We start from the raw sequence: 57671 nt of genomic DNA, 5'->3' as shown, positions 1-57671 counted from the left end.
AACGCCGCCGCGAAACCGAAACCCGCATGGCGCACACCCGCGAAAATCTCGAACGCCTGAGCGATTTGCGCGACGAACTCGAAAAACAATTGGAACGCCTCGACAAACAAGCCAAAGCCGCGCAACGTTTCCGCGACTTACGTGATCAAGAGCGCCAACTCGAAGCCAGCGCCTTATTATTGCAATGGCAACACCTGCAAGCGGACGGTGCGCAACGCCTGCGCGAACTGAGTCAGCTTTCCAACACCTACCAAGCGCACCTCACCCAGATGCAGCATCTGGAAACCCTGCTCATCGACTTGCGCGAACGTTACACCGACGCCAACGAAACCCTGAACGCGGTACAGGGCGAGTATTACCAAGCGGGAGCAGAAATCGCCCGCATTGAACAAAGCATCCAGCACCAGCGTGACATTGAGCGCCGCCAACAGGATGCTTTGCGCACTGCCGAACAAAGCATTGCCGAAACCTTACGCCACGCTGCCGAAGACCGCACCAAACTCAGCGTGAGCGAAGCGGCACTTGCCGATCTCGTTCCGCGTGCAGCCGATCTCAGTGCGCAACTGGCCTTCGCCGAAGAACGCCTTGCCGAAGCCGAAGACCAACTCAATGACTGGCAAGAACACTGGCACACGCTGCAACAACACATCGCCGACCCCACCCGCCAAGCGCAAGTCGAAAAAGCTCGCATCGAACAGCTCGAGCGCCAACTGAATCAAACCAGCCAACGCCTAGAGCGCTTGCAACAAGAAGCCAGCAACCTTGCCCCTGACAATTTTGTCGATGACGTGCAATTGCTGGAAGCGCAACGCGAAGCCGCCGCCGAAGAACTCGCGCTTGCCGAAGACCAGCTTGCCAACCTTGGCGCCACGCTCAGTCAGCAACAGCAAGCGCAACGCGACCTGAACAGCCAGCTCGACGCGCAACGTTCCCGCCGCCAAGCCGTGCAAGGGCGCTTAGCCTCACTGGAAACGTTGCAACAATCCGGCTTAGACAAAACCAACAAGGCACGCCAACAGTGGCTCAAAGAGCACGCTTTGGATGCCGCTCCCCGGATTGCCGAAATCCTCAAAGTTGAAGCCGGTTGGGAAACCGCGTTTGAGGCCGTGTTGAGGGAGGATTTGGATGCTATATGCATTCACGAGACGAGCGGAGCAGCGGTGTTCCCAAAAGCCGGAATAACGTTACTAAACATCGAGAGACCTCTTGCCCCCTCGCCCCTTGAGGGTGAGGACTGGGGTGAGGGGGCTCTTGCTCACAAACTCCACGCGCCCGCAGCCGCCCGCAGCCTCGTGACCGGCATTCATTGCGCCGAAACCTTGCATGAAGCCCTATCCCAGCGGCACACCCTTGCCCCCGGTGATAGCATTATCACCCGCGACGGCTTGTGGCTAGGCACAAACTGGTTGCGGAGTCGCCGCCAAGACGAAGCCAACGGCGGTATCTTGCAACGCCAGCAAGAGATTGACAGCTTACGTGAACAACTCGAACGGCTGGAAATCGAACTCAACGCCGGGCAAACCCGCGCCGACACCTTGCGCACCGGCATTAGCACGCTCGAACAACAGCGCCAGCAAGCACAAGCCGATGTCAACCGCTGGCACCGCAGCGAATCCGAACTGCGTAACCGCTTGCACACCTTGCAACAGCGCATCGACCAGCTCAGCAAGCGCCGCCAGCAAATTGACAGCGAATGCGCCGAACTTGCCGCCCAGCAACAGCAACAAAGCGCCGAACACCAACAAGCGACCATCCAACGTGATACGGCTTTGGCCTTGCTTGCCACCCTGCAAACCGAACGCGATCAACTGGCGGCAACCCGCGAAGACTGGCAACACGCCGTCAGTGACGCACGTCGTACTCAACGCGACCTGCAAGCCACCATCCAAGACGCCCGCTTACAAATCGAAACCCAGCGCACCCAGCGCGACAACAGCCAGCAACAACTCGAACGCATTCATAGCCGCCTAGAATTGCTGGAACAACAGCGCGAAACCTTGCTGGAACAATTGCAATTACAAGACGATCCGCTCGCAGAACTGGAAGAAGAACGTGAACAAGCGCTCACCCAACGCGCCGACGTCGAGCAACGTCTCATCCACGCTCGCCAGCAGTTGCAAGCGCTCGAAGCCGAGATTCGCCAGCAAGACAGCGCCCGTATGCAAACCGAACGCCTTGCCGAAACCTCGCGCACTGCCTTGGAAAACCGCAAGCTGGAATGGCAAAGCGTGCAAGTGCGTGAACAAACCCTCGCCGAACAATTTGCTAAAACCGAGTTTGACGCGGCGAATTTGCAGGCTGAATTTCCGGCAGATGCCACCGCTGCGATGTTTTTGCAAGCCTTGGACAGTGTGCAGCGCAGTATTCAGCGCTTAGGGGCAATCAACCTTGCTGCCATCGACGAATTCCGCGAACAACAAGAGCGCAAACACTATCTGGATCAACAAAATGCCGATTTAGTCACCGCATTAGAAACCTTAGAAACCGCCATCCGAAAAATTGACCGCGAAACCCGTGCGCGTTTCAAAGAAACTTTCGATAAAGTAAACAGCCGTTTGGGTGAAATGTTTTCGCGCTTGTTCGGTGGCGGGGAATGTTATCTGGACATGACCGGCGATGACTTGCTGACAACCGGGGTGGCGATTATGGCACGTCCGCCGGGTAAGCGAATGTCGACCATTTACCTGATGTCGGGTGGCGAAAAAGCGTTGACGGCGGTAGCCTTGGTATTTGCGATTTTTGAGCTGAATCCTGCACCGTTTTGCCTGTTGGATGAGGTGGATGCACCCCTTGATGAGGCGAATGTCGGGCGTTTCTGTGAACTGGTCAGGCATATGTCAGAACAGGTACAATTCATATTCATCACTCACAATAAAACCACGATGGAACTTGCCGAAAATCTTATCGGTGTTACCATGCGTGAAGCAGGGGTGTCACGGCTAGTCACCGTAGACATGGCGGAAGCTGTCAAACTGGCAAATAGCTAACGCTAGAAATAAACAAGGATTAAAGGATTTTAAATGGAACTGGTAAGTCTGATTATCATGGTGTTGGGTCTGGCGGCCTTGGTGGGTATTTACGTCATTAGCCGTATTTCCCGACGCAATTCCCCCACGAAGCGGGATGAAACCGTTCCCATGCTGCGCGATGCCGATGGCAATGAGCTTTCCAGCGTTGCCGATGATGTTCCCGCCCGTGACGGTAAGCGCCCCGCCGCGAATGCCCGTGATATGTCGGATGTAATGATGTCGAATGTGTCCGGCAAAGCCAAAGACTCTGCCGCCGCGCCAAGCCCTGCGAGTGCGGCGATGTTGCCGCCGCAACTGATTTTGTTCATTGCTGCCGATATTGAGGCCGGGTTTGGCGGCGAAGAAGTGTTGCGGGCGTTGGATAATGCGGGTTTGGGCTTTGGTGAGATGGATATTTTCCACCGCTATGTGCTGACCGAACAGGGTGAAGCCAGCTTGTTTAGCGTGGCTAACGGGGTCAAACCCTGGACATTAGTACCGGATGAGTTAGTGATGCACGCCACACCGGGGCTTTCTATGATTCTGAATTTACCCAGCCCGATTGATGATAACGACGCGATCAATGATTTTTTGCGTACTGCGGAACGGTTGGCGGAATCGCTGAATGGGGTGTTGAAAGACCATAACCAACAACCGATTACGCCGGATGTGCGTTCTGATTTATTGGCGTTAGCGGCTTGAGAGCGTAGGCATTAAGGTAGAGACGCAAGATTTTGCGTCTCTACGGTGGCAGTCGTGAAATTTAGCCTTTTGGTTTGCCTGCTTTTTTCTCGGCTTTCTTGGCTTGTTTAGCCGCTTTTTTTTCTGCTTTCTCGATGGCTTTTTGCTCTGCTTTTAGTTGTTTAGCCGCTTTTTTCTCGGCTTTCTTTTCTGCTTTGCGGGCTGCTTTTTTGTCGGCTTTTTGAGCCTTTTTCAGCTTTTTGGCTTGTTTTGCCAGTTTCTTTTGGACTTTTGCCGAGAGTTCCGGTTCAGGGAGTGTTTCTGGTATTGCATCCGTGATGATTTCACTGCCGTCAGCCGCACTGGGCTCTGGCGCATTGGTTTCGGCTTCGACGGCTGGTGCATCGAGAATGATCTGCTCATTGGCAATATCTGGTTCCATTTTGGCTTTCCTTATGGTTTGTTACGTGGAGGGATTCCTTGTCATAAAAGTTTAACATTGTTTTTCCCTGAAAATCATGACAAAAATGGTTATATTTTGTTCGTTTTAACCGTTTTGTAACAAACACAGGCTGGGTTAATACTGCTTACACCGTCATAATTGGCACCCATTGGTGGTATTTTTCGGAGAAAATGATGGCTCATCAGCACAAAAGTTTTGCGATTATTGGTCTTGGCACGTTTGGCGGAACAGTTGCGGCGGAACTGGTTCGTTTTGGCAATCACGTCCTCGGCATTGACCTTGACGAAAAGCGCGTCAGCCGCATGGCGCACACCTTATCCGAAGCGATGATTGCGGATGGGCGCGATGAACTGGCGTTGCGCGAAACCGGCGTAGGCCACTACGATGTGGTAGTGATTGCGATGGGCGAAGACTTGGAAGCCAGCATTCTTTGCACCATGAATGCGCGGATGTTGGGCGCAAAAACCATCTGGGTAAAAGCCAGCAGCCGCACGCACCACCGTATCCTGTCCAAACTGGGGGCTGACCGCATCATCCACCCCGAAGAGGAAATGGGGCAACACATCGCGCAAATGCTACACAACCCGCTGGTGCGTGATTACGTCAGCCTCGGCAACGGTTTCCACGTCGTGAATATGATTGTGCCGGATCATCTGGATGGTAAATCAGTCACCTCTCTCAAGCTGGATAGTGAGTACAACTTGCGCTGTTTGGGGCTAATGCGTGGCAGCGAATTCGTGTCTTGCGACAATGGCGCGGCGCAATTGCACCCCGACGACAAGCTGCTGTTGCTGGGTAAACGTACCGCTCTGCGCACCTTCAGTGACAGTGTGTAAGCACTAACGGAGTTACCCATGTTTGCATTGCTGCGTTCCCTCGCGTTTCAGCGCAAGGTGCATTTGCCGCCGCCTGCGTTGCTGGCTTTGTCTTATGTCGCGCTGATTATTATCGGGATGTTATTGCTGAAATTGCCGGTGGCTACCCATCACGGGATTGCGTGGGGGGATGCACTGTTTACCGCCGTTTCCGCCGTGACTGTTACCGGGCTGGCGGTGGTGGATACGGGTAGTTATTTCACCACAACGGGACAGGCGTTCATCCTGCTGATGATCCAACTGGGTGGCTTGGGCATCATGGTGTTTGCGGTGCTGATTTTGTCGGCAATGGGCTTGCGGATTGGGATGTCGCATCACGTATTCCTGCGCGAGGATTTGAACCAAACGTCGGTGAGTGAACTGGTGCGTTTGCTGGAAGTGATCTTGCGGGTGGTGATTGTCTGTGAACTGGGGGGCATGGCGTTGCTGGCGTTTGTGACCGTGCCGGAATTCGGTTGGTCGCAGGGCTTGTGGCAGGCGTTGTTTCACAGTATTTCGGCGTTTAACAACGCGGGGTTCGGGCTGTTCCCGGATAGTGCCATGCGTTGGGCAAGCAATCCGCTGGTGAATGTCACCTTGCCAATGCTGGTGATTATTGGCGGGTTGGGGTATAGCGTGATTGCGGATGTGTTGCAGTTGCGCCAATGGCGGCTGTTTTCGTTGCATACCAAGCTGATGCTGGTGGGGACTGCCGTGTTGTTGGTGTGGTCTACGCTGGTGTTTGCCGCGCTGGAATGGGATAACGCCAAAACGCTGGGGGCATTGCCGAGCGCGTTTGATCGCTGGCAGGCAAGCTGGTTTCAGGCGGTGATTGCGCGGACTGCCGGGTTTAACAGCATTGATTTGGCGGGAATGCACGATACCACGGTGTTGAGCTTTATTTCGTGGATGTTGGTGGGTGGGGGCAGCACTTCGACGGCGGGCGGGATTAAGGTGACGACGTTTATTGTACTGTTGCTGGCGACCATCGCGTTTTTCCGGCGGCAAAAGCAGTTAAACGTGTTCGGGCGTAGCATTGGGATGGATCAGGTGCTGAAAGTGACGGCGATTGCGGTGCTGACTATCCTCACGCTGATGGCGGGGGTGTTTTTCCTGACGATTTCCAACGATGGTAAGTTTTTGGATATTCTGTTTGAAGCGACTTCGGCACTGTGTACCGTCGGGGTCAGTCGGGGTTTGACTGGGCAATTTGATGAATTGGGGCGTGGGGTGTTGATGGTGTTGATGTTTGTCGGGCGGGTGGGGCCGTTGACGTTGGGGTTTTTCTTGGCTACGCAAACTGCGCCACGGGTGCGGTATCCGGCGGGGCAGGTGTATCTGGGGTAGTCAGTACACGTAGCGTATCAGGTAGGCTAACAATATTCCGCCTACCATGACCATTAGCACTGATAAAATTAGGGTCGTGTAAGTCAGGTCATACGGGAAATCCGTTTCCGACGCGATGTGCTTTTTACAGACAAAGAAACGCCATGTCGCCAGCATAATCAGCAGTATACCCAGAGCGAACAGACCGATGCCTACCATTTCGGTTATTTCACTGGTCTGGGGGATATGGGTGATGCCAGCGGACAAGCGCAGCGTTTCGATGAATAGGTCAAATTTTTCGATGAGGAAGCCGAAAGTCATGATGGCAATGGCGGTGCGTATCCATGCCAGATAGGTGCGTTCGTTGGCGGAATGGTCGGTGTAGCGTTTGATCATGGTGATACCTCGCCTCCGTTAGCCTTCAGCGAAATGGTGTGCGGTTATTCTCCAGCCCGTTGCAATACTTGTTCAATGAGCATTGGGTTCAGGTAGGCATTCGAGTTTTGTAGCAGCCGGACACGGGATGTGATGTCGGCAATTAAGCCTTCTTCTTTTGCCAACAGTAGCAAACCTAAGCTACCCATAGTTTCTAGTCCGTTGGTGTACGCAGATTTTTTCGCTCGCAGATCATCGACCAGCATCAGGTTTGCTGCTGTCGCTTTGTACACGGCGGTTGGGACTAGTACTGTGCCGAACAATGTTTCCAGCAGGTCAAGACCCCGATAAGTTGAGACGGCGACAAGTGCCGAACTGTCTGCAATGACAATCATGCGGCGCGAAGCTGTTTGAAGCGGATGACTTCGGCTTCGATTTCATCCATATCGGTGCTGATGGTTTCAATGTGGTGCTGCTTGCAGGCGGCAAGGAAGGTGTAAATATCCACACCTGCAAACTCGCAGGCTGCGCCACGCGACCACTGACCGGACTGGAACAGCAACAAGGCCGTATGCAGCTTGAGTAGCTGCGCTAGGCTGGTTTTATCCTGTTGTGGGAGCAGGACGTGATCGGGTATTTCAAGCGTTATTTGCATGTTGTGCCCTCGGCGGGGTGATGGATATGTGCTTGATTGTAGGGTTATCTCGGTGGGAAAGCCATATCACGGTTTTCGGTGCTGTTAGCTTTATTTGCCCGCTTGAGCGTAATGTTTATCCAGCTTGTCGAGTACAGCCAAGCCTGCGGCGACATTGCCACGCGCCGCCCGTAGACGGAAACGGGTTTCGGCATCTGTTTCGGTGAGAATGCGGATGGCGAATTCTTCCATCAACTTGTTCAGGCTCACGCCGCGACGGGTTGCTAAAGTTTTCAAACGGTTGTGTTGTTCGTCAGGTAGACGGATTGTCATGATTGCCATTAGTTTGCCTCCTCACGCTGCTTTTTGCTGGGGCAAATGCACATCCACCACGATTTCTGAGTAGGGTGTGAAAATTTTGCCGCTGGCATCGCGTTCGATGGCAAGCCATTCCATCAGGCGTTCCACGTCGTTGTGGACGTTTTTGTAGTCGCGTTGCAGGGTGCGGGCAAGTTCGGCAATGCTCATTGCGCCGTGTTCGCGTAACGCTGCCAGCAAGTCCCAGCGTTTGGGGGTAAAAACACTGAGCATTTGGCTGACGTTTTTGAAGCCTACGCCGAAGTAAGGGGCGGGTTCTTCACCGACTTCGAGGCGTTCTAGCATTTGTTGGGCTAGTGCCAGTGAGGACTGGATGCTTGTGCCTACTTTGATGGTCAGGATGTTTTGGTTCATGTGTTTACCCCTGCGATGTCGTGCATAAAGTCTGCGACTAACTTTGCCGGACTTTGGAAAAAATAGGGCAATTCAGCCTCTTGAATGTGCTTGTGATCGCCTTTGCCACGCTCATTGTCATACCCCACTACCCGCTTGCCCTCAACGATGTAGACCAACCGATATTTGTACGGATGTTCTGACGGTGGAACAGGCTTGGGAACGCGCCAGATCAGGATTTCCACGAAACCTTGGGCGTATTCTTCTTTGGTATGGAGCAGTTTGGTGGCTTTCATTGAAGCATTGTGGCATGGCACTTTTATGGTGTAAAGAACCATATTTTTCTGATTTTATTTGACCAGAACAGAGCCTGTGATTCACATAATACGGGAAAAATAAATACCCCCCACTTTTGAGTGCTGCGTTTAGAGTCGAAGCATGGTCAGGCAATTTATTGTTATTGATATTTAAGCCTGCTCTCTGCCTCTTGGGGCTTGCTGATAAATTCTTTTTGATGGGAAAAGGTTACAGACATTGGCTTGGCAATGCTGTCAGAAAACGACAGGGTGGCGGCAGAGTGTGCCAGAGGTAACAAGGTGGAGGGGAATTGGCGTCACGATGGTGTTATCTGTCGGCTGGTTCGTGCGGTCTTTATGGATTATGCTTATCCCAGCAAATCTGCTAACGGAGGCGATGACCATGTTAAATTTAGAGCTAAACGTACAACCTGCCACAGCGCAACGTTTACGTCTGTTAATGTCCCAAGTCGCGGATCAGGAGACTTTTGCCCAGAACATCATCGCTTTTCAAGTGCATGAGTTGAAACGGGGTATTTTGAATTTGCGGCTGGATTTGAGGAAATTTGAAGAGCAATACCAGATGCCATCTGAGGTGTTCTACGGTCAGTTTGAACAGGGTGAAGTGGATGATAGTGAAGACTATATGCTGTGGTCGGGGCTGTATGAAATGTGGCAAAACAATCAACAACAGTTGCAGGCATTGCAATGATCGAAGCGTATTTCGCACACATTGAGCAGGTGTTGCAGTCCGTCCCTAATACGCAAAGTCTTTCAATCCGCAAAACCCTCTACAACAACAAGCAAGGCTACCTTGCCGGTTCTATCCTGTTTGAGGGTGGCGATAGGCTCGATTTTGCGGAAGTAAAAAATACCGATCATGCAGGTAAGGTGAAATACCGCTATCAGTACATGGATGCTGCCCAGACCATGATTTTTCGTTACGATAATGCGCCACATCATCGGCATGTAGTGACGTTTCCACACCATAAGCATGACGGTGATGTTATCCGCGATAGCCTTGAACTTTCGTTGGCGGATGTATTGCTGGAAATTGCTGAGTACCAGCGATCTTTTTCTTAAAAGCTAAAGTTCATGCCTGGCAATATTGGTTCAATGAGTAGTGGGTTCATGCGGCGCGAAGCTGTTTGAAACGGATAACTTCGGCTTCGATTTCATCCATATCGGTGCTGATGGTTTCGATGCGGTGCTGCTTGCAGGCGGCAAGGAACGTGTAAATGTCCACGCCTGCAAATTCGCAGGCTGCGCCACGCGATAATTGACCGGACTGGAACAGCAACAAAGCGGTATGCAGCTTGAGTAGCTGTGCGAGGCTGGTTTTATCCTGTTGTGGAAGCAGGACATGATCGGGTATTTCAAGCGTTATTTGCATGTTGTGCCCTCGGCGGGGTGATGGATATGTGCTTGATTGTATGGTTATCCCTGTGGGAAAGCCATATCACGGTTTTGGTGTTTGTTGCCATTAGTTTGCCTCCTCACGCTGCTTTTTGCTGGGGCAAATGCACATCCACCACGATTTCTGAGTAGGGCGTGAAGATTTTGCCGTTAGCATCGCGTTCGATGGCAAGCCATTCCATCAGACGTTCCACGTCGTTGTGGACGTTTTTGTAATCGCGTTGCAGGGTACGGGCAAGTTCGGCAATGCTCATCGCGCCGTGTTCGCGTAATGCTGCCAGCAAGTCCCAGCGTTTGGGAGTGAAGACACTGAGCATTTGGCTGACGTTTTTGAAGCCTACACCGAAATAAGGGGCGGGTTCTTCGCCGACTTCGAGGCGTTCTAGCATTTGTTGGGCGAGTGCGAGTGAGGACTGTACGCTTGTGCCTACTTTGACGGTCAGAATGTTTTGGTTCATGTGTTTACCCCCTCAAGGTCTAATGGGTTTTGTCGCTTTTACGATATACTCACCCGCTTAAATCAGCAAATCCCTTTCAACCCTGATGCAAACTGATTTTGTTCAGTGAAATCAGCAGAGTGTAGACGTAAGGAACACACGTGGCAGCTATTGACGACCTGATCGCACAAATTGAAGACAAAGCCCTGCGGGAACGATTACGGCTGGAAATGGGGCGCATCACCAAGGAAAAGAAATTTGGGCTGGTGTTTGAAGACCATTTGCCGGAACTGACTCCTGTGTATTCGGCGCGTGTCCGCAAGGGGTGCAATGTGGCGTTGCGGGATGGCGCGTTGTCGGCGTTGTGGCGGGTATTGTCAGTGCAAGGCGAATCCGCCGAATGCGTGAACCGCAGCACGGGTGAAAAACGCACGATCCCGTTGGTGGATTTGGTGGTGGTGCGGCAATTCGGCGAGCCGATTTTCCCAGCACTTGTGCCAGTGGAGCGCGTCCAGAATGGTGCGGAAGATGCGCCTTGGCACAGCCTGATTGAGGCGGACAACTACCACGCACTGCAATTGCTCGAATACCTCTATGCAGGGCAAGTGGACTGCATCTACATCGACCCGCCCTACAATTCCGGCGCAAAAGACTGGAAATACAACAACAACTACGTCGATACCAATGACCAGTGGCGGCACAGCAAATGGCTGGCAATGATGCAGCGACGCTTGAAACTGGCGAAACGCCTGCTCAATCCCGAAAACTCCGTGCTGATTGTCACCATTGACGAAAAAGAGTACCTGCGTTTGGGGCTATTGCTGGAACAGGAGTTCCCAGAAGCACGGATTCAGATGGTCAGTTCTGTCATCAACCACAGTGGCGTGGCTAGGGCTAAGGAATTCTATCGCGCCGATGAATACCTGTTTTTTGTTTTCATGGGTGATGCAGCGGTCGTACCAACTGGTCAAGATATGCTCAATCCTCCCGAATCATTCGAGGGAAAAAAGATTGATTTATGGCGACGACTTTTGCGTAGCGGCACAAATGCCCGCCGACAGGATGGTGTGAAACAGTTTTATCCGTTCTGGATCGACCCAAAACAAAAGAATATCCATTCGGTAGGAAACTATATCCCGCTAGGTGTCAGCCCTAACTCCGTTGTGCCACCCGTACCCGGTCTGGTGGCTTGTTGGCCGATCAGAAGCGACAACTCCGAAGGGTGCTGGCAAATCAGTGCAGATACCGCTAGAAAAGGATTGGCTGAGGGGACTGTACGTATCGGAGCTTACAGCGGCACGAAAGGGCGATGGTCGATTTCCTATCTGCGAAATGCCGAAAAAGAACGAATCAAACGCGGGGAAATTGAGGTTACGGGACGCGATGAAAACGATGCGCTGATTTTGAAACAATCGGAAACTATCGAACGGGTCAAATACCCGGTTTCCGTATGGAATCAGCGTTCCCACAATGCTGGCGCAGGCGGTTCTAATGTTATCCGTGCGCTAATTCCAACACGCCGTTTTCCGTTTCCAAAGTCGCTTTACGCTGTTGAAGATGCTATTCGCTTTTTTGTTGCCAACAAGCCCAATGCGCTTATTCTTGATTTCTTTGCCGGTTCTGGCACTACTGCCCATGCGGTGATGCGGCTTAACCGTCAGGATGGTGGACATCGCCGCGCAATCCTTGTGACCAATAACGAGGTATCCGCCGAAGAACAAAAATCACTCCAAGAACAAGGCTTGTACCCCGGTCATCCTGATTGGGAAAAGCTCGGTATTTGCCAGCACATTACCCTGCCGCGCTTAGCCGCAGCCATCACGGGCAAAACGCCAAAGGGTGAACCCGTCAAAGGAGATTACAAGTTTACTGACGAGTTTCCGATGGAAGACGGTTTCTCCGCTAATCTGGAATATTTCCGGCTGGATTTTCTGGATAAGAACCAAGTAGCACTCGGTCGTCAGTTCCGTGAGATTTTGCCGATTCTGTGGCTCAAAGCCGGAGCAATTGGTACGCGCCCAGAAATACCCGCTAATCAACCCATTCCAGCGGTATTGATTCCCCCGCAAACCCCGTTTGCTGTTTTGGTAGAAGAATCACACTTTGCAACCTTCCTTGAACAAGTGGAAGCCCGCCCCGACCTGACCCATGTGTTTCTGGTGACGGATTCCGAAGAAGCCTTTCAGGAAATGGCAGCACAACTCAACGTACCAAACGTCATGCAACTTTACCGGGACTATCTGGAAAACTTCGTTATCAATAAAGGGGAACGGGCAGCATGAAAATCCGCTTATTCGACTTTCAGGAAGAAGCACTTGAACGGCTGTGCTCCACACTCGCAGAAATTCGCCCGTTTGCCTCCGTAGAAAAACCCAAGGCGATTTCCTTTTCTGCCCCGACTGGCGCGGGCAAAACCATTGTGATGACAGCCCTGTTTGAAGACATTTTGTTTGGCAGGGAAGCGTTAGCCCCACAAGCCGATGCGGTCATTCTGTGGATTTCGGACATGCCGGAACTGAATGAACAGACCCGCCTGAAAATTGAAGGCAAATCCAACCGCATCCGGGTACGGCAACTGGTCAATATTGATGCCAGTTTCGATGCCGAACGGCTCAGCGGCGGGCATATTTACTTTATCAACACCCAAAAGCTGGGCAGTGAAAAGCTGCTGACCCGCAAGGGCGACGGACGGCAATACCCGATTTGGGAAACGCTCACCAATACCGCACGCTATCAGTCAGACCGCTTTTATGTGGTGATTGATGAAGCCCATCGCGGCATGAAAAGCGGTAGCAGAGCCGCCAGCACTGCGCAAACCATCCTGCAACGTTTCTTGCTGAGTAGCCCGGAGGATGGCTTGTGCCGGATGCCGCTGGTTGTTGGCGTTTCCGCCACCCCCAAACGCTTTGAAGAATTGTTGAACAGCAATGACAGTTACGCCCTGCATAAGGTTTACATCCAACCGGGGGATGTGCGCGAATCCGGTTTATTGAAAGACCAGATCATCATCCATCATCCCGAAGGCGAAACCCAGGCTGAAATGTCGTTACTGGCAGAAGCGGCCAACCGTTGGCGCAAAGTCAGTGAACATTGGCAGGCGTATTGCAAAAAACAGCAAGAGCCAACCACGGTATGGCCTATCCTCGTTATCCAAGTGGAAGATGGCTCAGACAAAGCCCTGACGAAAACCAACCTGTCCACCTGTTTGGCAACCATCGAAAGTGCGCTGGGGCGGCGTGTGCATGAACTGGAAGTGACGCACACCTTTAACGACAGCGGCGACCTTGACGTGGATGGTAGGCGGGTGCGCCATGTGGAAGCCTCCCGGATTGAAGAAGACCCCAATATCGGGATTGTGTTGTTCAAGATGAACCTGTCTACCGGCTGGGACTGCCCGCGTGCCGAAGTGATGATGTCATTCCGGCGGGCAAACGATCACACCTACATTGCCCAATTGCTGGGGCGCATGGTGCGCACCCCGCTTGCCCGACGGGTAGAAGCGGATACGCTGCTGAATGATGTCCACCTGTTTCTACCGCATTACAACGAAACGTCGGTAAACGCGGTGATTGAATCGCTGAAAAACGTTGAAGAAGTGCCGCCTGTTACGATTACAACCGGGCGCGATGCGGTGACACTCTACCGTCGTGAAGGCATGGATGACGTATTTGCAGCCATCAGCGAACTGGTCACATACCGCGTGAATGCCGTGCGTAAACAAAGTTCCTTACGCCGCTTGATGGGGTTGGGGCGCGGGCTGACGCACGACCAGATGGCGGAAACCGCACAAGATGGTGTTAAACAACAGCTTGTCGAAAAAATGACAGCAGAAGTCCAGCAGCTAAGCGCATCCGGCACATTGGCAACACAAGCCAAACAAATCACGGGTATTAGCCTAAAAACGGTTGCTGTCAGTCATGGCACATACATTGCCGAAGAAGGCGAAACTTACATTATCGACGCAGCATCAGCGGACATTGACCGTCACTTCCAGCAAGCAGGGCGTTTGTTGGGCAACGGTTTGCACATGGACTATTGGCGCACCCACGGTGATCGTGATGCTGATGAAGCGAAAGTGGAAATAGTCGTTTTAAGCCAAAACCATCAAGCCATGCAGCAATTGGAACTGTACGCAGAACAACAGTTCGACACCCTGTATGCAGACCACCGCCGCGACATCGGTAAGCTGAAAGAACAACGCCGTAAACACTATGAGCGGCTACGCCTTGCTACTGCTGATCCGCAACCCATCGCGTGGATATTGCCAGAGAGCATTGACTTCCGCCGCTCCAAAGAGGCAGCCGTGTATGACAAACACCTGTTTCTACAAGAAGATGGTCAGTTTCAAGCCGACCTTGGCACGTGGGAACGCGAAGTTTTACAACTGGAATTGGCTAACCCTGCGGTCATCGGCTGGTTTCGCAACGTTGACCGCAAACCGTGGTCGCTGGAAATTCCCTACGAAGATGGCGGCAGCGTCAAACCCATGTTCCCCGACTTATTGATCGTGCGGCAAGATGCCAAAGGCTACCAGTTCGACATCATCGAACCACACGACCCCAGCCTGAAAGACAATGCCGCCAAAGTGATTGGTTTAGCCAAGTTTGCCGAAAAGCATTGGATGCTGTTTGACCGCATTCAATTGGTACGCAAGCAAAAAGCAGCGGATGGCAAAGAGCATTATTTCAGATTGGATATGGGGAATGATGTGGTGCGTAAAAAAGTATTGGGTGTGAACGACAATACCCAACTTGACCAACTTTTTGCTGCGGAAGCAAAACCTTAAACAGGTATGGCAACCATGCAAGACCTCCACTGGCAAATCCCCCCCAACCCCGCCACCGCCCTAATGCTGGCAAAACGCCAACTCAGCGAATTCGTCTGCGATGCGGTCAATCTGGAAGGCATCAACATGACCTTGCCAGAAGTCCAAACCCTACTGGATGGCATCACGGTGGGCGGACACAAACTTTCCGACCAGCAAATCACCGTCAACCAAGGCAACGCATGGCGGCTGTTGTTTAGCTGGCTCGAACGCGGCGAATTCACCGTTTCCGCCGAAAAAGCCTGCGCACTCCACGCTGCTGCGGGCAAAGAAGAAGCATTAGAATGGGGACGCTTCCGCTCCGGCGGGGTATTCATCGCGGGAACAGATTACATGCCGCCACCCGTCGCCGAATTACCCGCCCGTTTCGAGGCAATGGTTGCCGACCTTGCCCACATCGACGACATTTACGACCAAGCCATTCACATCTTCCTAACGATGGCGCGTTGCCAGTTTTTCTACGACGTGAACAAGCGCATGGGGCGTTTTATGATGAACGGGCATTTGCTCCAACACGGCTATCCCGCGATCAATTTACCCGCCAAACGCCAACTGGAATTCAACACCTTGATGCTGGCGTTTTATGATTCGGGTGATGAAACCGCGATGAATGCGTTTATGCGTTCGTGCATGGATGAGCGGGTGCTGCGGATTATGCGCGAGGCATGATTAATCAAAACCATTCAAACTCAAGGCAAAGCTGACAGCCTGAAACGGTTGGTATGGTTTTCCTGAACAACCTGATCGAGTTCAGCCACCAGATCGTCATCGAAGGTCATTACGCTACCGCACTCGCACCCACAACGTTAGCTACGCAGAGAGCTTAAACCACCTTCACCACTTCCACCTTCACCCCATCGCTCACCAGCAACCACGCCGACAACTTCGGCAAGCGTGCAATCTCCGGCAACTGCAAATAGCCTTGCACTTGCTCGATACCTTCCTGCCGCTTCGCTGCCCAATCCTTATCGGTCTTTTTGCTGTATTTCAGTTCGATCAAATGCTGGCGGGGTAGCACAATCGGGTTGCGTTCCAACAGCAGGATGTCGGGGTATTTGCGGTTGATTTCGCGCTCGCTTTGGATGAAATACACCGGCACTTGGTAGAGCAAGGTCAGCAACAGTACCTTGATGTGCTTCTCGTCCATGCCCATTGCGTCGCGGTTGGAAAGCAATTGCAATGCCCGCGTCATTTCCGCCACCAACGGCTGCATGTCGTCACGTACCGCCAAGGCTTCCACCGCCAACCGCAAGGCTTGGGTAGAAATGCTCATCTGGTTGCGGCGCTCCAACTCGACCTTGAAATACTGGTAATACAACTCGCGGATCACATGGTTGGGAATGCAAAACACCTCGCCAAACGGCGTTTTGCGTTGCAAGGTCACGAACCCCATATACGCCAGCAAGCTGATAAAATCGTCACGATCAAAGCCTTTTTCAAAGTCGAATTGGCGGCGTTGTTCCGCGCTCACTTCGCCCGTGCTAATCAATTCATCCAGTACCGCAAAATTGGTATCACGGTCGCCGATACTGAACATACCCAGAATTTTGCCGTAATCCGAGGCGATATTGTCATCCAGCATTTGTGCCGGGTATTCACATCGCCGCTGGTCAAAGCGGTCAATAAAATACAGCACCATATCCGGGTTGTAGACGGTTTCAGGCGCATTCACATGAAAACGGTAGCCGTTGTACCAAGCGGTGATGTCGCTCATGAGTGTATCGGCATCGAGTTGGCAAGACGCCACCAACGCTTGCAACAGACCCGCAGTTTCCGCTTTGGTAAAACCGACCGCCTGATTAAAGTCTTCATCAAGGGAGATATTTTTACCGATATTAAAGCCACTGGTCATGCTATCGAGCATGATGGGCGTGACACCCGTGATAAACAAACGGTCAATTGCGCCGCGTTGGGTAGCGGTTTTGATGGTTTCGTAAAAGCTACGCACAAAGCCGCCTTTACCCACAATGCTTTGGAACAAGCTTAAATCGCGTGCCAGAATAGAGTTGGCAAAGTGGTCATATTCGTCGATCAACAACAGAATTTTTTGTCCGGCAGTTACCCGAAAGAAATATTTCATCATCGACTGCGGGGATGGCTCACGCTCAATCGCAGCGATAGCGCTCTCTGGATAACCGTAGCGACTGAGACATTTTTGCAATGCTTGCGCCACTTCGCGCTCAAAATCGCGATACAGTGGCTCGAAACCTTGTTCAGTGGCAATCCCGCTAAATTCCATAAACAGCACTTGATAGCTGCTTTTTAACGGCGTGGGGTGCTTTCCGATGTAGAGTTCGGAGAAAATCGCATCAAAATCATCTTGATAACCCACATCGTAATAGTATTCCAATGCCGATAGCAGCAAACTTTTACCGAAACGGCGCGGGCGTAGCAACACAAGGTGGCGACCTGCCGCTTCCAGTTTGGCGATGTAATCAGTCTTGTCGATATAAACATAGTCGTCAGTGATGACTTGTTTGAAATTGCTGAGACCGTAGGGGATTTGCATCGGGTTGCTCGCTGGATTGATTGCCGCTGTTGTCGGTAGCAGTTTAGCACATTCTCTAAGGGGCAAACCTTGGCGACAAATTTCTACACCATTTTTATCTCCAAACTGCCAGACTTCGCGCCATAGCCCCACTGTGAATCTGGTGTCACATGAAAAATGGATTGGAAGCCCGCCCTTTATGGCAACGGCATTTATTGGCATTGCTGGCGGTTGGCATCACCACCCTGCTGGCACTGCCGCTGCATAACCATCTCGATTTAGCCAATACCGCCATGCTGTTTTTGCTGACCGTGGCACTGGTAGCGGTCAAGCTGGGTCGTCGCCCCGCTATCCTCACCGCGTTTTGCAACGTGATTGCCTTCGATTTCTTTTTTGTGCCACCGCATTGGTCGCTCTCGGTTGCCCACGCCCAATACCTCGTCACCTTTGCCGTCATGCTGATCGTTGCCCTCATCATTACCCACCTGACCGCCGGATTACGCCAGCAAGCCACCGATGCCAACACCCGCGAACAGCAAGCCCTGAGCCTGTACGAACTCGAAAAAGTCGCCCACGAAGCGCGGATGCAAATGCTCTCGGAACGCTTGCGCAACACCATTCTCTCTGCGCTCTCGCACGACATCCGCACCCCGCTCACCTCGCTGTACGGGCTGGCAGAATCCCTAAAACTGAGCAAACCGCCGCTGCCGCCCGACACACAAGAAACCATTACCGCCATCCGCGACCAAGCTTTGCACCTCAATAGCATGGTCAGCAATTTGCTGGAAATGGCACGGCTGCAAGCAGGCGGCATGAAATTCCGCAAGGAATGGCAGCCGCTGGAAGAAGTCATCGGCGCAAGCACCAAGCTGCTCAAAGTCGCCCTGCGCCATCACCCCGTTAAAGTCAGCCTGCCCACCGATTTGCCCTTGCTGGAATTCGATGCCATCCTCATGGAACGGGTGTTTTGCAACTTGCTGGAAAATGCCGCGAAGTATTCACCTGCCGATTCCACTCTGCAAATCACCGCCAAGCTACTGCCCACACAGGTAGAAATTTGCGTGTGCAACCCCGGTGAAGGCTTTCCGGCTGACAAACTGAATCAAGTCTTCGAGCTGTTTGAACGCGGCAACCACGAATCCACCATCCCCGGCGTAGGGCTGGGCTTAAGCATTTGTCGTGCGATTATCGAAGCGCACGATGGCGATATTGCTGCCAGCAACCCAACGCAAGGTGGCGGGTGTATCTGCTTTCACCTGCCCCTCGGCACACCGCCGATCATCGAACCCGAACCCTTCCACCCCACAGGCAATACCCCATGACCACAGCCATCAGCCATATTCTGGTGGTGGAAGACGAACAGCACATCCGCCGTTTCGTCCGCACCGCCTTGGAAAGCGAAGCCTACCAAGTCACCGAAGCAGGTACTTGCGCACAAGGCTTGCAGGACATCCGCACCCAACGGTTGGACATGCTCATTCTGGACTTGGGGCTACCCGATGGTGACGGCGTGCAACTCATTCAGACCTTGCGCACTTGGTCAAAACTGCCGGTGTTGGTGCTGTCTGCCCGCAGTGCCGACCAAGACAAAATCAAGGCATTGGATGCGGGTGCTGACGATTACCTCAGCAAACCGTTTTCGACCGGCGAATTGCTGGCACGGGTACGCGCCCTGTTGCGCCGCAGCCAGTTCAACCCGGAAACCGCCAGCCCGCTGATTCACTTCGGTGATATTGAAGTGGATTTATCACAACGCCAGGTGCGCCGTCGCGGGGAAGCTGTGCGCATTACCCCGATTGAGTTTCACCTGTTAAGCCTGCTGCTACTGAATGCCGGACGGGTCATGACCCACCGCCATTTGCTGCGCGAGGTGTGGGGCAGCACCTATGTGGAAAGCAACCACTACCTGCGCGTATACGTCGGGCATTTGCGCCAGAAACTCGAAAATGACCCCAGCCAACCCCGCCATTTACTGACCGAAACCGGCATTGGCTACCGTTTTCAATTGTAGGAAGGAATCCTGATATGACTAACTCCCACGTTCCCAAACAAAAGCTGGGGGCATTGACCCTAGCCGCCTTGGGCATTGTTTACGGCGACATTGGCACTAGCCCGCTGTATGCCTTCAAAGAAGCCTTTACGCATGGGCTAGAACCCAGCCACGCGAATGTGCTGGCTACGCTGTCGGCACTGTTTTGGGCGATTACCCTGATTATTTCGCTCAAATACGTGTGGCTGGTCTTGCGCTTCGACAATAAGGGCGAAGGCGGCGTACTGGCTTTGCAAGCCCTTGCGCATCGGCATACGCGCCGTACCCTGCCGCAGTGGTCAAAAGCGGTGGCACTGATCGGGGTGTTTGCGGCTGCATTGTTTTACGGCGATGCGATTATTACCCCCGCGATTTCGGTATTGTCGGCAATAGAAGGCATTAGCGTGGCAACCCCACAGTTTGAACACCTGATTATCCCGATTACCTTGGGCATTTTAATCAGCCTGTTCCTGATCCAGCGATTCGGCACGGCGAAAGTGGGGATCTTGTTTGGCCCGATTACGGTGGTGTGGTTTGTGAGTTTGGGGACACTGGGCATTAGCAGCATTTTGCAAACGCCAGAGGTGTTGCAAGCCTTGAACCCCTTGTACGCGCTGGACTTTACCCTCCATCACCCGGTTGCTGCGTTTGTATTGCTCTCCGCTGTGTTTCTGGCGTTGACCGGCGGTGAAGCACTGTATGCCGACATGGGGCATTTTGGCGCAAAACCCATCCGCTTGGCGTGGTATGGCTTGGTGTGGCCTGCCTTGACGCTGAATTATTTTGGGCAAGGCGCATTGGTGATGCGTGACCCGACGATGACGCAGAACCCGTTCTATTTTCTCGCGCCGGATGGCTTGCTTGTGCCGTTGGTGGTATTAGCGACGATGGCAACCGTGATTGCTTCGCAAGCCACGATTTCCGGGGCGTATTCAATTACCCAGCAAGCGACGCGCTTGGGCTATTTACCGCGCATTCGGGTGCAGCACACCTCGGATTCGGAACAGGGGCAAATTTACATTGCCAGCGTCAACTGGTTGATGTTGCTGGGAGTTATCCTGCTGGTATTGGGGTTTGGCTCGTCCAGCGGCTTGGCGGCGGCTTACGGGATTGCCGTGTCGGGCACGATGATTATTACCAGCGTGTTGATTTTGCTGGTGGCATTGGCTCGCCCCAACCAACGCTTGCGCAAGGCGATTATTGCCTGCGTGCTGGTGGCAATTGTGTTTGAAATCATGTTCTTCAGCTCCAACCTGAGCAAAATCGGGCATGGCGGGTGGTTGCCGATTTTACTGGGATTGGTCATTTTTACTTTGCTGACAACCTGGAAGACAGGCAGCGAGTTGATTGCGGAACATCGGCGCAAGATCAATGTGACCATGCGCAAATTTGTCGCCGACCCACACCGCGAGATTCCGCGTGTGGCTGGGACTGCGGTGTATCTGGCTTCCAACCCGAATCTTGTGCCTAGCCGCTTGTTTTATAACATTAAGCATTACAAGGTGATGCACGAGCAGATTGTGTTCCTGCATGTGGATAATGAGGAAATCCCCTACATCCCGGAAGAGGAACGCCTGACCGTGACGGGGCTTGCACCGGGGATTTACAGCGTAAATGTACGCTTTGGTTTCCGCGAAGACCCGGATTTGGGTAAGGCATTGCAGGGGACGGTCAATTACCAATTGGCATTGCCTGCGGATAGCACCACGTTTTTTGTGGCACGTACCGCGATTGTGGATTGCGAAGGGGTATTACCGTATTGGCGCTGTGCGCTGTTTGGCTGGATGATGCGTCAGTCGGAAAGTGCCGCCACCTACTTTAATTTGCCATCGGATCAGGTGGTGGAAATAGGAACGCAGGTAACTTTATAGCGGAAACCCACGGGTACACGCAAACAGATGATGCACCAATAAAGGGCTACATGTGTTACCCTGCATAGTCTTTTGTACAAGTGGGTGACTGGTAATTTATGAAGCGTTTCCACTGTATTTGTGGTCAGGAAGTTTTGTTTGAAGACAAAGAATGTTCGTGCTGCGGCAGGTCATTAGGGTTTAACCCGGATACGTTGGAAATGGTGGTACTAAACCGTGCGCCGCACCTGCGGGGATGCTCGCTGCGTGAGCATTCGGTGGGCTGCAATTGGTTATTGCCATTCGCTGACAAGCACAAGCAGTGCTATTCGTGCCGCTTGACGCGCACCGTTCCTGCACAGAATATTCCCATCAATGTGCAACGTTGGACGGTATTGGAACGCGCCAAACGGCGCTTGGTGTATTCCTTGATTACCTTAGGCTTGCCATTGGTGGGGCGCGAACACGATCCCGCTTGCGGCATTGTCTTTGATTTCTTGGAAGATCAGCGCACCAACCCGCTGGTGAAAAAAAGGGTGGTCTACACGGGGCACAAAAGCGGTGTGATTACCTTGCATGTCGTGGAAGCAGACGAAGCGCACCGGGTCACGGCACGCGAACAATTGAACGAGCGTTACCGTACTGTACTGGGGCATTTGCGCCATGAAAGCGGGCATTATTATTGGGATAAATTGGTGCGGGATTCCGCATGGTACCCGCGTTTCCGCAATTTGTTCGGGGGCGAAGAAAATTACCGCGAATCCTTGGACTGTTACTACGCTCACGGCCCACTGCCGCAATGGGAAAAACGCCACATTAGCGCGTATGCCAGTTCGCATCCTTGGGAGGATTGGGCGGAAACTTGGGCGCACTATTTGCACATTATGGATACGCTGGAAACCGCCACCAGTTTTGGCTTAATTCACCGCGAAACCGTTGACCCTAGCGGTTTTCATTTATTGATGCAGGAATGGCGGCAACTGTCGCGCACCATGAATGCACTCAACCGCAGCATGGGGCAGCCAGATGCTTACCCCTTCACCTTATCGCGGCAGGTTATTGTGAAACTGCGCTTTATTCACCAACTGGTCACGGGTTCAGAAGGTATGTAGGGTGCTATCCGGTTTGGTGTGAACTTCCAAGCGCGGCATGGAGCGGAAAGCCCGGTTCAATTGATTGGCCCATTCGTGGCGAATTTGGAGTAAATACGGGTCTTCGGCCTCAAACTTGTAGTGTTTGGGGGCAGTGAATTCATCGCGTTTATAAATTAACACTTCAATCGGTGGCCCCACGCTGGCATTGCTTTTCATGGTGGAATCCATGGAAATCAGGGAGCAAATCGCCGCGTCTTCCAGCGAGGCATCGCGCATAATAAACCTGTCTAGCACGGGTTTGCCGTATTTACTTTCACCAATTTGCAAATACGGTGTATCCGCCGAAGAGGTAATGTAATTGCCTTGCGGGTAAATCATGTAGATATTGGGGTTGCGCCCTTGAATTTGTCCACCGAGAATCAGCGTGGCATCGGGCACAAAGCCGGTTTGTTCGGTGTGCTTGCGAATCCGATTGACCAGCACATCGCCCAAGTATTCAGCAACATCTGCCAGATAGCCTAAAGTGTTGATATTACGGGGTAAGCCTTCTGAAACGTCGCGCCGAATTTGTTGAATCACCCCTTGCGTGGTGGCGAGATTACCCGCACTCATGATCACTAAGCAGCGATCCGGGGTAGTGACGCAGCGGTGCATCTTACTGTAAGTGCTGACATGATCAATGCCCGCATTCGTGCGTGAGTCAGAGGTTAAAACAAGCCCCTCATCGAGAGAAATACCGATACAATATGTCATGTCAGTTCGTGGGGTAGTTGAGGTGAAGATAACTTATTAGACTCTTTGGGATAGGTCAATGTTCCATTGATATTGTTTGCGACTTTACGATGATAATAACGGTTTTCAGGATGAATGATGCGTATGTCAAGCTGGTTTATTGCCGATTTGCATTTAGATGCTACCCGCCCCGGCGCCATTCGGTTGCTGCTCGATTTATTGAAACAGATTGAGGGCAGGGCGGATGCGCTCTATATCCTGGGTGATCTGTTTGAATATTGGGTCGGCGATGATGCCTTAGCGACGCCGGAGGCGGCAGTGTTGCAGCCGGTGGTGTCCGGTTTGCGGCAGGTGAGCGGTAGTGGGGTGAAATTGTATTTCCAACACGGCAACCGCGATTTTTTGGTGGGAGCGCAATTTGCTGAAGTGACAGGCTGCACCTTGCTGCCCGAACAGCATCTCATCGACCTGTACGGCACGCCTACCTTGTTATTGCACGGCGATACCCTGTGTACCGATGATGTCGAATACCAGCAGGTTCGTAAGCTGTTCCGTAACCCGCAATGGCAGCAGCAATTTCTTGCCTTGCCCTTAGCAGAACGTATCCGTCAAGCGGAAGCGATGCGGGCGCAAAGCCGGATGAGTATGCAGGGCAAAGCGGAGGCGATTCTGGATGTGAATCAGCCAGCGGTGGAAGCCAGGTTGCGGGCAGCGGGGGTCACGCGGATGATTCACGGGCATACCCACCGCCCTGCTGTACACGATTTCGTGCTGGATAGTTTGCCAGCACAGCGGGTAGTATTGGGCGACTGGCACGAAGCCAAAGGCAGTTTTTTGCGTGTGGATGCCGACAGCATGACATTGGAGTGTTAATGATACATCTTCCGTGAGGAAGGGCTGGATGTCAGCTTGCTTCGCCAGTGGCATGAGTGATTATCTTCAGCTTAATCCAACACCCGTTTCGCTGGAAAACACGCTTTGAACTCGGTATTCCCCGGCTTGCTGGTAATCGTCAGCTTGCCGTTATGCCATTGCATCACATGCTTCACAATCGCCAAGCCCAAGCCTGTGCCGCCGCTGGCACGCGAACGCCCTTCATCCACGCGGTAAAAGCGTTCGGTCAAGTGCGGCAAGTGCTTCTCAGGAATGCCAGGGCCGTTGTCGATGATACTCAAGCACGCTTGACCGTCGTCGTTGCTTTCCCAATGAATACGGATGGTGGTGCCCGCAGGGGTGTGTTTTACCGCATTGGCCAGCAGATTAGTAATGACGCTATGGATGTCTTTTTCGGAACCGCACACGCACAAATCGGGTTCGATTTGGGTTTCCAGCCAGTGCGTATCGCTGGCTAAAGTGTCGCTGATCGCTTGAATACTGCTTTCCAACATCGCAGGCACATCGACCCGATTGCCCATTAGCGGGGTGGTTTCCTGACTTTCCAGCCGGGACAAGGCCAGCATGTCGCTGATGATTTGCTGCATCCGCGCGGCTTGTTCGCGGGATTGTTGCAGCGGTGATTGCAAGTATTCGGGCAATTCCGGGTCTTGCTCAAATAATTCGATGTAGCCGGTTAATACGGTCAGTGGTGTGCGCAATTCGTGCGAAGCGTTAGCAATGAACGCTTTACGGGTTTTTTGCAACTGTATGCCTTCGCTAATATCGCGCACACTCAAGACCCGCGAGCCGCCTTGCAACGGCAATAATCGCGCTCGCAACGTCAGGTTGCTGTTGCGCAATGAGGGAAACGTGATTTTGCGGTCGCTGTTTTCTTCCAGCAATTTATGCAGTTCGGGGTGACGCAGCAACGTATCCACGCGCTTACCCCGATCAACCGTATCGCGGATATTAAGCAATTTCGCTGCTGATTTGTTAGCCCACTGAATGTGATTATCGGCATCCAGTAACACCGCTGCATCGGGCAAAGCGGAAAGGACGTTATCAAAACGTGTCAGCAATTCTTGCTGCTTGCGTTTACGTTCCAGGCTTTTTTGTTGGGATTTTTGGAACAAATACGCAATTTGTTCCCACGCACCATCACTGTCGGGCATTTCTTCGGGTTTTTGCCCGTTGGTCAGCCAGCGTTGCAGTTGATAGAGTTTGTGCAGCATCCAGCCAATGTAACCTAGCAGGATCAGCACCATGAGGGGGAACGGGTAAGGCGTTAACCATGCGAGCAGAAAACCGCCGCCTATCACGATAGCCAAGCGGTAGCGTTCTACACTCCAATAATTATTGGGCATCAATCACCTGTCGATTCGACTGCACTGAATAAATAACCTGCACCCCGCACCGTTTGAATCACGTTATCAGCGGCGTAGGTCTTTAATGTTTTGCGTAAACGTAGCACATGCACATCAACGGTGCGTTCTTCGATATAGGTATTTTGACCCCAGACAAAATCCAGCAATTGAGCACGGGAATAGACTTTTTCGGGGTGCTGCATGAAAAATTCCAGCAGGCGGTATTCGGTCGTGCCGAGATGCACGGGTGTGCCATCAATGCGCAATTGGTGCGCATTTTGGTTGAGTTGCAAGCGTCCGGCGTTGATCACCCGCTGTTCGTCGAAACCGTCGGTGCGCCGCAATAAGGCTTTGATTCGCGCACTCAGCGATTTGAGTGAAACGGGTTTGATCAGGTAATCATCTGCACCGGCATCCAGCCCGTGAATCATGTCATCCTCTTCGCTTTTGGCGGTGAGCATAATGATCGGAATGTCGCGGGTCAGCGGGTCGCTGCGAAAACGTCGAATGAGTTCGGGACCAGAAAGATCGGGCAGCATCCAGTCGACCAACATTAAGTCGGGCGACTGGTCTGCTGCCATATCACGCGCCGTCCGCGCATCAGCGGCTTCTTGTACCGTGAAACCTTCCCGCTCTAATGAAAAGCGGATCATGGAACGAATCGCGGCTTCGTCTTCAATGCACAGAATGCGTTTCTTCATGCGGGTAACTTAATCACCCATTAGCAGTGTTTCGCGGATATTGTCTAAATTGGTGTGGCGCACGTCTTTGCCTTTCACCAGATAGATCACGTATTCGCAAATGTTTTTGCTGTGATCGCCGATCCGCTCCAGTGACCGCGCACACCAAGTGACATTCAGGCTGTCTTTGATATAGCGCGGGTCTTCCATCATGCGAGTGAACAACTGACGTGAAATGGCATCAAATTCGTCATCGACTTGCTGGTCGTTTTTCACCACTTGCATGGCTTGGGCAACATCCAGACGCGCCAGTGCGTCCAGTGTGTCACTCAACATGGTTTTAACGTGTTCACTCAGATGGCGCAGGGAATTGTACAAATCGCCATAGGTCGGGGTTTCTGCCATTTCCACAGCATAGCGCCCGACTTTTTCGGCTTCATCACCAATACGCTCAAGGTCAGTGATGACTTTGATAATGGTGATCAGCAAGCGCAAGTCACCAGCAGTGGGTTGACGCCGCGCAATGATTTCGGCGCAATGTTCATCGAGGGCGATTTCCATTGCGTTGATTTCATGGTCGGAATACGCGACTTTCTCGCCTAAGGCACTGTCGCGTTCCAACAGCGCTTTGATGGCGTTGATGACTTGACTTTCGACCAAGCCACCCATTGTCATCAACTTACTGCGAGCTTCTTCCAACTCGCTATTGTATTTTTGCGACGTGTGTTGCGTTGTGTTCATGTCTTCCATATCCGTGCCGCCCTTAGCCGAAGCGACCTGTGATGTAATTCTCAGTCAACTGGTGTTGCGGGTTGGTGAACACGGTTTTCGTGTCGTTCAGCTCAACCAGATAACCCATGTGGAAGTAAGCGGTGCGTTGAGAAATCCGCGCTGCCTGTTGCATTGAGTGGGTTACGATGCAGATAGTAAAGCTTGCCCGCAATTCGTCAATCAATTCCTCGATAGTCGCGGTAGCAATCGGGTCAAGCGCGGACGTCGGTTCATCCATTAGGATGACTTCCGGGCTAACGGCAATGGTACGGGCAATACACAAGCGTTGCTGTTGACCACCGGAAAGGCCAGTGCCCGGTGATTGCAGACGGTCTTTAACTTCTTTGAACAAACCCGCTTTGGTTAAGCTTTGTTCAACGATGTCATCCAACTCCGAACGGCTGGTAGCCAGACCGTGCAGGCGTGGGCCATAAGCCACGTTGTCGTAGATGGACTTTGGGAACGGGTTCGGTTTTTGGAATACCATGCCGACACGGGCGCGGAGCAATACCGGGTCTTGCTCTTTTGCATGAACGTCTTCGCCGTCGAGCTTAATGTCGCCCGTGACTTTACAGCCTGCGATGGTGTCATTCATGCGGTTCAGGCAGCGCAAGAAAGTGGATTTACCGCAACCGGAAGGCCCGATCATGGCAATGACTTCATTGCGCCCGATGTCCATGTTGACATCGAAAATGGCTTGCTTGGTGCCATTGTAAAAAACGTTGACACCACGGCAGAAGAATTTCGCATCTTGACCGTCAAGGTAAGGGCGACCGATGGTACCCTTAATCTCATGCGCAAATTCTTCACGACCGCCAGCAGTAGGTTTGTGGGTTTGTGGCATTACTGCCGCATCATTCAAAGTTGCTTCTGTCATAACTATTACCAACGTCTCTCAAATTGTTTACGCAAGACAATTGCCAGCAAGTTCATGGTGATCATGAAAGCCAGCAGGATAATGATTGCAGCGGAGGTGCGCTCGGTGAAGGCACGTTCCGGGCTGTCAGCCCACAGGTAGATTTGCACCGGCAAAATGGTAGCAGGGTCGGTGATACCACCGGGCACATCGACGATAAAGGCTACCATGCCCACCATCAGCAGCGGTGCAGATTCGCCGACCGCGTGCGCCATACCGATAATAGTGCCAGTCAAAATACCGGGCATTGCCAAGGGCACCACGTGATGGAATACCGATTGGGTTTTGGATGCACCCACGCCTAACGCCGCTTCACGGATGGAAGGCGGTACCGATTTCAAAGCCGCACGACTGGCAATGATAATCGTCGGCAAAATCAACAAGGTCAACACGAAACTGCCGACGAGTGCCGAGGAGCGCGGCATCCCAAAAATCTGGATAAAAATTGCCAAGCCCAATAAACCGAAGATGATTGAGGGAACTGCTGCAAGGTTGTTGATGTTCACCTCGATGAAATCCACGAACCAGTTATTCTTCGGCGCGAACTCTTCCAGATAAATTGCTGCCATTACCCCAATCGGGAATGAGAACAGCAGAGTCAAACTCATGGTGTAAATCGACCCCATCAGTGCACTTAAGATACCCGCTTGTTCGGGTTCACGCGAATCACCGTTGGTGAAGAAGGTGGTGTTGAATTTGCTGGTGAGTCGATCTTCCGCTTCCAATTTATCCAACCATGTTAATTGGAAATCTTTGATGCGGCGATCAGCTTCTGGTGCAGTGCGATCGACATAACCCTTGTGGAACTGGTCAATGTCATCATCAGCCAATACCCACACCGATTGGTTAGTGCCAATCAATGTTGGGTCAGCCAATACCATGCGTTGCAATTCATAAGCCGCATCACCACTGACCAGTGACTTCAGTGCTTTCTTTTCCTTGCGGTCTTCCACATTGGGGATCAGATTTTGCAAACTGTTTTGAATCACGCTGCTGTAGTTAGCAGTGCGCAACTGCTCCGGTGTGGATTCAGCGGTAACGCCCAAGGCTTGCGCATCCAGCGTCACATCTAGCTTGATGTAGGTGCTGGTGAAGGCGGGCAAGCCTTTGCTGAAAATATTGACCATCAATAAAACCAGGAACAACAAGCTCAAGCTGATGGAGATAAAGCCATAAGCACGAAAGCGTTTTTCCCGTGCGTAACGCTTGCCGAGGCCAGCGCGAACTTTTTCAGTAATCGTGGTACTCATACAGACTCCTGTTTATTCGTACTGTTCACGGTATTTGCGCACAATGTGTAGCGCAAAAATATTGAGGATCAGGGTAATGACAAACAAAGCCAGACCCAATGCAAAAGCCGCGAGCGTTTTCGCGCTATCGAATTCTTGGTCGCCCGTTAGCAAGGTGACGATTTGCACGGTCACGGTGGTCACGGCTTCCAGCGGGTTGATGGTCAGGTTGGCAGACAAGCCCGCCGCCATCACCACGATCATGGTTTCACCGATAGCGCGTGACGCTGCCAATAAAAATGCACCAACGATGCCCGGCAATGCTGCTGGCAATACCACTTGTTTGATGGTTTCCGATTTGGTAGCACCCATGCCGTAAGAGCCATCACGCATTGCTTGCGATACCGCATTAATCACGTCATCCGAAAGTGACGACATGAACGGAATAATCATGACACCCATCACCAAGCCAGCGGCTAAAGCACTTTCAGACGCTACGCTCAAACCCACGTTTTCACCCAATTCACGGATGAACGGCGCCACGGAGAGTGCGGCGAAGAAACCGTAAACCACGGTTGGGATACCTGCCAAGATTTCCAACGCCGGTTTAACGTAAGCGCGAATCATCGGGCTGGCGTATTCTGACAAATAAATTGCTGACATCAAACCCAGTGGTACAGCAATGATCAGCGCGATAAAAGAAATCAGCATGGTACCCACGAAAAGCGGAATTGCCCCGAATGAACCGGAACCACCGACTTGATCCGCACGAATCGCGGTTTGCGGACTCCAGTGCGTGCCGAATAAAAATTCGGTTGCCGGAACTTGCCCGAAAAAGCGAATGGATTCAAACAGTACCGATAAAACAATGCCCACTGTGGTGAGAATTGCCAAGCCTGCACACAATATCATAATGTATTGGATAACGTGTTCGACTTGGTTACGCGCCCGGGTGACAGGTTTGACAAGGCGCAGCCCTAAAAGTAAACCGACGACAGCAATAACTAGCACCAGCAAGGTTTTTGCCATATTGCTAATGCCCTGTAAGCGTGAATATTCTTCTGCCGCCACCTTCATAGCCGGGTCGGTAATTGTTTCGACGCCATTAGCCACTAGATTGCGAATCTGGTTGCTGATTAAGCTCACTTGGTCGCTTGACTGATTGTGCAATTCAGCGGGCAAGTGTGCCAGCGTCATCTGGGTAATGATGGAGTCAGAAAACAGTGACCACACCAATAAAATAATCAGTGCCGGAATACCGCACCAAATAGCCACTAAATACCCGTAATAACTGGGCAAGGAATGCAGGTCATTACCGCCACGCTTCGCTGGGGTAGCCAGTGCGAGTGAGCGTTTACGGCCGATGTAATAGCTAAAGGCAGCTAGTACCGTTAGCGTCAGCAAGATACCCAAGGTACTCATGAAAACTCCTGTTTGGGACTGTTCGGTCTGGTTAAAAGAACGCGCCCCGAATTGTAGACGCGCAATATGACGTTATTGTTACAGGTAGTTAATCGTTTTATGCCGCCTGCAACAAACCGACGTCACTGACCGGACGACGCTGTAAGCTGCCTTGCACAAAATGCCGGTGATAACGGGTATTCAGATTATTAACATCCAATAATATAAAGATGTCGGCGACATTAAAATCGGGATCGAGGCACGGTTCGCCCGCTACCCATGCGCCGAGTTTCAAATAAGCTTTTAACAAGGGCGGCATTATAACTTTGGCGGCAGGTTGCGCCGGTAACAAATGCATTAACGGTTTAACACGTAACTCGGCAGGCGCGAGATTATGAGCGCGTGCTTCTTGCATAATCGCTGAGGCTTGAGCACCGCCGTCATTCATGCTGATGCTGGCGCAACCGAACATAAAGTCGACTTGGTGCATTTCCATGAATTGCGCCAAACCTAACCACAACATGCCAATCCCCGCACCATTGCGGAAATCGGGATGGATGCAGGTGCGCCCAATTTCAATCGCATTGCCCTTCAGTTGGGGGAACAAGCCGTGCAAATCGAATTCGTTTTCGGAGTAAAAACTGCCTGCTTTCTGTGCATTTGGCGTGGTGAGAATACGGGTAGAACCCACTACTTCGTGATTATCCGTGCGCCGCACCAACAGATGATGGCAATAATCGTCGTAATGGTCACGATCGATACCTTCAGCCGCGCTTTCTAATTGTGCGCCCTGCTCTTTAGCGAAAATTTCATAACGCAGGCGTTGGGAGGCGTAGATGTCTGCCGGGGTGCTGGCGAGTTCTACTCTAATCGGTGGTAATGGGATAGCGGCGGTCATAGGTCAAACTCCTTTCATAATATCGCGCCAGCTTATGAAAGGAGTATGACAGGGAGATGACGGTTATTTTGCAGAGACGTTAAATATCCTGAGTAGGCATGAGTGAAATCAGTGATTATTATCTTCCTATGCTGAAAAGAATATAGCGTATTAACACAATTGTCACACAAGCGTCATTTTGCCGTCATTCCCAAGCCTTAGCCTCGCTACCACGATTTGATTTTGTTAGTGAGAGTTTCATGGCAGGTATTTCCGACGCAATGCGCGATGCAGTGCATCAACACGCTCCAACCTCTTTGATGGGGATGCAGCAACGTTTATTTAGTTTTTGGTTTAACAGCTTCATTTACAACCAGATTTGGGAAGACCCTACGGTTGACATGCAGGCATTGGAATTGACATCGGAAAGCCGTATTCTCACGATCGCTTCGGGTGGCTGCAATGTCTTGAATTACTTGACTGCCGACCCCGCACACATCACGGCGATCGACCTGAACCCTTACCATTTGTCGCTAACGCGCTTGAAGTTGAAGGCACTGAAATATTTGCCAGATCACGCTACCTTCTACGATTTCTTCGGTTACGCTGATCGCGCCACGAACCCGGCGCATTACGAACAGTACATCCGCCCGCACATGGATGCTGAGTTGGATGCATTCTGGCAAGGCCGCAGTATTTTAGGGCAGAAGCGCATTCATATGTTCCGTGACGGGCTGTATCGCCAAACCCGCTTCGGTTACTTCATGCGCCTCCTGCATTGGATTGCCCGCCGCACCAATTATCAACCGGAAAAAATCCTTGCCGCCACTAGCTTGGATGAGCAGCGCACCATTTTCGGCGAACACATTGCGCCATTCTTTGACAATAAAGTGGTAAAGTTTTTGGGTAAACTGCCAATGTCAGTATTCAGCTTGGGCATCCCGCCGCAGCAATACAAGGCGATGAAAGAGCAGGGCAATCTGATTGAGCAATACCGCGAGCGGGTCGAACGCTTGGCGTGTGACACCCCAATTCAGAACAATTATTTTGCATGGCAAGGTTTTAGCCACAGCTACGATCATGAAAAGCGTCAAGCGATTCCTGATTACCTCAAAGCTGAAAACTACGACGCTATCCACAGTCAGTTGGGCAAAGTCGATACACACCTCGGCTCAATGATCGACTTTTTGGAACAGCAAGCCCCACACAGTTACGACCGTTTCGTGTTCCTCGATGCGCAAGACTGGATGACGGATGACGTCCTCACCCAGTTGTGGACGCAAGTTGCCCGCGTCGGCAAGCCGGGGACGCGCATTATCTTCCGTACCGCCGCCGCTGAATCACCACTGGAAGCCGCCTTACCTGCCGAGTTACGCAGCCAGTTTGTGTACGAAGCCGAGCTTTCTGCGTTGCTGTTTAAGCAAGACCGTTCGGCGATTTACGGTGGTTTTCACCTTTACCGCAAGGCCGATTGATCATGGATGCCGCACAAAAAATGGATCAGCAGTACCGTTACCAACGGTACGTTTACGACTTATCCCGCAAGTATTATTTGCTAGGGCGCGATGCGTTATTGGCAGAAATTCCGTTACAGCCGGGTGAAACCGTGCTGGAGATCGGCTGCGGCACCGGGCGCAATCTCGCGAAGCTGGCGTATCGTCAACCCCGCGCCAAGCTTTACGGCATTGATGCGTCTGAAATGATGTTGGCGACCGCCCGCGAGAATTTGCGCAATACCTTGTATGCCAAACAAATCACCTTACAGCAAGGGTTGGCGGGGCAGATCGATCACACCAGTTTTGGGTTGGAAAAACCGTTTGACCACATTGTATTTTCGTATGTGCTGTCGATGATCCCCGGTTGGCAGGATGCGCTGGAACACGCTTTAAGCATCCTCAAACCCGGTGGTTGTTTGCACGTGGTGGATTTTTCCGACCAGCAAACCATGCCCGCGTGGTTTCGCAAGCTGCTGTTGCAGTGGTTGGCATGGTTCAATGTCCACCCTGATCCGGCAGTTCCGGCGTATTTGGAGCAAATGGCAGCCCGTCATCATGAGCAACTGCGTATCCGCCATTTGAGTGGGCGTTACGCGGTATTGGCGCATTACCAGAAAGGGGGGATTCCCAATGAGCATCAACCAGAACTTCCGCAAATATCGCAGTATCTGGATTTCTGATACACACCTCGGTTCGCGTGGGTGTAAAGCCGAGTTTTTGCTTGATTTTCTGCAACACAATCAATCCGACCATTTGTATTTGGTTGGCGATATTATTGACGGCTGGGCCTTGCGCAAACGCTGGTATTGGGACGCGTTCCACGACCAGATTGTGCACCTGTTGTTTGAACGGGCGCAACGTGGCACGCAAGTGACCTACGTCAGTGGTAATCACGATGAGTTTCTGCGTCCGTTTATTCATCACCGGATTACTGCGATCAGTTTGGAAGACGAAGTGGTGCATACCACGGCGGATGGGCGCAAGTTTCTGGTGCTGCACGGCGACCAATTTGATGGCGTGATGCAATTTGCACGCTGGTTGGCAATTCTTGGTGATTGGATGTACGAGCGTTTGCTGGTGGTAAACAATGTGTACAACCGTCTGCGGCGGCGCATGGGGTATCCGTATTGGTCACTTTCGGCGTACCTCAAGCACAAAACCAAGTCGGCGGTGAATTTCATCTCAGCATTTGAGGAAACGCTGGCGAAAGAAGCAAAGCGGCGCGAATTGGATGGGATTATTTGCGGGCATATTCACCATGCTGAAATCCGCGATATTGACGGTGTGTTGTATTGCAACGATGGTGACTGGGTGGAAAGTTGCACCGCGCTGGTGGAAGAATGGGATGGCAGTTTGCACGTGGTGCATTGGACCGATACCAAAAGTACCGCTGCTGAATTGTGTTTGCCGGTTGGGGCATCTGAGCCGGTAGCCGCTTAAACAAACTCTTAATGCCACAAACATAAAAAAGGGAGCATCCATGCTCCCTTAACTTTTTAGTAAATCTTTGTTATGGACTACTTTATTATTTCAGTGCGCTTGCTGATAGTGGTGTCAATGCAGCAGCAGCAGCCATGGTGGCTTTCTTTTCAGCTTCAGGCATGGCAACCAAGCCTTTTTCAGCCAGATAGCCGTCTGCACTCAGTGCTGCTTCACTGGTGAATTCAGCCATGTATTCTTTGATACCCTTAACTTGACCAACGTGGCTGTTTTTCACGTAGAAGAACAGTGGGCGTGACAGTGGGTATTTGCCGGTAGAAATGTTGTCGTAGCTGATTTCTGTGCCGTCAATGGTGGCTGCTTGCAGGTTGTCACGGTTCTGGTCGTAGAAGCTGTAACCGAAAATGCCAAATGCACTAGGGTTAGCTTTCAGTTTTTGCACGATCAGGTTGTCGTTTTCACCCATTTCAATGAAGTGACCGTCTTCACGGACTTCTTTGTAAAGCTTCTTGAAAGCAGCACTGTCTTTCTTTTCCAGTTCAGGAATGCCTTTGAAGTTCAATGCACCCTTTTTCATGCCCAAGCTAACCAGTGCGTCACGTGTACCAGAAGTAGCCGGTGGACCGAGAACTTCAATTTTTACGTCTGGCATCGCAGGGTTGATTTGCTTCCAGGTGGTGTAAGGGTTTGGAACAAATGTGCCGTCAGCAGTCGGAACATTTTTTGCCAAAGCCAAGAACAAATCACGGCGTGAAATGTTCAGGGGTTCACCTGATTTTGCGCTACCGATGGTAATACCGTCGTAACCGACTTTTACTTCAGTGACAGCATCAACGCCGTTTTTTGCACAAGTTTCCAGCTCTTTCTTTTTCATGCGGCGGGAAGCGTTAGTGATGTCTGGGGTTTCGATGCCAGCGCCAGCGCAGAACAGTTTGAAGCCGCCGCCTGAACCGGTAGATTCAATTTTAGGAGCAGCACCGCCGCTCTTTTTGGCAAACTGTTCAGCAACAACAGTAGCAAAAGGGTATACCGTGGAAGAACCGACGATTTCAATGTTGTCGCGTGCTTGTGCAACGCCAGCAGCAGCCGCCAGACCCAAGGCGATTGCCAATGTAAGTTGTTTCATTCTAAAGCTCCTTAAAAAGAATCCAGGATGGATTTGCGCGAATCGTAGAGCGTTTTAATGAACGTTTTATGGCGGTTATATTAAGAAATGATGACAATGCTTGCTCAGGGGGCTGTCATCAAGCTGCAATGCCCGCAGCGTAGCATGAATCAAAACCAAGGATTCGGAGTAAGCACCATGGATAATCAAACTTTGCTGACCCAATTGCTCCGTTTGCGCGAGCAAGCGGTAAGCTTTGCGGCACAACACGCGGATGCTGAACGGGTTCAGCCCATGCACCGGGCATCCGCGCACAATTTATTGCATTACCTCGCGCTGCGCAGCCACGAGCTGCGGGAAGTCCAATTCGGTCTGATTGAACGCGGCTTGAGTTCTTTGGGCGTGTTGGAGTCGCACACGCTGGCTACCTTGAATAGCGTGATTGCGGCCTTGGAATGCTTGCAAGGGCAAGCACCGAGTGCCGCACCCTTTGCCCCCGTGAGTGTGGCAGACAGCAAAACACGCTTGGAACACGCCAGCACTGCCTTGTTTGGGGAAAGCCCGGCACAGCGCGATGTGCGCATTATGGTGACGATGCCAACCGAAGCGGCAGAAGGCCATGCTTTGCTCAGTCATTTGTTGGAGGCAGGTATGGATGTGATGCGCATCAATTGCGCCCATGATAACGCCGATACTTGGCAGCAAATGATCGGCAATTTGCGTTTGGCAGAAGCCAGCACGGGCAAAACTTGCAAAATCGAGCTTGATTTGGCAGGCCCAAAATTACGCACCGGCACGATCCGTGCCGTGGGGCGCGTCGTCAAACTCAAGCCGCTGCGTGATTTGTTTGGGCACGTGTACATGCCGGGGCGCATCTGGCTAGTGCCTGAAGGCGAGGAAGCAGTAGCGGATGATTTCCCCACCTTGGAAGTCAGCGGCAAAACATTGGCAGAATCGCAGCCGGGCGATCACATCCTGCTTACCGATGCCCGCGAAGCCAGCCGCGAATTCCGCATTGTCGCCAAACACCAGCACGCCCGTTTGGTGACGACTGAAGATACCGCGTACTTGCAGGAAAATACCAAGCTGGTATTCGAGCGTCATGGCAAAAAACTTGGCAAAGGCGCTTTGGTCAATGTGCACGAAGTGATTCCCCCATTAATACTGCAAGTGGGCGACCATTTGCTCCTCACCCGTGATGATGAGCCGGGCATTCCCGGAGAACACGATGCAGACGGGGCGCAAATCCAAGCTGCCCGCATTCATTGCACCTTGGCGGAGGCGTTTAGTGCGGTGCAAGCAGGCCAGCAAGTGTGGCTGGATGATGGCAAAATCGGCGGCACAGTAGAAACCAGCGACGGCGACACCATCGGCTTAATCATTACGCATACGCCGCCCGGTGGCGCAAAGTTGCGCTCGGAAAAAGGCATTAACTTTCCCGATACTGTATTCCACACGTTGGCGCTTACCGAGAAAGACATAACCGATTTGGAGGCCATGGCAGGTAAAGTGGACATGGTGGCCTTGTCGTTTGTGCGCACTCCGCAGGATGTGGCAGACCTGCAAGCCCACTTGCAGCGCCTTGACATTCCTGACACTGGCATTGTCCTCAAGATTGAAAACCGAGCAGCATTTGAAAATTTGCCTGCTATTTTATTGGCTGCGCTGCGCTCCTCCACGGTTGGGGTGATGATTGCGCGGGGTGATCTGGCGGTGGAAGTTGGTTTCGAGCGCTTATCCGAAGTGCAGGAAGAAATTTTATGGTTGTGCGAGGCCGCGCACGTTCCAGTAATTTGGGCAACGCAAATTCTGGAAGGCATGGCGAAAAAAGGTGCGCCATCCCGCGCTGAGGTCACTGATGCGGCAGTGAGCATTCGCGCCGAATGCGCCATGCTCAATAAAGGCCCGCACATTGTCGAAACGGTGCGTTTTTTGGATGGTATTTTGCAGCGCATGGAAAGCCATTACCACAAACGCCGCTTAATGATGCGCCCGCTCAGCGTGTGCCAACATTCTTTACAACTCAATCATTAACGGAGGCTGGGCTATGGCTGATACCGATGATGCCACTATCTGTTACCGGCGTTTGGACGTCGATCGCATTAAACAAACCACGGAGAAATTGTGTATTCGGATACACGAACGTTTTCCGCACGCCAATTTGCTCAAGGTGTGCCATGAGTTAAACCACCAAGTGGATGCGCTGAAAGCCAAGGCGTGTTGGATCGCTTGCCCCAGTTGGTGGCTGCGTGGCGTGATGTTGCTCTCCGCGTTGCTGGTGTTGGGGGTTCCTCTATGGTTTACCTGGTCGCCACTTCAGGCGTTATTGTCGAATCGCGTCGCCGAACCGGGGGATTTCTTGCAGGCAGTCGAAGCGGTGTTGAGCGGCACGTTTCTGTTGGGCTTGTGGATATTGTCGCTGATCACCTTGGAGCAGCGTTTCAAGCGCAGTCGGGCGTTGGCGGCGATTCACGAGTTACGCGCTTTAGCACACGTGGTGGATATGCACCAGTTGACTAAAGACCCCAGCTACATTCTCAATAAAGCGGCTCGCACGGCATCATCACCACCGCGCAACCTTGGGGCGTTTGAACTGATCCGTTATTTGGATTATTGCAGTGAAATGCTGTCAATTATTGGCAAGCTGGCGGCGTATTACGCGCAGAACTTCAATGATTCGATACTGTATGATGCGGTCAACGACGTGGAATCGTTGACCAATGATTTGTCGCGCAAGATTTGGCAAAAAATTGCGGTATTGCACGAATACCAGCAAGAGCAAGACGAGAATTAATGCTTTACGATCTTTGAAAACATTTGAATGATAACCACGCCGATAATGATCATGCCCATGCCAATCACGGCGGGTAAGTCCAGGCGTTCGTCGTACATGACAATGCCAATGATGCTGATCAACACAATTCCCAGCCCTGACCATACGGCATAAGTGAACCCCAATGGCAGGGTACGCAGGGCGAGTGTCATGAAATAAAACGCGAAGCCGTAACCCACCACCATGATCAGCGTCGGAATGGGCTTGGTGAATTCTTCCGTTGCCCGCAGCGAACTGGTGGCAATGACTTCAGCGACGATAGCAAGCGCAAGGTAAAAATAAGACATAAGTTAGGGTTTAGTGCTACATAATGACGAACCCGTATGATAAACGGATTATGAGTGTTATGGCATTTGATTCTTACCAATTATCGTCTTGTCATCAGGATGTATTAGAGTTTTGTTATATTCCTGCACGACAAGCCCCCTTAGAGTGACGTTAATATGAATGATAAAAAACATTGTGCGATGGATACGCGTGATTTAGTCACGTTGCTGGCTGATTTGGCAGAGCAGATCGAAATTTTGATTGGCAAAAAAGGTGCCGTCAGCGTGTTTCGTTATGCAGGCAAGCAAATGGGTAAGCGCTTAGGCGCCGGGCAATCCGGCGATGCAGAGATGGCGCGTGACGTTGTGGCGAAGTTTTTCCAAGACAAAGAATTTATGGATGGTGTATTACTGGACGGCAATAACGCCGAATTGAGCGGTTGCCGCATTGGTTCGGTGCTGCGTGAGCGCGGCATTGCGGCCGGTTCCCACGCGCTGTGTCACTTTGGATTTGGTTTGATTGACGGTGTGACCGAAGCGGTGACCGGGCGTAAAATTATTACGCTGCACGTGTCCTCGGAATACCACGATGAAGGCATTACCTGTCGCGAAACATGGTAATTCATGTCAACTAAGCGGGGTGGCATCAAACTTGCTTAACATTGCCGTGTGACAATACCGCCACTTCACGTTTAGGAACACGGATCATGAGCCTCAAAAAACAATACCTGAAAACGCGTCCTGCTTGCAAAGTAACGTTTCGCGTCCATAAGTCTGCTGCCCAAGCCGCTGCGACCATTCATTTGGTTGGCGATTTTAACGCGTGGGACGCACAGGCAACCCCGATGACGCCACTAAAAAACGGTGAATTCACCACGGTGTTGGAACTGGATACCGCGACGCCGCAATACCAGTTCCGCTACCTGCATGACGGCTGTCGCTGGGAAAATGACTGGGAAGCGGACGGTTATGCGACCAATGGTGTGGATGGTGAGAATTCCATCGTTCGCGTATGACCCAAAATAGGGTATAAACACAGGTTTCGGTAGCGTAGTAAAGGAACGCGGATGCCTGTCAGTTTTACCCACGGTTTTGCTTTTGACCCCAGTTACGGGTATTCGTTGAATGATCTACTCGCGGTTAGCCCGCCACCACCACCGGCTGATTTTGCGGATTTTTGGCAAGCTCGTTACGCGCGAGCGTTGCAGACGCACCCGCGCCCGCGCATTACGCACACGGGAACGGCGCAGCACGGTTATGAAGTGTACGATTTGCGCTACTGCTCTACCGATCATTTCATTATTCGTGGCTGGGTATTGATTCCGCAACAGCAGCCGGTGACACGCGCATTGGTGTTTGGGCACGGTTACGGCGGTTGTGATGGCGCGGATTTTCGCTTGCAACCGGCAGGTACCGCCTTGTTATTTCCATGCTTGCGGGGCTTGGCGCGTAGCCAGCATCCACCGTTATCGGCGAATCCGGCGTTTCATGTGTTGCATGACATCGACAAGCGCGATCGCTATGTGATCGGCGGTTGTGTGGATGACCTTTGGTTGGCGGTGTCGGCGGCGCAGGCACTCTTTCCGGCAACGGTGGGGCATATCGGTTATGCGGGGATTAGTTTCGGGGGCGGGGTTGGGGCGTTGGCATTGCCGTGGGATGCGCGGATTCAGCGGGCGCATGTGAATGTGCCGACGTTTGGGCATCAGCCCTTGCGCCTGACGTTGCCGACGATTGGCAGTGGCGCAGCAGTGCAGCGTTACCAGCAACAGCACGGGAATGTGTTGGATACCTTGCAATATTACGATGCGGCGAGTGCAGCGCAATGGATTCAACAACCGATGCACGTGGCGGCAGCTTTGTTTGACCCTGCCGTGGCACCACCGGGGCAGTTTGCGGTGTACAACGCTTTGCCGGGTGAGAAAACGCTGTTTGTGTTGGAGGCCGGGCATTTTGATTACCCTAAGCGCGTGGCGCAGGAACAGCAGTTATTGCAAGAATTGGCAGGATTTTTCGCACTACTTTAAAACGCCTGCAACATCAGCCGCTTATGATGCGCCCATCGAAATCATGATTATCGCCAACAAGTAAGCAGGTCAGGTCAATGCAACGCGAATATCACCGCTGGCACAGCCCTCGCATGGGACGCACGATGGAATTGTTAGTCTTCGGGCACGCAGGCGCAAAGGTGTTGGTGTTCCCTACCCGCGACGGGCGTTTTGACGAATACGAAAAGTTGCGCATTGTGCAGCAACTTGCGCACAAGATTAACGCGGGGCAGTTGCAACTGTTTTGTGTGGATAGCGTGGATCACGATGCGCTGTATTGTTTTTGGAAACACCCCGCCGAGCGCATCCGTCGTCACATGCAGTTTGAGGATTACATCCTGCATGAGGTGTTGCCGTTTATGCAACACAAGAACCAACATCCTTGCACGATTGCGCACGGCTGTAGTTTGGGGGCGTTTCATGCCGCGAATATTGCATTCCGCCACCCGCATTTGTTTCAGAAACTGTGTGCGTTTTCCGGGCGTTATGACTTGACGATGCAGACGGAAAGTTTTTCCGACCTGTTCAATGGCTATTACGACGAGAATGTGTATTTCCACACACCGACCCATTTTTTGCCGAATCTGCATTGCGAGCAGCGCTTACAGCACTTGCGGCAAATGGATATTGTGTTGGTCATCGGCAAGGAAGACCCGTTTCTGGGCAATAACCACCATCTGAGTCATATTTTGCACAGCAAGAACGTTCCGCACCAGTTGCACGAATGGAATGAACGTGCCCATCGCGGCTATTACTGGCGACGTATGGCACCGTTGTACGTGTGATTTTACGCGACACCATTTTGTCACACAGAAACGTTACTATCTTGCCGTGTTTAAGAATGTTTTAATTTTCACCCCAGATAATACGAGGAGTCTGAATGAATCACGAAGACAATGCAGCGCAAGACAGCCGCGACTGGCTACAAGCGGAACTGGACGATACCTTGGATGACATGTTCGAGATGGAATTCAGCGAACCCATGCTCAGCGAGGAAATCCGCAAAATCTACAAGCGCCAGCACCCGGATATGTTGGATAACCGCACTTATTACACCAACCTGCTGCGCCTCCAGTCTGAGCTGATCAAGCTGCAATACTGGGTTGAGAAGACCAATGCCAAAGTGCTGATTATCTGCGAAGGACGTGATTCCGCAGGCAAGGGCGGTGTCATCAAGCGCATTACCCAGCGTTTGAATCCGCGTGTTGCCCGTGTGGTGGCCTTGCAAAAGCCGAGTGACCGCGAAATGACCCAATGGTATTTCCAGCGTTACGTGCCGCATTTACCTGCGGGCGGTGAGATCGTGCTGTTTGACCGTTCTTGGTACAACCGCGCTGGCGTTGAGCGGGTGATGGGGTTTGCGTCCGAAAATCAGGTTGAACAATTCCTTCAGGATGTACCGGAATTCGAGCGCATGTTGGTGCGTTCCGGCATTATTGTGCTGAAATACTGGTTCTCGATTACGGATGAAGAGCAGCAATTGCGCTTCCTAACCCGTATTCATGACCCGATGAAACAGTGGAAACTCAGCCCGATGGATTTGCAATCGCGTGTGCGTTGGGAAGATTACACCAAGGCGAAGGAAGAAATGTTCGAGCGCACCAATATCCCCGAAGCGCCTTGGTACATCGTCGAAGGCAATGACAAGAAGCGCGAACGCCTGAACTGCATCGAGCATATTTTGTCGAAAATTCCGTATGAAGACGTTGCTACTGAGAAAGTGACGCTGCCTGAGCGGGTGTTCAACCCGGATTATGAGCGTCGCACCTTGCCGGATGATCTTTACGTGCCGAAGATTTATTGATTAGGGCTGAAGAAACCCCTCCAAACCTCCCCTTGTCAGGGGAGGCTTTTTTCTACCACTTACTTGATGATATTGCCCAAGTTGATCAACTGGGTTTCACCGTTGTTGTCTTTCACACCATCGTTGTCGTTGATGATCAAGACATTGCCATTGGCGAGTACGGCTGAACCTTCGATTTTTTCCATGACCGGGCTGCCAGTGGCTTTCAGGTCTGGCAGGATGTCGCGTACCAAGGTCTTGGCAACCGTTGCACCAGCCGCTACGCCGTTGGTGTCGATGCGGTACAGGCGTTTAATGGCAGCATCCGGCCCGCCTTGGTTATCACGCTCGACCACCAAGAATTGACCGTTGCCGAGTGAAGTCAAGTCAGACAAACCGACCCAGCCGCCGTTTTTGGACGCGACCGCATCCAGTGGGTAAAACACAAAGCTCCAAGTTTTCGTTGCGGTGTCGTAGATGCCGATGCGTGGGTTGGCTTCCTTGTTCCAAGCACGTTGCACCGCGACATAGACACGCCCGTTGTATTCCGCCACGCCTTCAAAGCCGAAACGGATTTGCTTGCTACTAATGTCGGCTGGCAGCGGGATGGCTTGCTGGATAATGCCGTTAGCGTCAGTTTTGAACAGCAGGTTAGCGCTATTGACGGGGCGTGCTGCTTCACCAACCGTACCCGCACCTTCGGAGGCAATCCAGAAACCGCCATCGCTGGCAACCGCAATGCCTTCGGGGTCAAGGTTGACGGTTTTGTCGGCGTTGATCATGGCTTTCAGGTCGGCACTGTCAAACACGTCTTTGCGGGTTTCACTGTCGGCTTTGGCAGCCGCATCAACCGTGGCAACGGGCAAACTTCCCAGCACATTGTTCAGGTCACTGATTTTGGCAGCAACGCTTAGCTTGGCAGGCTTGCTAGAAATATCCAGTTTGAAAATGCGGTTTTGCTGGTAAACGCTGTCTTCGATGGCGTACACCGCGTTGGCATCATTCGGCGTCGCAGCAAGACCTGACATCGCACCCCACGCTACCGGATTGCCACTGGCATCACTGCCGGACATGACGGTTGGGTAAGCAGCGGCTTTGTCTTCGTAACGGTAAATGTTCAGCGTTGAGCGAATCACGTCAGCACGCGCATCGACTTCGCTGGCAGCAATCAACAAATTGCGCGATGGAATCGCCAGCACACCTTCCGGCCCTGAACCCGCTGGCAACACTTGTTTCAGTACAGGTTTGCTGTTGTCGTTGGCGTTGTAGACGAAGACTGAGTTGGAACGTTCGGACGCAACAAACAGGAATTTATTGGATTCAAAAGTGCCAAAATCGGCATTTTCCGGTTCGTTACCTTTGTTTTTGGAGCGATCATCGGGGTAGTGACCCATGCGGATGGCTTGGTGATCCATGCTATTGCCCGCTGCAAACACCACTTCGCCTTTGGTATTGAAAATGGTGAAACCACGGCTGCCACCCAACCAGTCGCCTTCGTCAGCGGTGACGAACAAGTCGGTGGATAACCAGGTTACGCCATCCGGTTCACGCGCAATGGCACTCAATGCGCCATCGGTGGTAATCAGGGCAGGCGCTTCTTCTTTGATGTCGATTTTGTCGAGGTCTACTGAGCCTGCATTGAAATGGTTGGTGATTTTGCCATCGACCAAGTTCACCAACGCAATGTGGTTGTTTTCTTGTAAGGTCACGACCGCGACGTTATTGCTGTTAATGTCAACGTATTCCGGCTCTGGGTCGCCAGAGGCAACGGCGGCTAAGCCGCTCATGTCCACTTTGCGGCTTGTCCAGGCGCTGGGTTCGCCCTTGAGGTCGATGATCATCAAATAACCGGCAGGTGCTTGGGGAATCGCACCGTCATTCACGTCTTCATCGCGTTCGTTTTCGATGGCAATGGCGGCGTAATTACCGTCAGGGCTAACCGCTACGGAATCCGGTTGACCGCCAAGGTCGAGGGAGGCAACCACGGTTTTGCTGCTCAGGCTGACCACATCCAGTTTGCCGCTGGCATTGATGAAGTCGGCGGAGGTGTTGACACCGACCAGCGCGTAATTGCCTTTGACGGCAACGGAGGTCGGTTCGCCGCTCATTTTCAGTTTGCCAGCGGCTTTGGGTTTGGTCGGGTCGGTGATGTCAACGAAACCGATGGATTTGCTAGGGCTGTCGCTGTAAATCAGTGTCATGCCATCGGTGCTGGCGGCGACGATTTCAGCAGCGGTTTCGTCAGCAACATTGCAGTCAGCATCCAGTTGCAGGCATACCGGAAACGAGGCAACACGATTGAAATTTTTGGTGGTGCTGGTCGCTGGGGTGGTGTTGTCTGTGGCGGTGCTGGTTTCGTTGTTGTTATCGTTGCAGGCACTTAAGCCGAGTGTGACCGCGAGCGCGAGGGCGCACAGTTTTAGGGAAACAGGTAGGCGCATGAAGGACTCCATAGCTGGGGATGATAGAAATAAATGATTGTTGGCGGTTTGGATGAAGGTTGTTTGACGAAAATATGACGTTTTGGTGAAACAGCAAGCAGTGGGAAATGGAACGCACACTGGGTAAGCCTGTGCCATAATTCAGCCATTCGCATGAGATGGGAGCATTGGGATGGCAGACGCCTCGCAAACCGCACAGATTTTTCTCAGTTACAGCCGCACCGACAAAGAGGCGGCGAAAACCTTGCGCGAACGGCTAGAACAAGCCGGTTTTAGCGTGTTCCGCGACGAAGAATCCATCCGCATCGGTGACAACTGGCTGAAAAGTTTGCAGGATGCAGTGCAAGGCTGTGCCGCCTTCGTGCTGCTTGTCGGGCGTGACGGCGTGCAGCAGCAACGTTGGGTGGGGGCGGAAGTCGAAGTCGCCCTCAGTCGCAAGCTGTCGCCGCACGATGACCGCGAACGCTTGCCAATTTTCCCGGTGTTGCTGCCGGAAGGCGTGTTTGAGGATTTGCCGGTATTTCTGCGGCAAATCCAAGCCAGTGTCTGGCATCCCGATAGCTGCGATTTGCCGTCGGGATTGCGTGAGGCATTGCAGGCGCGGCAAGGTTTGCAGCCAAGCCCAAGGTTGCTCAAGGGCGACCCCTACCGTGGCTTGAGCTATTTCCGCCGCGAAGATGCTGACCGCTTTTTCGGGCGGCATGAGGAAGTGTTGCACGCCTTGCAAAAACTCGGTTATGCCGATGTACCTAAGCCGGAAACCAGTGCCATTCTCTCCACATCCGTTTATTACTACTGGCTGCAAATCCACGCTGCGAGCGGGGCGGGCAAGTCGTCGCTGGTGCGTGCCGGGATGTTGCCGAAAATCGAACAGGGTTTATTGTGGCGGCGTACTGGTTATGCCGACTGGAAAATTCTGGAGCCGCTGATTCCGGGTGAGAAGCCGGTGGAGATGTTGGCGGAAAAGCTGGCGAAGGCGTTTCCGCAGCAAGACATGGATGGCTGGTTGGGCAAGCTCAACCGTGCGGACAAACCAGCGGCTTTGGCACATGCACTGCGTCCGCTGCTGCCCGCAGGCAGTGCGGTGTTACTGGTGGTTGACCAGTTCGAGGAATTGTTCACGCTGGCTGAAGAGTCAGAACGCCGCCAGTTTGACCGCTTGCTGGCAACGGCGCTGGCTGACCCGGATTGCCCGCTGTTTTTGATCAGCACCATCCGTTCGGATTTCCTTGACCGCTTTGAATACCTGCCGGAACTGCTCAAGCTGTACAACACCCTCAAGGGCGATTACCTGTTGCCGACCATGACCGAGGCCGGTTTGCGCGAGCTGATTGTGTATCCGGCACGGTTGGCGGGTTTGCAGGTGGATGAGGGGCTGGTGGAGGCAATGGTGCGCGATGCGCGGGGTGAACCGGGGGCGTTGCCGCTGGTGGAAAGTGCGCTGGCGGAATTGTGGAACGAGGCGCAAACCCACGGTAGCCAACGCTTGAGCCGGGCGTATTACGAGCAGAACAATGGTGTGGTGGGGATGTTGGCAAAGCAGGCGGATGCGCTGATCGGCAGTCTGGGCGAACGCGGGCGCAAGCAGGCGCTGGATTTGTTGCTGGCGTTGACGCGCATCAATGAGGGCGGGCGGCATACACGGCGGCGCTTGTTGCGGGCGGATGCGGTGCATGAGGCTGGCGGCGGGAAGCAGGGCGAAAAGGTGGTGCAGGTGCTGGCGGGCGAACGGGTACGGCAGGGCGGCGGGCAGGTGGGGCCGTTGCGCTTGATTGTGACGGATGGGGAGACCCTCACCCCCAGCCCCTCTCCCGGAGGTAGAGGGGAGCAAGAGGGCGGTTTCGTTGAGTTGGTGCACGAAATGTTGGTGCGCCCCAGTGACCGCAAGGATGCACAAGGTCGCGCCATCGGTTATTGGCCGACGTTGTTCAACTACGTGTTTGATAACCGTGACCGCGATTACCAGCGCCAGCAGTTGCAGGTGGATGCGCAACGCTGGCAGGAACGCAAGCGGCTGGGGCGTTGGTTCGGGATGGCGGGGTGGCGTGATTTGCGGGTGTTCAGGCATCAGCGCCCACGGCCTGAGAGTGTGGAGGGGCAGTATTTGCGGCGTAGTCGGTGGGTGGCGTGGGGGCAAACCGCGTTGCTGGCAGGTTTGTTGGGTGTGTTGGCGGAATCGGCGTGGTGGGCAGATCAGCACAAATTGCCGTTTAGTTATGCATTGATCAAACCCTTATGGACGCTCGGCTATGCTCCGCCGTTACCGGCAATGTCCGAAGTCATCCCGCCGGGCAAGTTCACGATGGGTTGTGTGGACGGGCGTGACAATGTGGAAGGTGTTGAGAAATGTGATGAGAATGCTGGTTATGGTGGCGAAGCGTCTGCCCACGAAGTCACCCTGACCCAACCTTTCCAACTTGGTAAATACGAAGTCACTTTCATGGAATACGACTACTACGTGTGGGATCAGCAGCGCAAGGGCAAGGCGGTGGACTATCCGTCTGATGCGGGTTTTGGGCGTTACCGTCAGCCAGTGGTGAATGTGAGTTGGGACGATGCCACTGCTTATATTGGGTGGCTGAACGAACGGACGGGCAAATCTTACCGTTTACCGACCGAAGCCGAATGGGAATATGCTGTCCGTGGTGGGAAGGATGATACGGCGTATCCGTGGGGCAAGACGATGAGTGAGGGGAAAGCCAATTGCGCCGATTCTGATTGTAAGGATGCTTATCCCAATACCGCTCCCGTGGGGAGTTTTCCTGCTACTGCGTTTGGGCTGTATGACATGAGCGGGAATGTGAAGGAATGGTGTGAAGATTGGTATGGTGAGTATGCTGCCTCTTCTGTCAGCGACCCGAAGGGTGCTGCTCGTGGCACTTTCCGCGTGTTGCGCGGTGGCTCGGGGCGCTACGATGCACTGAACGTGCGTTCCGCTACCCGTCTCAGCAACACGCCGGGCAATCGGGACTACGATAACGGTTTCCGGCTTGTTCTCCCCTAGGTCAAGTTGAGCCAAGCAGGGCGGCTTTAGCCGCAATAGGCTGCCGGAGGCGGCTCTTGTGGCGCGGGCAGCGTAGCCAAATGCAGGGGCGTGTCGGAGCAGCCCCGGCGTTTGGTGGAGCAGACCGCGCCATTCTTCGGGGTGCAGGGGCAGCGCCCCTGCCGCCGTTTTGGTATTAAGCGGCACGCTTGAGATGCAGCTTGATGTCCAAATCATCCCAAGGCACAAAAACACTGCCTTCGTCACTGAGTTCAATCAAGCCATTTTCCCGCAAACGCTGCACATCACTGTGGACATTGCTGTAGTCACGCTTGAGCAATTCAGCCAGTTTTTTGATGGAAAGCATCCCTTCTTTTGCCAGCCGGTTAACCAGTTCCCAGCGTTTGGGGGTCAGGTTGGCAAGCAATTGCTCCATAACATATGTGATCAAAATACCATGATGGTTTACGATGAACGGCTTGAATCACAACTATTGTATGGGAAGATTATCCGCATGAATGAAATTTATACGTTACTGATTGAGCTTGAAGATGGTGTATTCCGTAGTGATGCCTCTTTCCCCATTGTCTGGAAACGCACTGTCGAGTTTAACGCCGACACGACATTGAATATGTTGCACAATTTCATCCAGCAGGAAGTCGATTTTGACGATGACCATCTGTACGAATTCTACGTTGCCAAAAAATCCCGCTCGAAAAAAGCACGTCAGTTCACCTGCGAAGGCACAACCGAAGAGGACAACCGGGCATTCTGGCAGGAGCATTTTCCCGACAAGGAATACGGTACAGCGCCCTGGATCAAGGAGCCGTGGATACGCGAAGAGCCGCTGGGTACACCGCTGAATCAGGTTTTTCCTTTACCCACAGGCAACTTCCTGTTTTACCTGTTCGATTACGGTGATAGCTGGCGTTTCAAAATCAGAAAAACCAATCGTAAGCAGCAGTTTGCGGCGGAGGGTGTGGAGTATCCGCGAGTGGTTGGAGCAGAAGGGGAAAACCCGAAGCAGTACCCGATGTGGGATGATGACGAGGATGTGGATGTAGAGGAATAACCCGACATGCAAGGCCAACGCATCCCCATGACCATTAGATGTACCTCCGCCTGAAATACGTTTGGTATCGCAATGAAATGTGGCGGCATTGATGCTTGTATTACCGCAATGTTTGAATTACCATTTTTATAATTAAGTAATTCAAGGAGTGCCGCTATGCGCAGCACCATCACCTCCCGTGGACAAACCGTCATTCCCGCCGAAGTTCGGCGTTTTTTCCACCTATCCGCGACTGACCGTCTCGAATGGGTGATCGAAAACAACACCATCCGTGTCATTCCTGTGCGGGAAAATCCTATCGACGCTTTCCGGGGCGGTAGCAAACGGAAGGGATCAGTTGAGCGCTTGTTGGCAGAACGTGCTTTCGACAAGGAGCGGGAATGAAGCGTTACCTGCTGGATACCTCTGCATTGCTTGCTTTGTGGGATGAAGAAGAGGGTGCGGATACCGTCAGCGATATTCTTCAGCAGCGCGAAAATGGGCAGGCTAAATGCTTTGCCTGTTTCATGAGCCAGATGGAAATTCTCTACCGTGTCTGGAAGGATGAGAACGAGCAAGCGGGACGGCTGGCGTATGAACAGTGCAAATCCCTGCCCATCGAATGGGTTCACGAATCGACGGAACTGCTCGAAAAGGCGGCTCAACTGAAAGCCACTTGCCGGGTGTCACTGGCAGATGCGTGGATTGCTGCCAGTGCCTTGCTGCACGGTGCGACGCTGGTACACAAAGACCCGGAATTTGAAACAGTCCAGTGCCAACAGTTGGCGTTGCCTTATAAGCAGACCAAGATTCACGAAGACAAGGGCGACTATCAGCTACTGATGTAGTACACATTATCACAAAAACATCACCAAACATTCGCACCCCTGTAACGCTTCAGTCAGCACCATGCACCGGATTCTCAACGTTTCCCACGGAGCGCCCCATGAAGCTGAAAAACGTCCACAGACCTTGGTCATTGAGTATTCTTTTAGCCTTATCTGCCAGTGTCCTGCTGGTTTCCGGCTGCAACAACAATGATGAAGCCGCCACCACGAGCGATACGACTAACACCACCAGTGCGGCGAAAGCCACCCTCGCTATCCTCGCTACCACCGACGTCCACACCAATATCCTGTCTTACGACTACTACAAAACCACCGAAGACAAGACCATTGGTCTGGAACGCACCGCCGCCCTGATCCAACAAGCACGGGCGCAATACCCCAACAGCATCCTGCTGGACAATGGCGACACTCTGCAAGGCACGGCAATGTCGGATTATCAAGCGGCAGTCAAGCCCGTGACGTGCGGCGAAACCGCTGCTCAAATCAAAGTGATGAACTACTTGCGTTACGATGCAATGGCTTACGGCAACCACGAATTCAACTACGGTCTGCCTTGGCTGGATCAAGTGACCGGCAAGAACGGCTGCACGGGCGCTAATTTCCCCATCGTGGTTGCCAATGTGCTGAATGCCGATGACAAAAAGCCACGTTACCCTGCAACCACCATCGTCGAAAAAACCATCGACGGCAAACCGCTTAAGATCGGTGTTTTCGGCGTTACCCCACCGCAAATCGTCTTGTGGGATAAGCGCCATCTGGATGGCAAAGTCATCACCGAAGGCATCAAAGAAGGCGCGACCAAAGCCGTGGCAGAACTCAAAGCCAAGGGTGCTGACATCATCGTTGCGCTCAACCACGGCGGCATGACCAAACAACCGTACTCGGCAGACTTGGAAAGCGCCGGTAACTACGTGGCAGAAGTACCCGGCATTCATGCCATGATCATGGGGCATTCCCACAGCTTTTTCCCGGATGGCAAAGCCTACGCCGATATTCCGAAAGTGGATAACAAAACCGGCAAAGTGAATGGTGTACCTGCGGTGATGCCCGGTTTCTGGGGCAACCATTTGGGCGTGATCACGCTGGAGCTGGAGCAAAAAGACGGCAAATGGTCTGTTGCCAGTTCCAAAAGCGAAATCCGCCCGATTGCGATTAAGGATGCCGCAGGCACAACCACCGGCTACGTCGCACCCGATCCACAGGTGAAAACACTGGTGCAAGCGGAACACGACGCCACCGTCACTTACGTCAGCACCCCGATTGGCACGAGTGAAATGCCGATTGCCAGCTTCTTCTCGCATGTGGGGGATACCACCGCGCTGGAGCTGATCAATAAGGCGCAAACCCGTTACGTCAATGACTACGTGAAAGCCAATTTGCCGCAATACGCCAGTTTGCCGGTGTTGTCAGCCGCAGCACCGTTTAAGATGAATTTCCGGGGGTCGGGTTACACCGATATTCCTGCGGGTGGGGTGGCAATCAAGAACGTCGCCGATTTGTATCTTTACCCGAATACCGTGCAAGCGGTAAAAATTGACGGTAAAGCGGTTAAAGCTTGGCTGGAAAAATCCGCGCAATATTTCAAGACCATTGACCCGACCAAGGCCGAGGCTCAGGAGCTGATTGATACCACTTTCCCGTCCTACAACTTTGACGTGATAGATGGCGTGACGTATGAGATTGATGTTGCCGCCGCCGTGGGCAGCCGCATCAAGAACCTGAGTTACCAAGGCGTGCCAGTGACGGATGCGCAGGAATTCATCGTGGCAACCAACAATTACCGTGCTTCGGGCGGCGGTGGGTTTGCCGGTTTGAATGGTAGCCAAACGATTTTTGAATCACCGGATACCAACCGCGACATGATTGTGGAATACATCAAAACCACCAAAACCCTGACCAAAGCGAATAGCGGTGCGGATAAGAACTGGCGTTTTGCCCCGACACTGACCGGCGGCGCGGTCACGTTCAAATCGGCTTGCGACAAGCTGGCAGTAGCGACGGCTGATGGCATTGCCAATGTGACCCAAACCAGTGCGGCGAAAGACGAGAACGGTGACTGTACTTACAGCATCGACTTGAGCAAGTAAGCCCTTTTTTGAGCGACCGCCTAGCCATCAAAACCTGTTGTCACCCAACTGCCGTGTTTAACATGGCAGTTTTTGTGAGGGTGAAACATGGATATTTTATCTTGGTTTATGGGCGATGGCTTGGCGGTGTTCAATATCGCGTTTACTGGGGGGTTAATAGCGCTCATTTTACTCTGGAAAGTGTACCGATGGCGCTCGCGGTCACGTTGCCCGGCGTGTAAGACGCAAGGCGCATACCAGCCGACGGGCGCTGTCAACGCGATTACCCGCAGAGAGGAGCATCGCTGCGAGATGTGCGGGTATATGGACTGGGTAAAACCGCGCCACGGTGGTGGTGATAACGGGGGCGATATTGGCTGGGGTGATGGCGGTGATTAAGAAAGGCTAGATACAAATTAAGCATAACCGAAAGCCCTGTACTCGCTTACAGGGTTTTTTACATAAAAAAATAATATAATCTTAATAAATAGATATTACTTATTATGTAATTATAAATGGCATCTGTTCTTGAATTAATTTATTCACAAATTTTTTGGGGTGATTCATGAATGCCAAGCATTTAATCTATTTATCGGCTTTGGGGTCGTTGTTTGTTGCCAAGCCTGCGTTGGCTGAATTGTTTTTTTCCGAATACCTTGAAGGTTCTAGTAACAACAAGGCTATAGAAATTTACAACCCAGACAGTAATCCTGTTGATTTGTCTTTATACAAGATAGAGCTGTACTCAAACGGAAATGCTACCTCTGGCAGTTCCATGACTCTTTCCGGCACTTTAGGTAGCAAAGCCACTTATGTAATTGCTAATGGCAGTGCAAGCACTACTATCAAAGGTTTAGCGAATATAATTAACAGCGGCGTTACGGCTTTCAATGGCGATGATGCGCTTGTTTTGAAGAAAAATGGCACTACTGTAGTAGATTCGTTTGGTAAGGTCGGGGAAGATCCCGGCACCGCTTGGATTAGCGGTAGTGTATCAACGTTAAATATGACGCTGCGCCGTAAAAGTTCTATCACTGCTGGTGATGTTGATTCAAGTAATGCCTTCGATCCGGCGGCGGAATGGGACGGTTATGCACAAGATACATCTTCTGGGCTTGGTAGCCATACGGTAGTTAGTGTTCCAACGGGTACTCCGACAGCGAATGCTGGTGCTGACCAGTCTGGCATAACTGCTGGAGCGACAGTAACGTTAGATGGTTCCGCCAGCTCCGACCCCAATGGCACGATTGCCAGCTATGCGTGGACACAAACAGCGGGAACCGCAGTAACGTTGAGTGCAAGCAATGTGGCGCAACCAACCTTTGATTCAACGGGCATCAGCGGGGCACTGACTTTCTCCCTGACAGTTACCGACAACGAAGGAAACACGTCAGCGGCGGACACAGTAACCATTACGGTAGCAGCACCTTCTACGGGTGCATGTGGGACTGCGGATAAAAAGATTAGTGAAGTTCAAGGCGCTGGTTCTGCATCCCCACTCAATAATCAGGTTGTCACCATTCAGGGTGTCGTCACCAAGGTGTTGCCAAGTCTCAGTGGTTACATGGTTCAGGAAGAAGATGGCGATCAGGACGGCAATAGCGCTACTTCGGAAGGTATCTTTGTCTTTGACAGCAGCTATACCCCAAGTGTTGGCGATATTGTTGCGGTTAAGGGTACAGTTAGCGAATATTTCGACCTGACAGAACTGAAAACGGTTACAGATTACGCTGTTTGCGGAACAGGCAGTGTCACACCTGCTGCCGTAAGTCTGCCTTTCACTGCAACCAGCGATTTGGAAAAACACGAAGGAATGCTGGTTAGCTTCCCGCAAACGTTGACCGTGACTGAGACTTATTGGTTGGCACGTTTGGGGCAAGTTACGCTGTCATCTCCCGGTAAACAGCCTAGTCCTACACAGGTTGCTGAACCGGGTAGTGCTGCGAATACACAGGCAACGGCGAATGATCTTGCCCGCGTTATTCTGGATGATGGCATACGGGATGACAGTTACACTTACCAGAATCCTGACCCTGTTCAATACCCCGGTTTTGGCGTGCTGACTTACGATAACCCTATCCGCAGCGGTTACACCACCAGCAATCTTACTGGCGTTGTGCATTATGCTTCTAACTTTCTGACCACACACCAAAATATCTACCGGATTATCCCGACTAGCAATGTCAGCTTTGCGGCGGCTAACCCTCGTGAAACAACACCTCCGACTGTGGGGGGCGACATCAAGGTAACGGGTTATAACGTGCTGAATTATTTCACTACGCTGACCTCGGCTGGGAATGTGTGTGGCCCTGCGGCAAACGTGGAATGTCGAGGTGCTGATGATGCGGCTGAGTTCGATCGTCAAAATACCAAGTTGATGAATGCCTTGAAGGGCATCAATGCCGACATCGTTGGTTTGATCGAAATCGAAAACAACAGCAGCGACACCGCCCTGCAAACGTTAGTGAATAACTTAAATACGGCTATCGGTGCGGGTACTTATGCTTACATCAGCACAGGTGTCATTGGGACGGATGCCATCAAGCAAGCCCTGATCTACAAACCTGCCAAGGTTGAACCCGTGGGCAATTACTCTATCGTTGATTATAACGATGACAAGAATCGTCCAAGCCTAATACAGACGTTCAAGCCAGTGGGCGGTACGAGTGCGCAAGCCTTTACTGTGGTGGTTAATCATTTTAAATCCAAAGGTTCCGCTTGTGACACCGACCCGGATACCGGCGATGGTCAAGGGAATTGTAACCTGACCCGTAAAACAGCGGTGCAAACCCTGATGACTCAATTGGCGAGTGCGCCTAATCAACGGATTCTGTTACTAGGCGATTTCAATGCGTATGCCAAAGAAGACCCGATTGATGTGGTCAAAGCCGCAGGCTACGTCGATTTAGCCAGCAGCCATTCCAGTTCTTATGTCTTTGATGGGGAATGGGGAACCTTGGATTATGCTTTTGCCAGCCCATCACTCGCGGCAAAGGTTGCAGGTTCTGCCACTTGGCACATCAACGCAGACGAGCCGGTGGGTTTTGATTATGACATGACCTTTAAAAAAGCTGCGCAGGATACGTCTTACTACAATGCTAGTGCTTTCCGTTCATCTGACCATGACCCGGTGCTAGTAGGGTTGAACTTGGCGTGTAGTGCTTCATCGACAGTTGAAACGTCACCGACTTTAGCCGTGGCTAACAATAAGTGGACAATGTTTGGTTTGCCGCTTAATCCGGGTGCTAATAACCAAGTGCAGCAAATTTTCGATGAATTGAATGCTGTGCCATACGGCAGTCGCTGGGTGGTTTACGAGGTTGATAACACCAGTCAGAAATACACCAAACTGGCAAAAACTTCCACGATGACGGTTGGTAAAGCCTACTGGATTCTAACCCTGAATGGGGCTGTTAATGTGACCATGCAGGGTATTTCGGTAAGCCCCGATAGCCAGTGCCGTTTCGATGTGCCGCTTCATGCGACGGGTTACAGTAACGGGGAAAATGCAGTCGGCAACCCTTACGCACAGGCGATCGAGTGGAGCGATATTCTGGTCAAGACCGGCAGTGTTTATCGTACTCCGACAAACGCCAATACCGACAATATCCTCTACGGGACCTTCATCAAAGGGCCAAGCGGTACAGGTACCTCTGGTACTGGCGGTTATACCTACGGCGGGTCGCAGAGCAGCGGTTTAATTCAGGCATGGGAAGCCATCTGGGTAAAAACTAAGCCTGGTTTTGTTACAGGGACTGCATTGGCAATGCCTTCACCTTAATTTATCTGCAAAACTTTTGTTGTCCCTACCTATTGACCTACATGATGGCAGGTAGGGACAACGTTACTTGATAGGGTAGCTTTTATGAAAAAGATTAATACGGGGATTGTATTAGCCTTGAGTGGCTTGCTGTATTCCGCTCAGGCGACGGCAGATTTGGTGATTACTGAAGCGATGCCGAGCAGCAGTGCTACCGTAGACTGGTTTGAATTAACCAATACCGGGGCTTCAGCCGTGAGTCTGACAGGTTTTAAGATGGACGATAGCAGTTTCGATTTGGCAAAGGCAGTGGCGTTGAATGGTATTGACAGCATTGCAGCGGGTGAATCAGCCGTTTTTGTGGAAGGCGATAGTAGCAAAGTGACTGCATTTCAATCAGTTTGGAGCGGTACGTTCAGTGGGGTAAGAGTAGGTAACTACAGTGGCTCCGGTGTCGGTCTTGGTGCCAGTGGCGATGCTGTTGCGGTGTTTAACAGCAGTGGCGTGGAACAAACCCGCCAATCCTTTGGTGCTGCAACTAGCGGTGTTAGTTTTCGTTGGAACGCCAATAATACCGCTGCCACATCAAGTGCAGTCAATGATGCTCACGGCAGCAAGTCTACTGGCTCCGATATTGGTTCGCCGGGTCAAATTACGGGCGCACCTGTGGTTGGTACTTATCCAGAAGTGAGTGGTGTCAGTGAAGGACAAGCGATTTCCGGGGTGGTGGGTGATGCCAGCGATTACTATTCATCGACAGGGTTAGTGTTCACCGTCGCGGATACCGGCACACCGGCAGCCAGTTTGACGGTGAATACCACCAGCAGCAACCCTGCGGTGGCGACAGCAGCTGCCGTTAATAACAACGGTACAGTGACTTTAACGGTCACGCCGCTCAGTATCGGTTACACGACAATAACGGTGGCAGTGAGCAACGGCACGAATATTACCAATCTTAACCTCCAGTACGCGGCGAGCAATTCAACCACCGCGAATGCTGCAACGCGCTGGCTCAGTGGCCGTTCTGACTTGTCGAGTATCGTGCGTGTCGATGCGAATACTGCTTTGGTAGCGGATGATGAACCTAGCAATCTGTTGTTGGCTTATGCCACTAACCGTTCTGGTCCGCCGCTGGTGAGCTTTCCTTTGTCTAATGCGCAGTTAGGCACAGGGGCTGGTGACAACTGTGAAGGTGTTAGTGGTTCAAAATGTGATGGTGAAAGTGATTTGGAAGCCGGAGCCAAGATCGGCAACCGTGTTTTCTGGCTGGGATCACACAGTAATAATAAAAGTGGCAAGATTCGCCCTGACCGTTGGCGTGTCTTTGCGACGGATTTGAGTGGTTCAGGCAGTGGTTTAACCACCAGTTTGGCGGGTTATTACAAACATTTGCGCACTGACTTATTGGCTTGGGATCAAGCAAACGGGCATGGTTTAGGAGCGAACTACTTAGGTTTGGTGGCAAGTACGGTTTTAAACCTTGCGCCCGAGTCTGCTAACCTGAATGGTTTTTCGATGGAAGGTTTGACTTTCGCGTCTGACAACACTACCGCGTGGTTAGGGTTTCGTGCGCCGCTGGTTGCCGCACCCGGAGAAGCTGCGGTTACGGCTGGTTCTAGTGCCGGGCGTACCCATGCGTTGTTGATTCCAGTTACCAATATGAATGCATTAGCGACCAGCAGTGCTGGCGGCACGGCGGGTATGGCAACATTCGGCGCACCCATTCGCTTGGATTTGGATGGGCGAGGAATCCGTGAAATCCAACGCAATAATGCCGGGCAGTACGTGATTTTGGCCGGACCACCGGATTCAGCGACAGGCACAGCCCCGAAAGATTTTCGCTTATACACTTGGGATGGCAGCGTGACCCCAGAAGGTGCAGCCAAAAACTTATCATTGCGGAGTGCTGACCTAACTGGTTTGTTGGGGGGCATGGCAGCATCACCAGAAGGTTTATTGGATGTGCCGGATAATCTTATGGATGCTAGTGCAACTCTTGGTATCTTGAGTGATTCCGGGGATGTGGTGTTCTACGGTGATAGCAAGGCTGCTAAAGATTTGGCAGAGGGGCATCGCAAAGGGCGTTTAGACAGTATTGCTATCGGTGAGGCGCAATCCTGTAATGGGGGTAGCACTGCATCGACCACATCCGGTGTTTTCGCACTTCCCAATAACAAATGGACGATGTTCGGCTTGCCATTGAATCCGGGTAGTACTA

General features: G+C 52.2%; 54 protein-coding genes (2 of these 54 cut by a window edge). 32 read left to right on the top strand and 22 right to left on the bottom strand.

Features of this window, described 5'->3' with window-relative positions:
* Together smc and L3K52_14530 are read left to right on the top strand one after the other, a co-directional pair.
* Nucleotides 1-2987, top strand: the 3' portion of a protein-coding gene (gene smc, locus L3K52_14535; GenBank protein ID UOG91405.1) for a chromosome segregation protein SMC. It extends 523 nt beyond the left edge of the window; the window shows 2987 of its 3510 coding nt (coding positions 524-3510); its start codon lies off the left edge, out of view; the stop codon is at nucleotides 2985-2987.
* A gap of 33 nt (nucleotides 2988-3020) precedes the next feature.
* Nucleotides 3021-3710, top strand: coding sequence for a cell division protein ZipA C-terminal FtsZ-binding domain-containing protein (locus L3K52_14530; protein UOG91404.1), 690 nt, complete (start codon nucleotides 3021-3023; stop codon nucleotides 3708-3710).
* Between the two features lie 61 nt (nucleotides 3711-3771).
* On the opposite strand, the gene L3K52_14525 is transcribed toward L3K52_14530, so the two are convergent.
* The gene (locus L3K52_14525) at nucleotides 3772-4131 is read right to left on the bottom strand and encodes a hypothetical protein (protein ID UOG91403.1); all 360 of its coding nucleotides are present in this window, start codon (nucleotides 4129-4131) and stop codon (nucleotides 3772-3774) included.
* A 191-nt stretch (nucleotides 4132-4322) separates the two neighbouring features.
* Between L3K52_14525 and L3K52_14520 the strand changes: the two genes are divergently transcribed.
* On the top strand, nucleotides 4323-4988 hold the full coding sequence (locus L3K52_14520; GenBank protein ID UOG91402.1) for a TrkA family potassium uptake protein: 666 nt from the start codon (nucleotides 4323-4325) through the stop codon (nucleotides 4986-4988).
* Between the two features lie 18 nt (nucleotides 4989-5006).
* The gene (locus L3K52_14515) at nucleotides 5007-6353 is read left to right on the top strand and encodes a TrkH family potassium uptake protein (protein ID UOG91401.1); all 1347 of its coding nucleotides are present in this window, start codon (nucleotides 5007-5009) and stop codon (nucleotides 6351-6353) included.
* Here the strand turns inward: L3K52_14515 and L3K52_14510 are convergent, their stop codons facing one another.
* The 6 genes from L3K52_14510 to L3K52_14485 form a co-directional block, all read right to left on the bottom strand.
* Nucleotides 6354-6728, bottom strand: coding sequence for a DUF202 domain-containing protein (locus L3K52_14510; GenBank protein UOG91400.1), 375 nt, complete (start codon nucleotides 6726-6728; stop codon nucleotides 6354-6356).
* Between the two features lie 44 nt (nucleotides 6729-6772).
* A complete protein-coding gene (locus L3K52_14505; GenBank protein UOG91399.1) occupies nucleotides 6773-7102 on the bottom strand; it encodes a DUF3368 domain-containing protein in 330 nt (109 codons plus the stop codon).
* The gene (locus tag L3K52_14500) at nucleotides 7099-7362 is read right to left on the bottom strand and encodes a UPF0175 family protein (GenBank protein UOG91398.1); all 264 of its coding nucleotides are present in this window, start codon (nucleotides 7360-7362) and stop codon (nucleotides 7099-7101) included. Before L3K52_14500 ends, L3K52_14505 begins: the two co-directional genes overlap by 4 nt.
* Nucleotides 7363-7452: 90 nt before the next feature.
* Entirely contained in the window at nucleotides 7453-7683 is a 231-nt protein-coding gene (locus L3K52_14495) for a toxin-antitoxin system HicB family antitoxin (GenBank protein ID UOG91397.1), read from the bottom strand.
* A 12-nt stretch (nucleotides 7684-7695) separates the two neighbouring features.
* On the bottom strand, nucleotides 7696-8073 hold the full coding sequence (locus tag L3K52_14490; GenBank protein UOG91396.1) for a hypothetical protein: 378 nt from the start codon (nucleotides 8071-8073) through the stop codon (nucleotides 7696-7698).
* On the bottom strand, nucleotides 8070-8348 hold the full coding sequence (locus tag L3K52_14485) for a DUF6516 family protein (protein ID UOG91395.1): 279 nt from the start codon (nucleotides 8346-8348) through the stop codon (nucleotides 8070-8072). Before L3K52_14485 ends, L3K52_14490 begins: the two co-directional genes overlap by 4 nt.
* A 403-nt stretch (nucleotides 8349-8751) precedes the next feature.
* Here L3K52_14485 and L3K52_14480 point away from each other — a divergent pair, with 403 nt between their 5' ends.
* Nucleotides 8752-9060, top strand: coding sequence for a hypothetical protein (locus tag L3K52_14480; GenBank protein UOG91394.1), 309 nt, complete (start codon nucleotides 8752-8754; stop codon nucleotides 9058-9060).
* Nucleotides 9057-9431, top strand: a complete 375-nt coding sequence (locus tag L3K52_14475) for a DUF6516 family protein (GenBank protein UOG91393.1) — start codon at nucleotides 9057-9059, stop codon at nucleotides 9429-9431. The genes L3K52_14480 and L3K52_14475 overlap by 4 nt, the downstream gene beginning before the upstream one ends.
* Nucleotides 9432-9477: 46 nt before the next feature.
* Here the strand turns inward: L3K52_14475 and L3K52_14470 are convergent, their stop codons facing one another.
* Together L3K52_14470 and L3K52_14465 are read right to left on the bottom strand one after the other, a co-directional pair.
* On the bottom strand, nucleotides 9478-9741 hold the full coding sequence (locus tag L3K52_14470; protein UOG91392.1) for a UPF0175 family protein: 264 nt from the start codon (nucleotides 9739-9741) through the stop codon (nucleotides 9478-9480).
* 103 nt (nucleotides 9742-9844) lie between these two features.
* A complete protein-coding gene (locus tag L3K52_14465; protein ID UOG91391.1) occupies nucleotides 9845-10222 on the bottom strand; it encodes a transcriptional regulator in 378 nt (125 codons plus the stop codon).
* 140 nt (nucleotides 10223-10362) lie between these two features.
* Between L3K52_14465 and L3K52_14460 the strand changes: the two genes are divergently transcribed.
* Genes L3K52_14460 through L3K52_14450 form a run of 3 tightly spaced genes read left to right on the top strand, consistent with a single transcriptional unit; the run spans nucleotide 10363 to nucleotide 15695 of the window.
* Nucleotides 10363-12483 (top strand): site-specific DNA-methyltransferase, encoded by a 2121-nt coding sequence (locus L3K52_14460; protein UOG91390.1) that lies wholly within the window; start codon nucleotides 10363-10365, stop codon nucleotides 12481-12483.
* Complete coding sequence (locus tag L3K52_14455; protein ID UOG91389.1) at nucleotides 12480-14987, top strand: DEAD/DEAH box helicase family protein; 2508 nt, start codon at nucleotides 12480-12482, stop codon at nucleotides 14985-14987. The genes L3K52_14460 and L3K52_14455 overlap by 4 nt, the downstream gene beginning before the upstream one ends.
* A 15-nt stretch (nucleotides 14988-15002) precedes the next feature.
* Nucleotides 15003-15695, top strand: coding sequence for a Fic family protein (locus L3K52_14450; protein UOG91388.1), 693 nt, complete (start codon nucleotides 15003-15005; stop codon nucleotides 15693-15695).
* 154 nt (nucleotides 15696-15849) lie between these two features.
* Here L3K52_14450 and L3K52_14445 read toward each other — a convergent pair whose 3' ends face one another.
* Entirely contained in the window at nucleotides 15850-17535 is a 1686-nt protein-coding gene (locus tag L3K52_14445; GenBank protein ID UOG91387.1) for an ATP-binding protein, read from the bottom strand.
* 149 nt (nucleotides 17536-17684) lie between these two features.
* Between L3K52_14445 and L3K52_14440 the strand changes: the two genes are divergently transcribed.
* The 4 genes from L3K52_14440 to L3K52_14425 all read left to right on the top strand — a co-directional run bounded on the left by L3K52_14440 (nucleotide 17685) and on the right by L3K52_14425 (nucleotide 22505).
* On the top strand, nucleotides 17685-18836 hold the full coding sequence (locus L3K52_14440) for a DUF4118 domain-containing protein (protein UOG91386.1): 1152 nt from the start codon (nucleotides 17685-17687) through the stop codon (nucleotides 18834-18836).
* A complete protein-coding gene (locus L3K52_14435; protein ID UOG91385.1) occupies nucleotides 18833-19525 on the top strand; it encodes a response regulator in 693 nt (230 codons plus the stop codon). Before L3K52_14440 ends, L3K52_14435 begins: the two co-directional genes overlap by 4 nt.
* 14 nt (nucleotides 19526-19539) lie before the next feature.
* Nucleotides 19540-21414, top strand: a complete 1875-nt coding sequence (locus L3K52_14430; protein UOG91384.1) for a KUP/HAK/KT family potassium transporter — start codon at nucleotides 19540-19542, stop codon at nucleotides 21412-21414.
* 98 nt (nucleotides 21415-21512) lie between these two features.
* Nucleotides 21513-22505 carry a putative zinc-binding peptidase gene (locus tag L3K52_14425; protein ID UOG91383.1) on the top strand — a complete coding sequence of 331 codons (993 nt, stop codon included), beginning with the start codon at nucleotides 21513-21515 and terminating at the stop codon, nucleotides 22503-22505.
* On the opposite strand, the gene L3K52_14420 is transcribed toward L3K52_14425, so the two are convergent.
* Nucleotides 22491-23240 carry a proteasome-type protease gene (locus tag L3K52_14420; protein UOG91382.1) on the bottom strand — a complete coding sequence of 250 codons (750 nt, stop codon included), beginning with the start codon at nucleotides 23238-23240 and terminating at the stop codon, nucleotides 22491-22493. The two genes, L3K52_14425 and L3K52_14420, sit on opposite strands and share 15 nt — an antisense overlap.
* Before the next feature lie 123 nt (nucleotides 23241-23363).
* On the opposite strand from L3K52_14420, the gene L3K52_14415 reads away from it, so the two are divergent.
* The gene (locus L3K52_14415) at nucleotides 23364-24092 is read left to right on the top strand and encodes a UDP-2,3-diacylglucosamine diphosphatase (GenBank protein UOG91381.1); all 729 of its coding nucleotides are present in this window, start codon (nucleotides 23364-23366) and stop codon (nucleotides 24090-24092) included.
* Nucleotides 24093-24163: 71 nt separating this feature from the next.
* On the opposite strand, the gene phoR is transcribed toward L3K52_14415, so the two are convergent.
* The 7 genes from phoR to L3K52_14380 all read right to left on the bottom strand — a co-directional run bounded on the left by phoR (nucleotide 24164) and on the right by L3K52_14380 (nucleotide 31354).
* Entirely contained in the window at nucleotides 24164-25459 is a 1296-nt protein-coding gene (gene phoR / locus L3K52_14410) for a phosphate regulon sensor histidine kinase PhoR (GenBank protein UOG91380.1), read from the bottom strand.
* Complete coding sequence (gene phoB, locus L3K52_14405; protein UOG91379.1) at nucleotides 25459-26160, bottom strand: phosphate regulon transcriptional regulator PhoB; 702 nt, start codon at nucleotides 26158-26160, stop codon at nucleotides 25459-25461. The genes phoR and phoB overlap by 1 nt, the downstream gene beginning before the upstream one ends.
* A gap of 9 nt (nucleotides 26161-26169) precedes the next feature.
* Nucleotides 26170-26880, bottom strand: a complete 711-nt coding sequence (phoU, locus tag L3K52_14400) for a phosphate signaling complex protein PhoU (GenBank protein UOG91378.1) — start codon at nucleotides 26878-26880, stop codon at nucleotides 26170-26172.
* A 22-nt stretch (nucleotides 26881-26902) separates the two neighbouring features.
* Nucleotides 26903-27787, bottom strand: a complete 885-nt coding sequence (gene pstB / locus L3K52_14395) for a phosphate ABC transporter ATP-binding protein PstB (GenBank protein UOG91377.1) — start codon at nucleotides 27785-27787, stop codon at nucleotides 26903-26905.
* A gap of 5 nt (nucleotides 27788-27792) precedes the next feature.
* A complete protein-coding gene (gene pstA, locus L3K52_14390; GenBank protein ID UOG91376.1) occupies nucleotides 27793-29076 on the bottom strand; it encodes a phosphate ABC transporter permease PstA in 1284 nt (427 codons plus the stop codon).
* A 12-nt stretch (nucleotides 29077-29088) separates the two neighbouring features.
* Nucleotides 29089-30477: a phosphate ABC transporter permease subunit PstC gene (pstC, locus tag L3K52_14385; protein ID UOG91375.1), complete on the bottom strand. Its 1389-nt coding sequence runs from the start codon at nucleotides 30475-30477 to the stop codon at nucleotides 29089-29091.
* A 97-nt stretch (nucleotides 30478-30574) separates the two neighbouring features.
* Nucleotides 30575-31354: a GNAT family N-acetyltransferase gene (locus L3K52_14380; protein UOG91374.1), complete on the bottom strand. Its 780-nt coding sequence runs from the start codon at nucleotides 31352-31354 to the stop codon at nucleotides 30575-30577.
* Between the two features lie 239 nt (nucleotides 31355-31593).
* On the opposite strand from L3K52_14380, the gene L3K52_14375 reads away from it, so the two are divergent.
* From L3K52_14375 to L3K52_14365, 3 genes are read left to right on the top strand one after another with little or no spacing between them, the layout of a single operon-like run.
* Nucleotides 31594-32808 carry a DUF3419 family protein gene (locus L3K52_14375; GenBank protein ID UOG91373.1) on the top strand — a complete coding sequence of 405 codons (1215 nt, stop codon included), beginning with the start codon at nucleotides 31594-31596 and terminating at the stop codon, nucleotides 32806-32808.
* A 2-nt stretch (nucleotides 32809-32810) separates the two neighbouring features.
* On the top strand, nucleotides 32811-33509 hold the full coding sequence (locus L3K52_14370; protein ID UOG91372.1) for a class I SAM-dependent methyltransferase: 699 nt from the start codon (nucleotides 32811-32813) through the stop codon (nucleotides 33507-33509).
* Nucleotides 33460-34269 carry a UDP-2,3-diacylglucosamine diphosphatase gene (locus L3K52_14365; GenBank protein UOG91371.1) on the top strand — a complete coding sequence of 270 codons (810 nt, stop codon included), beginning with the start codon at nucleotides 33460-33462 and terminating at the stop codon, nucleotides 34267-34269. The genes L3K52_14370 and L3K52_14365 overlap by 50 nt, the downstream gene beginning before the upstream one ends.
* Nucleotides 34270-34354: 85 nt before the next feature.
* Here the strand turns inward: L3K52_14365 and L3K52_14360 are convergent, their stop codons facing one another.
* On the bottom strand, nucleotides 34355-35395 hold the full coding sequence (locus L3K52_14360) for a substrate-binding domain-containing protein (GenBank protein UOG91370.1): 1041 nt from the start codon (nucleotides 35393-35395) through the stop codon (nucleotides 34355-34357).
* Between the two features lie 177 nt (nucleotides 35396-35572).
* Between L3K52_14360 and L3K52_14355 the strand changes: the two genes are divergently transcribed.
* Both L3K52_14355 and L3K52_14350 read left to right on the top strand, forming a co-directional pair.
* A complete protein-coding gene (locus L3K52_14355; GenBank protein ID UOG91369.1) occupies nucleotides 35573-37408 on the top strand; it encodes a pyruvate kinase in 1836 nt (611 codons plus the stop codon).
* Nucleotides 37409-37421: 13 nt separating this feature from the next.
* Complete coding sequence (locus L3K52_14350; GenBank protein ID UOG91368.1) at nucleotides 37422-38168, top strand: hypothetical protein; 747 nt, start codon at nucleotides 37422-37424, stop codon at nucleotides 38166-38168.
* On the opposite strand, the gene L3K52_14345 is transcribed toward L3K52_14350, so the two are convergent.
* Nucleotides 38165-38494, bottom strand: coding sequence for a multidrug efflux SMR transporter (locus tag L3K52_14345; protein UOG91367.1), 330 nt, complete (start codon nucleotides 38492-38494; stop codon nucleotides 38165-38167). The two genes, L3K52_14350 and L3K52_14345, sit on opposite strands and share 4 nt — an antisense overlap.
* A gap of 156 nt (nucleotides 38495-38650) precedes the next feature.
* Here L3K52_14345 and L3K52_14340 point away from each other — a divergent pair, with 156 nt between their 5' ends.
* From L3K52_14340 to ppk2, 5 genes are all read left to right on the top strand, one after another.
* Nucleotides 38651-39094: a hypothetical protein gene (locus tag L3K52_14340; protein ID UOG91366.1), complete on the top strand. Its 444-nt coding sequence runs from the start codon at nucleotides 38651-38653 to the stop codon at nucleotides 39092-39094.
* Between the two features lie 86 nt (nucleotides 39095-39180).
* Nucleotides 39181-39489, top strand: a complete 309-nt coding sequence (locus L3K52_14335; protein ID UOG91365.1) for an isoamylase early set domain-containing protein — start codon at nucleotides 39181-39183, stop codon at nucleotides 39487-39489.
* Between the two features lie 51 nt (nucleotides 39490-39540).
* Complete coding sequence (locus L3K52_14330; GenBank protein ID UOG91364.1) at nucleotides 39541-40500, top strand: acetylxylan esterase; 960 nt, start codon at nucleotides 39541-39543, stop codon at nucleotides 40498-40500.
* A gap of 77 nt (nucleotides 40501-40577) precedes the next feature.
* Nucleotides 40578-41306: a hypothetical protein gene (locus L3K52_14325; GenBank protein ID UOG91363.1), complete on the top strand. Its 729-nt coding sequence runs from the start codon at nucleotides 40578-40580 to the stop codon at nucleotides 41304-41306.
* Nucleotides 41307-41401: 95 nt separating this feature from the next.
* Nucleotides 41402-42325, top strand: a complete 924-nt coding sequence (ppk2, locus tag L3K52_14320) for a polyphosphate kinase 2 (protein UOG91362.1) — start codon at nucleotides 41402-41404, stop codon at nucleotides 42323-42325.
* A 59-nt stretch (nucleotides 42326-42384) separates the two neighbouring features.
* Here the strand turns inward: ppk2 and L3K52_14315 are convergent, their stop codons facing one another.
* Nucleotides 42385-44745 (bottom strand): esterase-like activity of phytase family protein, encoded by a 2361-nt coding sequence (locus L3K52_14315; GenBank protein ID UOG91361.1) that lies wholly within the window; start codon nucleotides 44743-44745, stop codon nucleotides 42385-42387.
* A 172-nt stretch (nucleotides 44746-44917) separates the two neighbouring features.
* Here L3K52_14315 and L3K52_14310 point away from each other — a divergent pair, with 172 nt between their 5' ends.
* Nucleotides 44918-47749 carry an SUMF1/EgtB/PvdO family nonheme iron enzyme gene (locus L3K52_14310; protein UOG91360.1) on the top strand — a complete coding sequence of 944 codons (2832 nt, stop codon included), beginning with the start codon at nucleotides 44918-44920 and terminating at the stop codon, nucleotides 47747-47749.
* Nucleotides 47750-47924: 175 nt separating this feature from the next.
* Here the strand turns inward: L3K52_14310 and L3K52_14305 are convergent, their stop codons facing one another.
* The gene (locus L3K52_14305) at nucleotides 47925-48164 is read right to left on the bottom strand and encodes a hypothetical protein (GenBank protein UOG91359.1); all 240 of its coding nucleotides are present in this window, start codon (nucleotides 48162-48164) and stop codon (nucleotides 47925-47927) included.
* A gap of 78 nt (nucleotides 48165-48242) precedes the next feature.
* On the opposite strand from L3K52_14305, the gene L3K52_14300 reads away from it, so the two are divergent.
* The 7 genes from L3K52_14300 to L3K52_14270 all read left to right on the top strand — a co-directional run.
* Nucleotides 48243-48800 carry a plasmid pRiA4b ORF-3 family protein gene (locus L3K52_14300; protein ID UOG91358.1) on the top strand — a complete coding sequence of 186 codons (558 nt, stop codon included), beginning with the start codon at nucleotides 48243-48245 and terminating at the stop codon, nucleotides 48798-48800.
* A 156-nt stretch (nucleotides 48801-48956) separates the two neighbouring features.
* A complete protein-coding gene (locus tag L3K52_14295; protein UOG91357.1) occupies nucleotides 48957-49184 on the top strand; it encodes an AbrB/MazE/SpoVT family DNA-binding domain-containing protein in 228 nt (75 codons plus the stop codon).
* Nucleotides 49181-49627 carry a PIN domain-containing protein gene (locus L3K52_14290; GenBank protein ID UOG91356.1) on the top strand — a complete coding sequence of 149 codons (447 nt, stop codon included), beginning with the start codon at nucleotides 49181-49183 and terminating at the stop codon, nucleotides 49625-49627. The genes L3K52_14295 and L3K52_14290 overlap by 4 nt, the downstream gene beginning before the upstream one ends.
* A gap of 98 nt (nucleotides 49628-49725) precedes the next feature.
* Nucleotides 49726-51714: a bifunctional 2',3'-cyclic-nucleotide 2'-phosphodiesterase/3'-nucleotidase gene (locus L3K52_14285; protein ID UOG91355.1), complete on the top strand. Its 1989-nt coding sequence runs from the start codon at nucleotides 49726-49728 to the stop codon at nucleotides 51712-51714.
* An 87-nt stretch (nucleotides 51715-51801) separates the two neighbouring features.
* Nucleotides 51802-52092: a hypothetical protein gene (locus L3K52_14280; protein ID UOG91354.1), complete on the top strand. Its 291-nt coding sequence runs from the start codon at nucleotides 51802-51804 to the stop codon at nucleotides 52090-52092.
* Nucleotides 52093-52258: 166 nt separating this feature from the next.
* A complete protein-coding gene (locus tag L3K52_14275; GenBank protein ID UOG91353.1) occupies nucleotides 52259-55474 on the top strand; it encodes an ExeM/NucH family extracellular endonuclease in 3216 nt (1071 codons plus the stop codon).
* Between the two features lie 84 nt (nucleotides 55475-55558).
* Nucleotides 55559-57671, top strand: the 5' portion of a protein-coding gene (locus tag L3K52_14270) for a lamin tail domain-containing protein (protein ID UOG91352.1). Its footprint extends 521 nt past the window's final position; only the first 2113 of its 2634 coding nucleotides appear in the window; it begins with the start codon at nucleotides 55559-55561; its stop codon lies beyond the right edge, outside the window.

Source organism: Candidatus Thiothrix sulfatifontis (assembly GCA_022828425.1).
Classification (GTDB): domain Bacteria; phylum Pseudomonadota; class Gammaproteobacteria; order Thiotrichales; family Thiotrichaceae; genus Thiothrix; species Thiothrix sulfatifontis.
Note: the sequence above shows the minus strand (reverse complement) of the source record. Positions and strands in the feature narration are given on the sequence as shown.

Excerpts from the sequence above, each read along its gene's own strand:
- L3K52_14300 (UOG91358.1), top strand. The coding sequence starts at position 48,243 with ATGAATGAAATTTATACGTTACTGATTGAGCTTGAAGATGGTGTATTC.
- ppk2 (UOG91362.1), top strand. The coding sequence starts at position 41,402 with ATGAATCACGAAGACAATGCAGCGCAAGACAGCCGCGACTGGCTACAA.
- L3K52_14505 (UOG91399.1), bottom strand. The coding sequence starts at position 7,102 with ATGATTGTCATTGCAGACAGTTCGGCACTTGTCGCCGTCTCAACTTAT.
- L3K52_14475 (UOG91393.1), top strand. The coding sequence starts at position 9,057 with ATGATCGAAGCGTATTTCGCACACATTGAGCAGGTGTTGCAGTCCGTC.
- L3K52_14530 (UOG91404.1), top strand. The coding sequence starts at position 3,021 with ATGGAACTGGTAAGTCTGATTATCATGGTGTTGGGTCTGGCGGCCTTG.
- L3K52_14295 (UOG91357.1), top strand. The coding sequence starts at position 48,957 with ATGCGCAGCACCATCACCTCCCGTGGACAAACCGTCATTCCCGCCGAA.
- phoR (UOG91380.1), bottom strand. The coding sequence starts at position 25,459 with ATGCCCAATAATTATTGGAGTGTAGAACGCTACCGCTTGGCTATCGTG.
- phoU (UOG91378.1), bottom strand. The coding sequence starts at position 26,880 with ATGAACACAACGCAACACACGTCGCAAAAATACAATAGCGAGTTGGAA.
- L3K52_14495 (UOG91397.1), bottom strand. The coding sequence starts at position 7,683 with ATGGCAATCATGACAATCCGTCTACCTGACGAACAACACAACCGTTTG.
- pstC (UOG91375.1), bottom strand. The coding sequence starts at position 30,477 with ATGAGTACCTTGGGTATCTTGCTGACGCTAACGGTACTAGCTGCCTTT.
- L3K52_14510 (UOG91400.1), bottom strand. The coding sequence starts at position 6,728 with ATGATCAAACGCTACACCGACCATTCCGCCAACGAACGCACCTATCTG.
- L3K52_14515 (UOG91401.1), top strand. The coding sequence starts at position 5,007 with ATGTTTGCATTGCTGCGTTCCCTCGCGTTTCAGCGCAAGGTGCATTTG.
- L3K52_14500 (UOG91398.1), bottom strand. The coding sequence starts at position 7,362 with ATGCAAATAACGCTTGAAATACCCGATCACGTCCTGCTCCCACAACAG.
- L3K52_14445 (UOG91387.1), bottom strand. The coding sequence starts at position 17,535 with ATGCAAATCCCCTACGGTCTCAGCAATTTCAAACAAGTCATCACTGAC.
- L3K52_14355 (UOG91369.1), top strand. The coding sequence starts at position 35,573 with ATGGATAATCAAACTTTGCTGACCCAATTGCTCCGTTTGCGCGAGCAA.
- L3K52_14345 (UOG91367.1), bottom strand. The coding sequence starts at position 38,494 with ATGTCTTATTTTTACCTTGCGCTTGCTATCGTCGCTGAAGTCATTGCC.
- L3K52_14365 (UOG91371.1), top strand. The coding sequence starts at position 33,460 with ATGAGCATCAACCAGAACTTCCGCAAATATCGCAGTATCTGGATTTCT.
- L3K52_14305 (UOG91359.1), bottom strand. The coding sequence starts at position 48,164 with ATGGAGCAATTGCTTGCCAACCTGACCCCCAAACGCTGGGAACTGGTT.
- L3K52_14525 (UOG91403.1), bottom strand. The coding sequence starts at position 4,131 with ATGGAACCAGATATTGCCAATGAGCAGATCATTCTCGATGCACCAGCC.
- L3K52_14465 (UOG91391.1), bottom strand. The coding sequence starts at position 10,222 with ATGAACCAAAACATTCTGACCGTCAAAGTAGGCACAAGCGTACAGTCC.
- L3K52_14330 (UOG91364.1), top strand. The coding sequence starts at position 39,541 with ATGCCTGTCAGTTTTACCCACGGTTTTGCTTTTGACCCCAGTTACGGG.
- L3K52_14455 (UOG91389.1), top strand. The coding sequence starts at position 12,480 with ATGAAAATCCGCTTATTCGACTTTCAGGAAGAAGCACTTGAACGGCTG.
- L3K52_14470 (UOG91392.1), bottom strand. The coding sequence starts at position 9,741 with ATGCAAATAACGCTTGAAATACCCGATCATGTCCTGCTTCCACAACAG.
- L3K52_14440 (UOG91386.1), top strand. The coding sequence starts at position 17,685 with ATGAAAAATGGATTGGAAGCCCGCCCTTTATGGCAACGGCATTTATTG.
- L3K52_14485 (UOG91395.1), bottom strand. The coding sequence starts at position 8,348 with ATGAAAGCCACCAAACTGCTCCATACCAAAGAAGAATACGCCCAAGGT.
- L3K52_14450 (UOG91388.1), top strand. The coding sequence starts at position 15,003 with ATGCAAGACCTCCACTGGCAAATCCCCCCCAACCCCGCCACCGCCCTA.
- L3K52_14350 (UOG91368.1), top strand. The coding sequence starts at position 37,422 with ATGGCTGATACCGATGATGCCACTATCTGTTACCGGCGTTTGGACGTC.
- L3K52_14425 (UOG91383.1), top strand. The coding sequence starts at position 21,513 with ATGAAGCGTTTCCACTGTATTTGTGGTCAGGAAGTTTTGTTTGAAGAC.
- L3K52_14490 (UOG91396.1), bottom strand. The coding sequence starts at position 8,073 with ATGAACCAAAACATCCTGACCATCAAAGTAGGCACAAGCATCCAGTCC.
- L3K52_14310 (UOG91360.1), top strand. The coding sequence starts at position 44,918 with ATGGCAGACGCCTCGCAAACCGCACAGATTTTTCTCAGTTACAGCCGC.
- L3K52_14375 (UOG91373.1), top strand. The coding sequence starts at position 31,594 with ATGGCAGGTATTTCCGACGCAATGCGCGATGCAGTGCATCAACACGCT.
- L3K52_14415 (UOG91381.1), top strand. The coding sequence starts at position 23,364 with ATGTCAAGCTGGTTTATTGCCGATTTGCATTTAGATGCTACCCGCCCC.
- L3K52_14275 (UOG91353.1), top strand. The coding sequence starts at position 52,259 with ATGAATGCCAAGCATTTAATCTATTTATCGGCTTTGGGGTCGTTGTTT.
- L3K52_14420 (UOG91382.1), bottom strand. The coding sequence starts at position 23,240 with ATGACATATTGTATCGGTATTTCTCTCGATGAGGGGCTTGTTTTAACC.
- L3K52_14335 (UOG91365.1), top strand. The coding sequence starts at position 39,181 with ATGAGCCTCAAAAAACAATACCTGAAAACGCGTCCTGCTTGCAAAGTA.
- phoB (UOG91379.1), bottom strand. The coding sequence starts at position 26,160 with ATGAAGAAACGCATTCTGTGCATTGAAGACGAAGCCGCGATTCGTTCC.
- L3K52_14370 (UOG91372.1), top strand. The coding sequence starts at position 32,811 with ATGGATGCCGCACAAAAAATGGATCAGCAGTACCGTTACCAACGGTAC.
- L3K52_14380 (UOG91374.1), bottom strand. The coding sequence starts at position 31,354 with ATGACCGCCGCTATCCCATTACCACCGATTAGAGTAGAACTCGCCAGC.
- L3K52_14340 (UOG91366.1), top strand. The coding sequence starts at position 38,651 with ATGAATGATAAAAAACATTGTGCGATGGATACGCGTGATTTAGTCACG.
- L3K52_14280 (UOG91354.1), top strand. The coding sequence starts at position 51,802 with ATGGATATTTTATCTTGGTTTATGGGCGATGGCTTGGCGGTGTTCAAT.
- L3K52_14435 (UOG91385.1), top strand. The coding sequence starts at position 18,833 with ATGACCACAGCCATCAGCCATATTCTGGTGGTGGAAGACGAACAGCAC.
- L3K52_14360 (UOG91370.1), bottom strand. The coding sequence starts at position 35,395 with ATGAAACAACTTACATTGGCAATCGCCTTGGGTCTGGCGGCTGCTGCT.
- L3K52_14520 (UOG91402.1), top strand. The coding sequence starts at position 4,323 with ATGATGGCTCATCAGCACAAAAGTTTTGCGATTATTGGTCTTGGCACG.
- pstB (UOG91377.1), bottom strand. The coding sequence starts at position 27,787 with ATGACAGAAGCAACTTTGAATGATGCGGCAGTAATGCCACAAACCCAC.
- L3K52_14315 (UOG91361.1), bottom strand. The coding sequence starts at position 44,745 with ATGCGCCTACCTGTTTCCCTAAAACTGTGCGCCCTCGCGCTCGCGGTC.
- L3K52_14325 (UOG91363.1), top strand. The coding sequence starts at position 40,578 with ATGCAACGCGAATATCACCGCTGGCACAGCCCTCGCATGGGACGCACG.
- L3K52_14285 (UOG91355.1), top strand. The coding sequence starts at position 49,726 with ATGAAGCTGAAAAACGTCCACAGACCTTGGTCATTGAGTATTCTTTTA.
- L3K52_14290 (UOG91356.1), top strand. The coding sequence starts at position 49,181 with ATGAAGCGTTACCTGCTGGATACCTCTGCATTGCTTGCTTTGTGGGAT.
- L3K52_14480 (UOG91394.1), top strand. The coding sequence starts at position 8,752 with ATGTTAAATTTAGAGCTAAACGTACAACCTGCCACAGCGCAACGTTTA.
- L3K52_14430 (UOG91384.1), top strand. The coding sequence starts at position 19,540 with ATGACTAACTCCCACGTTCCCAAACAAAAGCTGGGGGCATTGACCCTA.
- pstA (UOG91376.1), bottom strand. The coding sequence starts at position 29,076 with ATGAGTACCACGATTACTGAAAAAGTTCGCGCTGGCCTCGGCAAGCGT.